The sequence below is a fragment of the Hoylesella timonensis 4401737 = DSM 22865 = JCM 15640 genome, assembly GCF_000455445.1.
In the GTDB taxonomy this organism is placed as follows: domain Bacteria; phylum Bacteroidota; class Bacteroidia; order Bacteroidales; family Bacteroidaceae; genus Prevotella; species Prevotella timonensis.
In genome coordinates this window covers 115,507-173,177 of record NZ_HG417094.1, presented here as the reverse complement: position 1 = coordinate 173,177, position 57,671 = coordinate 115,507, and the positions used below count along the sequence as shown (strand labels likewise).

The 57,671-nt window shown below is 43.5% G+C and carries 43 protein-coding genes (1 of these 43 running past the window's edge); 24 read left to right on the top strand and 19 right to left on the bottom strand.

Annotated features, from left to right (window positions below; genetic code table 11):
• The 3 genes in view from greA to BN35_RS06430 are tightly spaced (at most 59 nt apart) and all read left to right on the top strand, a layout consistent with a single transcriptional unit that may run on beyond the window.
• Positions 1-206: the end of a transcription elongation factor GreA gene (gene greA, locus BN35_RS06440; RefSeq protein ID WP_008123910.1), read on the top strand. Its footprint begins 262 nt before the window's first position; 206 of the gene's 468 nt are visible here — the last part of the coding sequence; its start codon lies off the left edge, out of view; its stop codon occupies positions 204-206.
• 12 nt (positions 207-218) lie between these two features.
• A complete protein-coding gene (locus tag BN35_RS06435; protein ID WP_025072073.1) occupies positions 219-617 on the top strand; it encodes an HIT family protein in 399 nt (132 codons plus the stop codon).
• Positions 618-676: 59 nt separating this feature from the next.
• Positions 677-1,216 carry an LOG family protein gene (locus BN35_RS06430; protein WP_025072072.1) on the top strand — a complete coding sequence of 180 codons (540 nt, stop codon included), beginning with the start codon at positions 677-679 and terminating at the stop codon, positions 1,214-1,216.
• Between the two features lie 84 nt (positions 1,217-1,300).
• On the opposite strand, the gene BN35_RS06425 is transcribed toward BN35_RS06430, so the two are convergent.
• Positions 1,301-1,768, bottom strand: coding sequence for a PH domain-containing protein (locus tag BN35_RS06425; protein ID WP_025072071.1), 468 nt, complete (start codon positions 1,766-1,768; stop codon positions 1,301-1,303).
• Positions 1,769-1,900: 132 nt separating this feature from the next.
• Entirely contained in the window at positions 1,901-4,096 is a 2,196-nt protein-coding gene (gene rnr / locus BN35_RS06420) for a ribonuclease R (RefSeq protein ID WP_025072070.1), read from the bottom strand.
• Positions 4,097-4,233: 137 nt separating this feature from the next.
• Between rnr and BN35_RS06415 the strand changes: the two genes are divergently transcribed.
• From BN35_RS06415 to miaB, 3 genes are all read left to right on the top strand, one after another.
• On the top strand, positions 4,234-5,229 hold the full coding sequence (locus tag BN35_RS06415; protein WP_025072069.1) for an NAD-dependent epimerase/dehydratase family protein: 996 nt from the start codon (positions 4,234-4,236) through the stop codon (positions 5,227-5,229).
• Positions 5,230-5,266: 37 nt separating this feature from the next.
• Complete coding sequence (locus BN35_RS06410) at positions 5,267-6,232, top strand: phosphatase PAP2 family protein (RefSeq protein ID WP_025072068.1); 966 nt, start codon at positions 5,267-5,269, stop codon at positions 6,230-6,232.
• A 475-nt stretch (positions 6,233-6,707) separates the two neighbouring features.
• Positions 6,708-8,063: a tRNA (N6-isopentenyl adenosine(37)-C2)-methylthiotransferase MiaB gene (gene miaB, locus BN35_RS06405; RefSeq protein WP_028900987.1), complete on the top strand. Its 1,356-nt coding sequence runs from the start codon at positions 6,708-6,710 to the stop codon at positions 8,061-8,063.
• Positions 8,064-8,183: 120 nt separating this feature from the next.
• Here miaB and cysS read toward each other — a convergent pair whose 3' ends face one another.
• Together cysS and BN35_RS06395 are read right to left on the bottom strand one after the other, a co-directional pair.
• Positions 8,184-9,674 (bottom strand): cysteine--tRNA ligase, encoded by a 1,491-nt coding sequence (gene cysS, locus BN35_RS06400; protein WP_028900986.1) that lies wholly within the window; start codon positions 9,672-9,674, stop codon positions 8,184-8,186.
• Positions 9,675-9,808: 134 nt separating this feature from the next.
• Complete coding sequence (locus tag BN35_RS06395; protein WP_025072067.1) at positions 9,809-10,615, bottom strand: Cof-type HAD-IIB family hydrolase; 807 nt, start codon at positions 10,613-10,615, stop codon at positions 9,809-9,811.
• 223 nt (positions 10,616-10,838) lie between these two features.
• On the opposite strand from BN35_RS06395, the gene pncB reads away from it, so the two are divergent.
• A complete protein-coding gene (gene pncB, locus BN35_RS06390) occupies positions 10,839-12,059 on the top strand; it encodes a nicotinate phosphoribosyltransferase (protein WP_025072066.1) in 1,221 nt (406 codons plus the stop codon).
• 88 nt (positions 12,060-12,147) lie between these two features.
• On the opposite strand, the gene BN35_RS06385 is transcribed toward pncB, so the two are convergent.
• Genes BN35_RS06385 through BN35_RS06375 form a run of 3 tightly spaced genes read right to left on the bottom strand, consistent with a single transcriptional unit; the run spans position 12,148 to position 16,096 of the window.
• Positions 12,148-13,050 carry a Ppx/GppA phosphatase family protein gene (locus tag BN35_RS06385; protein WP_025072065.1) on the bottom strand — a complete coding sequence of 301 codons (903 nt, stop codon included), beginning with the start codon at positions 13,048-13,050 and terminating at the stop codon, positions 12,148-12,150.
• 44 nt (positions 13,051-13,094) lie between these two features.
• Positions 13,095-15,158, bottom strand: coding sequence for an RNA degradosome polyphosphate kinase (locus BN35_RS06380; RefSeq protein ID WP_028900984.1), 2,064 nt, complete (start codon positions 15,156-15,158; stop codon positions 13,095-13,097).
• A 47-nt stretch (positions 15,159-15,205) separates the two neighbouring features.
• A complete protein-coding gene (locus BN35_RS06375; protein ID WP_025072064.1) occupies positions 15,206-16,096 on the bottom strand; it encodes a leucine-rich repeat domain-containing protein in 891 nt (296 codons plus the stop codon).
• A 265-nt stretch (positions 16,097-16,361) separates the two neighbouring features.
• On the opposite strand from BN35_RS06375, the gene BN35_RS06370 reads away from it, so the two are divergent.
• Positions 16,362-17,366: a porin gene (locus BN35_RS06370; RefSeq protein WP_044071318.1), complete on the top strand. Its 1,005-nt coding sequence runs from the start codon at positions 16,362-16,364 to the stop codon at positions 17,364-17,366.
• A gap of 95 nt (positions 17,367-17,461) precedes the next feature.
• Here BN35_RS06370 and BN35_RS06365 read toward each other — a convergent pair whose 3' ends face one another.
• The 6 genes from BN35_RS06365 to BN35_RS06340 all read right to left on the bottom strand — a co-directional run bounded on the left by BN35_RS06365 (position 17,462) and on the right by BN35_RS06340 (position 25,370).
• Complete coding sequence (locus BN35_RS06365) at positions 17,462-18,934, bottom strand: alpha-amylase (protein ID WP_025072062.1); 1,473 nt, start codon at positions 18,932-18,934, stop codon at positions 17,462-17,464.
• Between the two features lie 354 nt (positions 18,935-19,288).
• Positions 19,289-20,146: an OmpA family protein gene (locus BN35_RS06360; protein ID WP_025072061.1), complete on the bottom strand. Its 858-nt coding sequence runs from the start codon at positions 20,144-20,146 to the stop codon at positions 19,289-19,291.
• Positions 20,147-20,587: 441 nt separating this feature from the next.
• The gene (locus tag BN35_RS06355; protein WP_025072060.1) at positions 20,588-21,538 is read right to left on the bottom strand and encodes a peptidoglycan DD-metalloendopeptidase family protein; all 951 of its coding nucleotides are present in this window, start codon (positions 21,536-21,538) and stop codon (positions 20,588-20,590) included.
• A 386-nt stretch (positions 21,539-21,924) separates the two neighbouring features.
• Positions 21,925-24,027, bottom strand: coding sequence for an ATP-dependent DNA helicase RecG (recG, locus tag BN35_RS06350; RefSeq protein WP_028900982.1), 2,103 nt, complete (start codon positions 24,025-24,027; stop codon positions 21,925-21,927).
• Entirely contained in the window at positions 24,024-24,698 is a 675-nt protein-coding gene (locus BN35_RS06345) for a 2-C-methyl-D-erythritol 4-phosphate cytidylyltransferase (RefSeq protein WP_028900981.1), read from the bottom strand. The genes recG and BN35_RS06345 overlap by 4 nt, the downstream gene beginning before the upstream one ends.
• Before the next feature lie 102 nt (positions 24,699-24,800).
• Positions 24,801-25,370 (bottom strand): DJ-1 family glyoxalase III, encoded by a 570-nt coding sequence (locus BN35_RS06340; protein ID WP_008123513.1) that lies wholly within the window; start codon positions 25,368-25,370, stop codon positions 24,801-24,803.
• 740 nt (positions 25,371-26,110) lie between these two features.
• On the opposite strand from BN35_RS06340, the gene BN35_RS06335 reads away from it, so the two are divergent.
• From BN35_RS06335 to aspA, 12 genes are all read left to right on the top strand, one after another.
• Positions 26,111-26,998, top strand: a complete 888-nt coding sequence (locus BN35_RS06335) for an NAD kinase (protein WP_028900980.1) — start codon at positions 26,111-26,113, stop codon at positions 26,996-26,998.
• Between the two features lie 19 nt (positions 26,999-27,017).
• On the top strand, positions 27,018-28,688 hold the full coding sequence (locus BN35_RS06330) for an ABC transporter ATP-binding protein (protein WP_025072058.1): 1,671 nt from the start codon (positions 27,018-27,020) through the stop codon (positions 28,686-28,688).
• Between the two features lie 6 nt (positions 28,689-28,694).
• Positions 28,695-29,249: a TlpA family protein disulfide reductase gene (locus BN35_RS06325; RefSeq protein ID WP_025072057.1), complete on the top strand. Its 555-nt coding sequence runs from the start codon at positions 28,695-28,697 to the stop codon at positions 29,247-29,249.
• Positions 29,246-29,965, top strand: coding sequence for an ABC transporter ATP-binding protein (locus tag BN35_RS06320; RefSeq protein WP_025072056.1), 720 nt, complete (start codon positions 29,246-29,248; stop codon positions 29,963-29,965). Before BN35_RS06325 ends, BN35_RS06320 begins: the two co-directional genes overlap by 4 nt.
• 19 nt (positions 29,966-29,984) lie before the next feature.
• The gene (locus BN35_RS06315; RefSeq protein ID WP_025072055.1) at positions 29,985-31,247 is read left to right on the top strand and encodes an ABC transporter permease; all 1,263 of its coding nucleotides are present in this window, start codon (positions 29,985-29,987) and stop codon (positions 31,245-31,247) included.
• 3 nt (positions 31,248-31,250) lie between these two features.
• Positions 31,251-32,495 carry an ABC transporter permease gene (locus tag BN35_RS06310; protein ID WP_028900979.1) on the top strand — a complete coding sequence of 415 codons (1,245 nt, stop codon included), beginning with the start codon at positions 31,251-31,253 and terminating at the stop codon, positions 32,493-32,495.
• 93 nt (positions 32,496-32,588) lie between these two features.
• A complete protein-coding gene (locus BN35_RS06305; protein ID WP_004347880.1) occupies positions 32,589-33,692 on the top strand; it encodes an efflux RND transporter periplasmic adaptor subunit in 1,104 nt (367 codons plus the stop codon).
• Positions 33,693-34,306: 614 nt separating this feature from the next.
• Positions 34,307-38,011, top strand: a complete 3,705-nt coding sequence (purL, locus tag BN35_RS06300) for a phosphoribosylformylglycinamidine synthase (RefSeq protein ID WP_028900978.1) — start codon at positions 34,307-34,309, stop codon at positions 38,009-38,011.
• Positions 38,012-38,108: 97 nt separating this feature from the next.
• Positions 38,109-38,699: a chromate transporter gene (locus BN35_RS06295; protein ID WP_025072054.1), complete on the top strand. Its 591-nt coding sequence runs from the start codon at positions 38,109-38,111 to the stop codon at positions 38,697-38,699.
• A 1-nt stretch (position 38,700) separates the two neighbouring features.
• A complete protein-coding gene (locus BN35_RS06290; RefSeq protein ID WP_028900977.1) occupies positions 38,701-39,276 on the top strand; it encodes a chromate transporter in 576 nt (191 codons plus the stop codon).
• Positions 39,277-39,430: 154 nt separating this feature from the next.
• A complete protein-coding gene (locus BN35_RS06285; RefSeq protein WP_028900976.1) occupies positions 39,431-40,345 on the top strand; it encodes a DMT family transporter in 915 nt (304 codons plus the stop codon).
• Positions 40,346-40,637: 292 nt separating this feature from the next.
• On the top strand, positions 40,638-42,056 hold the full coding sequence (gene aspA, locus BN35_RS06275) for an aspartate ammonia-lyase (protein WP_025072052.1): 1,419 nt from the start codon (positions 40,638-40,640) through the stop codon (positions 42,054-42,056).
• Between the two features lie 111 nt (positions 42,057-42,167).
• Here the strand turns inward: aspA and BN35_RS06270 are convergent, their stop codons facing one another.
• From BN35_RS06270 to BN35_RS06255, 4 genes are all read right to left on the bottom strand, one after another.
• Complete coding sequence (locus BN35_RS06270; RefSeq protein WP_025072051.1) at positions 42,168-43,970, bottom strand: alpha-amylase family glycosyl hydrolase; 1,803 nt, start codon at positions 43,968-43,970, stop codon at positions 42,168-42,170.
• Positions 43,971-44,077: 107 nt separating this feature from the next.
• The gene (locus BN35_RS06265) at positions 44,078-45,667 is read right to left on the bottom strand and encodes a SusF/SusE family outer membrane protein (protein WP_025072050.1); all 1,590 of its coding nucleotides are present in this window, start codon (positions 45,665-45,667) and stop codon (positions 44,078-44,080) included.
• Between the two features lie 21 nt (positions 45,668-45,688).
• Positions 45,689-47,308, bottom strand: coding sequence for a RagB/SusD family nutrient uptake outer membrane protein (locus BN35_RS06260; protein ID WP_028900975.1), 1,620 nt, complete (start codon positions 47,306-47,308; stop codon positions 45,689-45,691).
• 13 nt (positions 47,309-47,321) lie between these two features.
• Positions 47,322-50,321 (bottom strand): SusC/RagA family TonB-linked outer membrane protein, encoded by a 3,000-nt coding sequence (locus tag BN35_RS06255; RefSeq protein WP_025072049.1) that lies wholly within the window; start codon positions 50,319-50,321, stop codon positions 47,322-47,324.
• Positions 50,322-50,653: 332 nt separating this feature from the next.
• On the opposite strand from BN35_RS06255, the gene BN35_RS06250 reads away from it, so the two are divergent.
• The 3 genes from BN35_RS06250 (at position 50,654) to BN35_RS06240 (ending at position 53,767) form a co-directional block, all read left to right on the top strand.
• Positions 50,654-51,679 (top strand): LacI family DNA-binding transcriptional regulator, encoded by a 1,026-nt coding sequence (locus tag BN35_RS06250; protein ID WP_025072048.1) that lies wholly within the window; start codon positions 50,654-50,656, stop codon positions 51,677-51,679.
• A 163-nt stretch (positions 51,680-51,842) separates the two neighbouring features.
• Positions 51,843-52,223: a four helix bundle protein gene (locus BN35_RS06245; RefSeq protein WP_025072047.1), complete on the top strand. Its 381-nt coding sequence runs from the start codon at positions 51,843-51,845 to the stop codon at positions 52,221-52,223.
• 224 nt (positions 52,224-52,447) lie between these two features.
• Positions 52,448-53,767 (top strand): MFS transporter, encoded by a 1,320-nt coding sequence (locus BN35_RS06240; protein ID WP_025072046.1) that lies wholly within the window; start codon positions 52,448-52,450, stop codon positions 53,765-53,767.
• A gap of 257 nt (positions 53,768-54,024) precedes the next feature.
• Here the strand turns inward: BN35_RS06240 and BN35_RS06235 are convergent, their stop codons facing one another.
• Entirely contained in the window at positions 54,025-55,794 is a 1,770-nt protein-coding gene (locus BN35_RS06235; RefSeq protein WP_028900974.1) for a hypothetical protein, read from the bottom strand.
• A gap of 30 nt (positions 55,795-55,824) precedes the next feature.
• Complete coding sequence (locus tag BN35_RS06230) at positions 55,825-56,004, bottom strand: hypothetical protein (RefSeq protein WP_248616660.1); 180 nt, start codon at positions 56,002-56,004, stop codon at positions 55,825-55,827.
• Between the two features lie 409 nt (positions 56,005-56,413).
• On the opposite strand from BN35_RS06230, the gene BN35_RS06225 reads away from it, so the two are divergent.
• Positions 56,414-57,277 (top strand): helix-turn-helix domain-containing protein, encoded by an 864-nt coding sequence (locus BN35_RS06225; protein ID WP_025072045.1) that lies wholly within the window; start codon positions 56,414-56,416, stop codon positions 57,275-57,277.
• The last annotated feature ends 394 nt before the right edge of the window (positions 57,278-57,671 follow it).

Sequence of the window (57,671 nt, the reverse complement as noted above, 5' to 3'; positions counted from 1 at the left end):
AGGTAGAGATGACCAATCTAAAAACCAAATCTAAAATGACTTACACCATTGTAAGTGAAAGCGAAGCGGATTTGAAAGCAGGGAAAATCTCTATCAAGACTCCTATTGCACAGGGATTATTAAACAAGAAGGTGGGTGATGAAGTTGAGATTAAGATTCCAGCTGGCACCATTCATCTACGTATTGACAACATTTCTATTGAATAAATTTGATGACTTATGGATATATTTTCAAAAATTGCTGCTGGTGAAATTCCAAGCTATAAATGTGCAGAAGATGCTCAATTTTATGCATTTTTAGACATCAATCCCTTGAAAGAAGGGCATACATTAGTCATTCCACGTCGTGAAGTTGATTATATTTTTGACATGGAAGATGAGGAGTTAGCTGCTTTCCAAATGTTTGCGAAAAAGGTGGCAAAAGCTATTAAGAGCGCTTATCCATGCAAGAAAGTGGCTCAAGTCGTTTTAGGATTAGAAGTGCCGCATGCGCATATCCACCTCATTCCTATGGATAATGAGGGCGATGTTGATTTCCATAAAAAGGGAATCATCTTTTCTGAAGAAGAATTCACTGCTATTGCGGAACGTATCCACAACGAATTTATGAAATTGTAAAAACATCAAGAGACCATAAGGAAATTCCTTTCAGCATCTTATCTACAACAAAAGACAATATGAAGATAGCAGTTTTCTGTTCCGCCAACGACCACATTGACCCTGTTTACTTTGAAAGAACGCAAGAGTTAGGCAACTGGATGGCTGAAGAGCACCACGACTTGGTGTTTGGCGGATGCAACTTAGGACTCATGGATTGTATTGCCAAGGCAGTACACCAAAGAGGTGGCAGAACAATTGGGGTCATTCCGTCCATCATTGAAAAGAATGGAAAGGTATCAGATGCCGTAGACATAGAAATTCCCTGCGACAACTTGAGTGACAGAAAAGAGCTGATGCTTGCGCAAAGTGACATTTCAATTGCACTTCCTGGCGGTGTTGGCACCCTTGACGAGATATTTTCTATCGTTTCAGCACATTCTATTGGCTACCACCATCACGTTGTTATCTTATACAATATCAATGGATTTTGGGATTCGCTCATTGCCCTACTGGATGATTTGACACAAAAGGGAATGATTAGAGGCGATTATCACCAACAAATAAAGATAGCACACTCCCTTGATGAAATAGCACATTTCATCAACGAGAACGCGTAAAGAAACACATATCCACAAAGATTTTCTTTCTTTTTCCTTTCATCGGCAGACAGAACCAACATCTTCTATCTGCCGATGAAAGATTTATTCAAACGACTTCAATGAGTCTATCATCTGATTGATAGCACTACTAAACGCAATCGGATTCTTGATGTATTCAAAGTAGTTGGTGGCTTCTCCCGTGGTTACTATCACCGTTCCATAGTCAAAGATGCGTCCCAAGACACTCTGCCTTATCTGTACACCTTCACATTTGCGCAACAAGAGTTCAAGTGAGTCACGCTGCACCAACCCCTTTTTGGCAATAATTCTACGGTTAGTGAGTACATATTGACGACCTCCGTACATCTTTATGCACTTCAAAACACTGATCAGAATTAGGATAAGACTTGCTGACAGCTGAATTTTGAAGAGTGTTCCATCAGTAGGAAACACCATGATAATGATTCCGAAAACAGCCCAAGACAATGCTCCCCAATAAAGAGAAGAGTGCAACTGCGGAATGTAAACAACCTGTTCACCTTCCATTAAATGTTTATCTATATACTTCATGTTATCTCACTGAAACTACTGCCGCTTCATTATCATGAGCTGACTGTCGGTGTGGTAAACATTCACCTACTCGAAAGTTATTTTCATCCCCCATTGTTGACGGCAAGTAGCCCTACTTCTATTGATGAACAACTATTTTACAATCGTGAAGTCGAGTTGCCGCTTCTCAAGGTTAGCCTGTGCAACCTTAATGCGAATGGCATCTCCCAACTGATATTTATGATGATGTCTACGTCCTACTAATAGATAATTCTTTTCATCAAAATCATAATAGTCATCATCTAAGTCGCGTATAGGCACTAATCCTTCGCAGTGATTTTCATCAATTTCACAATAGATACCATAATTCTGAATGCCACTGATGTGTGCATCAAACACTTCACCAAGATGCTCTCCCATAAATTCTACCATTTTATATTTGATAGAATCACGCTCTGCATTGGCAGCAATTTGTTCCATCTCCGAACTATGCTCACACAGTTCTTCGTAATATTCCTTGTTGGCACTCCGTCCACCTTGCGCATATCGGGTTAACAACCGATGCACCATCATGTCTGGATAGCGACGAATAGGAGATGTAAAATGGGTGTAATAAGGGAATGCCAACCCAAAGTGTCCTATGTTATGAATGGTGTATTTTGCTTTCATCATCGCCCTTAATGCCACCGTCTGTACCAATTTCTGCTCGTCTTTTCCCTCTACAGCGTCCATGAGTTTGTTGAGACTGCGTGCCATCTCGCCCTTTGTACCTTCTGTTTTCACCTTATAGCCGAATTTAACAACAAAGTCTTTTAGGTTTTCAAGCTTCTGTGGGTCTGGCACATCATGCACACGATAAGGCAACGTCTTTGATTTCTTGCCTTTCTTTACTTTTCCCACGCTCTCTGCCACCGTGCGATTTGCTAACAACATAAACTCCTCAATCAGCTTGTTGGCATCCTTCGAGCGCTTAAAATAACATCTGATAGGTTTTCCTGTCTCGTCTATATCGAAGTGAAGTTCTTCACTATCAAACTTCACTGCATCATTCTTAAATCTTACCTCACGCAACTTCTTTGCCAATTTATCGAGCATAATAAGCTCTTCGGCATTTTCTCCTACATATTTACCATTGCGTGGTTGGGGAGCAGGCTGCCCTGTTCCATCTTTAACTCCATTCTCTTCAAGAAGTTGTTGCACCTCTTCGTAGGCATAGCGACGATTGCTTTTTATGACGGTATGCACTATCCGAGTGTTTGCTACCACACCTTGCTCATCCATATTCACGATGACACTATAACAAAGTTTCTCCTCATTGGGGCGAAGCGAACAGATATAGTTACACAATCGTTCTGGGAGCATTGGAATAGTACGGTCGACTAAATAGACCGAAGTGGCACGCTTTTGTGCTTCCTTGTCGATGATAGAGCCTTCTTTCACATAGTGTGTGACGTCTGCGATATGGATGCCGACCTCCCACATGCCTCTATTCAACTTCCGAATAGACAGTGCGTCATCAAAATCCTTGGCATCTTTGGGGTCTATGGTACAGGTAAAGACGTCTCGGAAGTCCTCCCGAGTCTGCAATTCTGCTTGAGATATATCGCCTGAAATCTTATCAGCAGCCTGCTCTACAGCTTTAGGATACTTATAAGGCAAGCCATATTGGGCTAAAATAGTATTCATCTCAGCATCGTTGTCGCCTGTATCACCCAAGATATCCACGACTTGTCCCATAATGTTCTTATGCTCTGGATCGGGCCATTTGGTTACTTTGACCACCACTTTCTCATTATTTTTTCCTCCTTTGAGCCTGCTTTTTGGTATCAAAATGTCGTGTACAAACAAATTTTCTTGTGTGACAAGATAAGCAATATCTTTCTCTACACGCAATTTCCCAACGAATTGATCGCGTGCTCGCGATAATATTTCAATGACTTGTGCTTCTCTGATGTGCTTTTCCCGACGTGCTAAAAGCGAGACTTTCACACGATCACCGTTCAAAGCAGACATAGAATTACGTTCTGGAACAAAGATGGGCTTATCACTTTCGTCTGGGATAAACGAATTCTTACCATTCCCTTTACGGCAAAATACACCTTCCAAAATCTGCCCCATCTCGTTGAGACGATAAGAGTTGTCAGACACTTTGGTCAAAAAGTCATCCCACGCCATCTCTTCCATGATGTCAATAGCCAACATTTTCAAAGGATGTGTGTCTAATCTCAACGAGCGAAAGATGTCCTTCAAACCAAAGGTTTGCCCTGGTTGTGTAGAGAAGAAGCCTTCCAGTTTTTCACTTAATTGTTTCTTTGACATTCGTTTCCCACCTTTTTTTCCTTTTCCCATAACGTTTTGTGTTTTATAATGATAATTGCAAATTAACAAAAAAGAATTGATAACGCACCGTTTTGTATCGAATATTTTGCATTAAATTTGGGTTTCGAAGATATTTCTGTAACTTTGCACCTTAATTATATTTATTGATGAATATTCTTATTACGGGTGCAAGTGGTTTTGTTGGCAGTTTTATTGTCAGCGAAGCCTTACAACGAGGTATGGAGGTATGGGCGGCTGTGAGGCCTTCTTCTTCACGTGAATACCTCCAAGACAAGCGTATCCATTTTCTTACACTCGACCTTTCATCTACCGAAACATTGGTCAAACAACTCAAAGATTATGCGTTTGACTATGTGGTACATGCCGCAGGAATAACGAAGAGCGTGCATGCGGAAGACTTTTTCAAGGTAAACACCGAAGGGACAAAACACCTTGTTGATGCCCTACTCCAACTTCGCATGCCCATGAAACGCTTCATCTACATCAGTTCATTAGGCGTATTTGGTGCCATCAAGGACACAATGCCCTATCATGAAATCAACGAAGACGATGTTCCAAAGCCTAATACCCATTACGGCAAAAGCAAATTAGCAGCCGAACAGTATCTCGATCGCATTGGCAACGATTTCCCATACGTCATTCTACGTCCTACAGGCATTTATGGTCCACGCGAAAAAGATTATTATCTGGTCGCCAAAAGCATCAAAAACCAAGTAGATTTTTCAGTAGGCTTTCAACGTCAAGACCTCACTTTCGTTTACGTTCTCGATGTAGTTCAAGCCGTTTTTTTAGCTTTGGACAGAGGTATGAATGGTCGTAAATACTTCATTACAGATGGGAAAGTGTACCAATCTAATGCATTCAACGACCTTATCAGAAAGGAATTGGGCAACCCATGGTGCCTACATCTACATGCACCGATATGGTTATTGCGCCTCATTGCCAATCTGTGTGAATACTTGGGAAAATATACAGGCAAGGCAACGACGCTGAACAAAGACAAATATAACATCATACGCCAACGCAACTGGCGCTGTAACATAGAACCAACCATGGACGAATTGGGGTATCACCCACATTATACACTGTCCGATGGCGTGCCTCAAACGATTAAATGGTATCGGGAAAATCATTGGTTATAGCCCCCTTTTCCTGCTTATCTTAAAGAACTGAATCAAAATGAACTATTTCATTTCTGACTTTTTCACACGAGAAAAGAAACCCGTACGTGGACTGTTACCCATAGAGTGGGCTATGTTTCTTTACATGGGATTCACGTTTCTCATGATTTTGTTGACTTATACCAAGTTGGTGAACCCACAGTCAATGCTTATAGGGCGTGTCCAAATTGCCATTATTACCATGGCTTTATGGGGAGTCTACCGCTTGTTGCCCTGTCGATTCATCAAGGTGATACGCTCCTTCGTACAAATGGGGTTGTTAGTGTGGTGGTATCCCGACACCTACGAGCTTAACAGAGTACTTCCAAACCTTGATCATCTCTTCGCCACTTGGGAACAACAACTCTTCGGGATGCAACCTGCACTGGCTTTTGCACATCACTTCTCCTCGCCCATCATCAGCGAATTGATGGATATGGGTTATGCTTCGTACTACCCCATGGTAGCAGCTGTGCCTCTATTCTACTTGTTTTTTCACCGAAAAGAGTTCCAACGAAGTGCCTTTGTTCTCACTGCCTCGTTCTTTCTCTTTTATGCCATTTATGTATTACTGCCCGTTGTGGGTCCCACCTTTTATTTCAAAGCCATCGGACTCGAACAAGCAGCAAAAGGAGTCTTCCCTCCTATGTACGATTATTTCAACTTTCACCAAGACTGTTTGCCCAGTCCGGGATACCACGAAGGCTTCTTTTATCATCTTGTAGAGGATGCCAAAGCCGCTGGCGAGCGTCCCACAGCCGCCTTTCCCAGCTCGCACGTAGGCATTTCTACCATCTGTCTCCTGCTCATAGGTCATACCAAAAATAGGATGTTGCTCTACATCATGCTTCCTTTTTACCTCTTTTTGTGTATGGCGACCGTGTACATTCAGGCACATTATGCCATTGATGCCTTTGCTGGTCTCATCACAGGAGTGATTTTTTACTATTTTTTAATGTATATCAGTAGGAACATGAAGGGGTAGCTCTACATATACTTTTGTCCTAAAAAATGACTGAAATTTAACACTTCTAAACTCCTCATTCTACACAAAAAAATGGGTTATTTGATGTAAAATAAGGAGTCATTTTTCCTGTTTTTATGAACAAAATCTACTAAAACATGCACTTAATGGCGCTATCTCGTGTTTATAACACTACTGAAAGCACCATCTAACGGTGTTATCTCCATGAGTTAATGAGCTTAAAGCATTGCTTTAGGTGGTACGAAAAACCAACAAAACAACTAACTTACTGATTATCAAGAAAGAAGAAACTTCTCCAATACTCGCATATTCAGCGCCACTTCCCCACTTGCTGACAAATACGCGAATTATGGAGAGGCACTTGTAAAGATAATTCAGCATGAATTTGCTTAGAAATCACAGCAAAGAAGTACCAAATACTGAATACAACCATATCAAAATTATTTTGTACCTTTGTACCCTAATGACAAAGACAATGAAAAAACTTTTTATAGAGACGTATGGATGCCAAATGAATGTGGCTGACAGTGAGGTAGTAGCATCGGTCATGCAAATGGCTGGCTACGAACTTTGCGAACAAGAGGAAGAGGCTGACGCTATCTTTTTAAATACATGTAGTGTCCGCGAGAACGCTGAGAACAAAATATACAACCGCTTAGATGCCTTGCATGCAGAACGCAAGAAAGGTAGAAATCTCATTTTAGGTGTGTTAGGCTGTATGGCAGAGCGTGTGAAGGACGACTTGCTGAACAATCATCATACCAACTTGGTGTGCGGTCCTGACTCGTATCTGAACTTGCCCGACATGATGGCACAAGCCGAGACGGGCAACAAGGCTATTGATATTGAGCTTTCAAAAACAGAGACCTACAAGGATGTAGTGCCTCAACGCCTGATGATAGGCAAAGTGAGTGGCTTTGTGAGCATTATGCGTGGTTGCAATAACTTTTGCCATTATTGCATCGTTCCTTACACGCGCGGCAGAGAACGGTCGAGAGATGTCGAGAGCATCCTGCGTGAGGTGCGTGATTTGCGCGACAAGCATTACAAGGAAATCACACTCTTAGGACAAAACGTGAACTCATATTGCTTCACTGTTCCCGAACGACAGCTGGATAATGGAGAGACTATTGCTGCCCACACCATTGACTTTCCGCAACTGTTGCGCCGTGTCGCCCATGAAGTACCCGATATTCGTATCCGTTTTACCTCATCGCATCCCAAAGATATGAGCGACGATACCTTGCGCGTCATCGCCGAAGAGCCCAATGTATGCAAGCATATCCACCTACCAGTTCAAAGTGGCAGCGACAAAATTCTAAAGCTGATGAACCGCAAATACACAGTGGAATGGTATATGGATCGCATTCGTGCCATACAACGTATCATTCCCGATTGCGGTATTTCTACCGATATATTTGTAGGTTATCATGGTGAGACAGAAGAAGACCACCAACTATCGCTCCAATTGATGCGCACCGTGGGCTATGACTCTGCCTTCATGTTCAAGTATTCTGAACGACCAGGCACCTACGCCTCGAAACATTTGCCCGACAATGTACCCGAGGAGGAGAAGATTCGACGCCTCAACGAGATGATACATCTACAAACCGAACTGAGTGCTATCTCTAATAAAAAGGATGAAGGCAAAGATTTTGAGGTGTTAGTAGAAGGATTTAGCAAGCGTAGCAGAGAGCAACTCTGTGGCAGAACAGAGCAAAACAAGATGGTGGTGTTTGACAAAGGCAAGCATCACATTGGTGAGACGGTACGTGTGCGCATCATGAGAAGTACCTCGGCAACCCTGTTTGGAGAAGAAGTTACGAAGTAGTGGGCGACGCATTGAGCGGTGAGTGAGCAAGTCACCAAATGCTATCGGCACAGTAAGTAAGACCTTGAACGGTATTCTATCTTACTCGCTGTGCCGATAAACTATACAAGAAATACGAGGTTATCTATTTAATTTCCACGTTACACCATCCTTCGTATCTTTCACTTCGAAACCATTAGCAGCCAAGGCATCACGTATTTGGTCGCTGGTAGCCCAATCTTTAGCCTGCTTAGCCTTTGCCCTTAACTCAAGCACCATGTCTACCACCTTTCCGTATGCTGCTTCACGAGCATCGTTGTCGTTGCCTTGCTCATTTTTAAGTCCTAACAAGTCGAAAGCAAACAAGTGCATCACTTCTTTCAATTCGTCTAAATCTTTTTGATCAATGCTACCTGTGTGGTCGAGCAAAGTGTTGATGATGTGGCACGCCTCGAACAACTTACTAATGACAACTGGTGTTTGCAAATCATCATTCATGGCATCATAGCACTGTTGGCGCAATTCGGCAACAAACTTATGTGTAGCCTCATCCGAGGTTGCCGCTGCTTGCAAACGTTCCAAATCGTGTACACCATTCATCAAACGCTCTAAACCTTTTTGACTTGCTTGTAATGCCTCGTTGGAAAAATCTACCGTTCCACGGTAGTGAGCCGACAGGATGAAGAACCGAATTGTCATGGGTGAATAGGGCTGTTCCAAACTGTCATGTTCGCCTGTAAAGAATTGTTCGAGCGTGATGAAATTGCCCAAGCTCTTTCCCATCTTCTTCCCATTGATAGTAATCATGTTATTGTGCATCCAATAGCGCACCATCTGGTCGCCCTGACTGGCTACAGCTTGCGCTATTTCACATTCGTGATGTGGGAAGACAAGGTCCATTCCCCCGCCATGAATATCGAAATGATTGCCCAAATATTTACGCCCCATGGCGGTACACTCACAGTGCCAGCCAGGGAAACCATCGCTCCAAGGACTGGGCCAACGCATGATATGTTCGGGCATGGCACGCTTCCAAAGGGCAAAGTCTACTTGGTTGCGCTTCTCGCCTACACCGTCCAACTCACGACTGTTATTAATGACATCGTCCAAGTTTCGCCCAGAGAGTATGCCATAGTGATGATCTTTGTTATATTTCTCAATATCAAAATAAACCGAACCGTTGCTCTCGTAAGCATAACCATTGGCAAGAATTTGTTTTACCAGTTCCTCTTGCTCTATGATGTGACCTGTGGCATGCGGCTCGATGCTTGGAGGCAGCACGTTTAGGGCTTCCATAGCAGCATGGTAACGATTGGTATAATGCTGCGCTATCTCCATGGGTTCCAACTGTTCCAAGCGAGCTTTCTTCTCAATCTTGTCGTCACCTTCGTCGGCATCGTGTTCCAAATGCCCCACATCGGTAATATTACGGACGTAGCGCACCTTGTACCCAAGATGCTTGAGATAACGGAAAAGGATGTCAAAAGTAATCGACGGACGGGCATGTCCTAAGTGCGGATCGCCATAAACAGTAGGGCCACACACATACATACCAACGTTGGGGGCATGCAAAGGCTCGAAGAGTTCCTTCTTACGTGTCAGGGTATTATAAACAAAAAGTTTCTGTTCCATAAGTCTATCAACATAATTAGCTGTTGCAAAGATACAGCTTTTAGACAAAAGAACGATAGGATTTGAACATAAGAGTGAAAAGAATCCTATTTTTCTGTCAAAGAAAAACCATTAGAGAAAATGAAGAAGTACTGCTACAGCGTGTCTTTGGCAATAATACCGTAATGGATGAGTGCCTCTCGAACTCCATGCTCGTCTACAGAAGTAGTGATATAATCGGCAACCTGCTTTAATTCAGGTACGGCATTTCCCATAGCCACCCCTATTCCTGCCTGCTGAATGATAGTGATGTCGTTGCCTCCATCGCCAAAAGCCATCGTCTCATTGAGCGAAAGTCCCAAATAGTTGGCCATCGCTTGCAAGCCCTGCCCCTTATCAGCAGAAAGGGAGGTGATGTCCGTAAAAGCGGGATGCCAACGTCCAGACTGACAAGTGGGAAGCTTACTCATCAGTTCTGTTTCTTGCTGTTGCGTAATAAAAGGACTCAATTGTAAAATAGGCTCTTGTAAAACCACATTCTGTGATACCGCTTTATCTATGCCCTGAACCTTAAGAAGCTCTAAGAAAACTTGGTTGAACGTTTCATCTTGCTGAAAAACACATAAATGTTTGGTGCCCACCAAGACACAGCAAAACTGCTGTTCTATAGCTTGCGAAATGACAAAGTCAACGCTCTCTCGAGGGATGGCGTGCTGGCAAACATCGTGATTTCCAACAAAACAGTAAGCTCCATTGGTGGTGATGTAGCCGTCTATTAAATGTTGAATGGAACCGAGAACCGTGATTAACGACAACGGTCTGCCTGTTGAAATATACACTTGTACGCCGTTAGCCTTTGCCTCCTCTAATGCCTGTACCGTGGAGTCAGGTATTTGGTGGGTTTGAAAACTAACCAGTGTGCCATCAATATCAAAAAATAACGCTTTTATTTTATAATTCATACGCAGATTTCTTTTCCGTGTTCAAAGTGAATGTTGCTCTTTTACCCAGAACAGTGATGCCTATTATTGTCTTTCTACAAAGGTACGACTATTAAAAGGGGGAATAAAAAATATTTCGTTAAGATTCAATAATCAATCCCATAAGGTGATAATTGTCAAGAAAATATGTATCTTTGCGTTTGCTACAATGCCGAAAACCGATGAATAGACATTTCCTAAGAATATGAAACAAATTATCAGTCATCTTACAGACAACGACGCCTATACTTTTAGTTGCCAATATTATATTTTACAAAAATATCCTCGTGCAGAGGTAGAATACAACTTCTTTGACCGCAACGACACCATTTATCCAGAAGGATTTGCAGGGTTAGTGGAAGAACAATTAGGCTATATGCCGCAAGTCATGATAACGCAGGAGGAGATTTCGTTCATGAAACGTAGGATGTACTACCTTCCCGAATGGTATTTTACGTTTCTTCGTGGTTATCGATTCAATCCTCACGAAGTAACGGTAACGCAAGATGAAGCAGGACATTTGCAAATTACAGTGCGCGGCAAGTGGTATTCAGCCATTATGTGGGAAATGCCTATCTTGGCTACCATATCCGAGTTAATGCACTATCTTCGTGGTGATTTTGAGAGATACAACTTGGAAGTGGAACGAAAAAGAGCCATAGAAAAGACAAGAGAGATATTGAAAAATGGTATTGTCTTAGGGGATATGGGTACTCGGCGCAGGTTCTCGTTCGATCATCACGACACGGTAGTGAAGGTAATGAAAGAGACTTACGAACAAGGTGGCTATCAAGACGAGGCCGGATATCACAAATGGACAGGGAAGCTGACAGGAACAAGCAATGTGTATTTGGCAATGAAGCACGATTTGACGCCTATCGGAACCATGAGTCATCAACTGATACAATTTGAAGAAAACATCAGTGGTGTCTTTGAATGCAACTTTAATGTCATGAAAAAATTTAGTGATGTCTACGATGGCGATAATGGTATTTATCTATACGACTGCTTTGGCGATAAAGTTTTCTTCAATAATCTATCCAAACGCATGGCTATGATGTTTACAGGACTGCGTGTAGATAGTGGTGACGAGCAAGAACAGACAGAGAAGATTATTGAGAAATACAAGAGCTTGGGTATCAATCCTAAAACCAAGCAAGTGGTGTATAGCAATGGACTCGACATCAAGAAGGCAATCAAAATACACGAATATGTCAATGGACGCATACAAGACAGCTATGGAATGGGGACTTTCTTAACCTGTGATGTGGAGAATGCGGAACCAATGAATATTGTTGTGAAACTAACAAAGAGCCGAATTACAGAAAAACGCGAATGGCACGACTGCGTGAAACTGTCGTGCGATAAAGGTAAAACGGTAGGGAATCCCGAGAAGTGTGCCTATCTCCTCAAGCAATTAGCGTAGCCAAGAGGTCAAAATAAATGGAAATCATGCGGACGGTGCTGTATCAGAAGTTCTGAGCAGCACCGTCTTATCAATGAAACGATGTGTATTATCCCTGCTTCTTGAGTTGGCTGCGATACATACCATCTACAATGCTGTCTGCCAAACTGATATTAGGAACATATATGGCATCGCATTTTAAGCCGCTGGCTACCATTAGAAAGATTTCTGCTGCTGGTATGATAACATCGACACGGTCGTCTTTCAAACCATATTTTTCTTTCCTTTCTTCCTCGTTGAGTTGAGCAAGTTCTTCGTATATCTCCTTTAGTTCACTCACTTTTATGACCTTCTCGTCATTTTTATTGTGCGTCAACTTAAAGAGTTTATTGATGTTTCCACCCGAACCAATGATTTGCGCACCAGGAAACTCTTCTGCATACATGTCCAGCATACCGCGCATTTGATACTTGGTAGCATTGGTTACCTTTCCACTGAGCATGCGCAAGGTACCGATATTGAACGAATGACTCTCCGCTAACACCCCATCATGCAGCAATGAAATTTCGGTACTACCTCCTCCGACATCTACATACGCATAGCTACCACTGTTGCTATTGGTTTGCTCAATCACGTTATTGCACAGCAAACGCGCCTCTTCTTCTCCCCGAATAATTTCCAGTTTGATGCCCGTTTCCTGCATTATTGATTTCATTATCTTTTTGCCATTCTCTGCATCACGCATTGCTGCCGTTGCACAAGCACGATAATCATCCACCTGATTCAATAACATAAAGTGCTTGAAACCCTTCATCATGTGCATCATCATGACTTCGCGCTCTTTTGAAATCTTACCTAATGTAAAGACATCTTTACCCAAACGTAGCGGTACACGGATGAATAGGACGCGTTTAATGCGGTCGAACTCGGGCGCATTGTCATCAAATCGCTTGATTAGTAAGCGAGCACCATTCGACCCTATATCTATGGCAGCGTATGTTTTTGCTTTCATTACTTTTAAGTTTTTAATTATTCTACCTCATTATTTTCCAGCTATTAAGCCTGTTCTTGCTCATTTTGATAAGCTCGAAACAAAGCTTCTTGCGAACGGAAAGGCTGTTGCTGGTCAGGAATAGATTGAATTTCATTGGTTCCAAACCCATCTACGATTCGCCCATTAGCAGTGTCTTGCATTCCGTATTCAATGGTACGTAATAAATCTTGCTGCAAATCATCGTCATAAACGGGAGACATGACCTCTATACGATTAATCAGATTTCGGGGCATCCAATCTGCCGAGCCTAAGAAATAACGTGGCTTACCACCATTGCAAAATATCAAAATGCGGGAATGTTCTAAGTATCTATCAATAATTCCTATAATCTTTATATTTTCACTAACCCCTTTGATTCCAGGTACTAATGAGCAATTACCACGAAGAAGAATATCAATTTGAACACCAGCAGAAGAAGCTTCATACAGTTTTTCAACGATATCAGCGTCTGTGATGTGGTTGATTTTGATTTTAACCCAAGCCTCAAGTCCTGCCTGCGCATTCTTCATCTCGGTATCTAACATCCGAATAATACGCGTCTTCATCGAGTTGGGTGACACCATCAGCTCTCTGAACCGTACTTGTGAAAAAGGTTTGTCTATAAAGCTAAACACCTTTTCAACCTCATTGACTATACGTGGACGGGCGGTCATCATGAGATAATCGGTATAAGTCTTGGCATTACCCTCGTGGAAGTTGCCTGTACCCACACAAGCGAAGTTCCCTGATTTGGTCGTGATATGCAACAATTTGGAGTGAATCTTTAGTCCTTCCACTCCAAAGATAACATTCACGCCCTCCTCTTGCATTCGTTTACTCCACTTGATATTACTCTCTTCATCAAAACGAGCCAACAGTTCGACGACTGCTGTGACCTTTTTACCGTTTTGCGCTGCACAGATTAAGGCCTTGACCACTTTAGAATCTTTTGCCAAACGGTAGAGTGTCGTCTTAATTTCCTGAACCTCTGGGCGCAGAGCCGCCTCTCTAAGTAGTCGAATATATCCATTAAAAGAATGGTAAGGAACATGGATAAATCGATCTTTCGCCTTGATAAGGTCAAAGATACTGTCATCTGACAAGAATTCTGGCTTCAGTATTCCTGACCATTTGGGATAACTAAGTTGATTGTGACTAAATGAAGGAAAATCCATTAAGTCCTTATGATTTTGATATCTGCCCGCAGCTAATTGTGTGTCCAACTCTTTTATATTCAAGCGATGCATCATTTTTTTCTTTAAATCTGAAGGCATGTTCTTATCATAAACCAATCGAATAGCCTCTCCTCGTTTCCTGCTGCTCACTCCTATAGCGATGCGTTCCATGACTCCATAATCAGATTCGTTATCAACCTCCATCTCTGCATCCTTTGTGAACTTGAAGGAATAAGCTTCATACGTACAGCCTTTAATCCCAATAAAGACAAGTGGTAAACAATAACGAATGACATCGTCGAGGTACATAAAGTTGTCATAACCGTCGGAAGATGGTATTTTGATAAAACGCCCATAAATGCGATCGGGCACTTTAATGATGGCATACTTTGGCTTATGATTCCCTTCTGTGGTTCGCTTTACCATTAAATAGATTCGATTGTCTTCCAACACGCTGATGTCGTCTATCTGTGAGAGCCATATAGGATTGGTAGAGCCATTCAACTTATCGTAATAAAACTCGGTCAGGAAAGTTTTTTGCTCCTCGTTGAGTTGTGTATCGTCAAGCAATCGGATATGATGTGTTTTCAAATCGTCAAATACCTGATTGATGACCTGGGTATATTCTCTGTTGTATTCTTCGTTCAAACGGTTAATCGTCTTGATGGTTTTCTTGATTTTCTTTTCGGTTTGAGTCTCAATTCTGCCATTATCTAAAATCTTATTGAGAGAAGCTACACGCACTCGAAAGAACTCATCCAAGTTATTTGAATAGATACCAAGGAATGAAAGACGTTCTAACAGAGGCACATGTTCTTTTTGTGCTTCTTGTAAAATACGATGATTAAAGTACATCCAACTTACATCACGCTCAACATAGCTGTGGTTCTTATTATTTTTCCGTGTTGTCATAAAGCAGTCTTGATTATTATTGACGATGAAAATTGCAAGAGAGAAGCTTATTCTTCCGATACTTCAACATGTTTGTCTCCCTTTTTCACATTCTCGATTACAATGTCTTCCAACTCTAAAGGTACATGGAGCTGTTTAATATAATGCTTGGAAGCTCCCTCTGGAACAATGATTTTCTTGAGCGACTCACAATTAGAAATGGTCGTACGAGCAACATGCTCTACTACTCCAAAGAAGGTAATTTTCTTCAATTTATCGCATTCCGCAAAGGCATGTCCTTCAATGGTACTTACTGATGCAGGTATCACGATTTCTTCGAGACTATCACAGTCAGAAAAAGCATCACTCCCTATAGCCTTTACTGTGTCAGGGATAACAACTTTTTTAAGGTTTCGACGACGGGTGAAAGCAAAATCCGAGATTTGTTCAACAGTCTTCGGAATGATGACCATGGCTGCATCCGTTAAGCATGCAATGAGCGTTTTCTGATCAGCTGAGTACAACAATTTGTTCTCAATCACGAAATGAGGAGATTGACAATCTACTACATGACTATTGAGATCGATGAAAGGATTGTATCCAAGAGTTTTTACAGATGCAGGAATCACCAATTTTTTCAATGACATACATCTGGCAAAAGCCTCATTACCAATTCGAGTAACGGTCTCGGGTATCTTTATCTCCTCCACATAAGCACATCCCCAGAACGCATTATCATCAATTGTTTCAGTTCCTTCAGGGATTTCGTAGACACCTTCTAAGGTCTTCGATGCCATAATGACACGCTTTTGTTTCTTGGAATAGAACACGCCAGCCGCATCCTCCTTGGCTCCTGTCATTTTTTTCAAGGCAAGATTTAATACCAAATTCTCGAATTTATCCTCTCTATTTAAGGTTTTCTTGAGGACATCCTTGATGAGTTTTTTATTCTCTTTCATACAACGATACAATTAGTTTGTTGCAAATTTAAGATATAATATCGAAATATTGTTGTATTGCTTTTTACAATTATATTACATTTTTATGTGACTGTCGTTATAAATAGGATTCTTTCCATCATTTGTTATGCGCAATCGCTTATCTTTTGTCATAAAAATGTAACAAGTTTATCACCTCAATAAAAAAGTAAACATGTAATTTTGTGTCAAAATAAGCATCACTCAACTCAAATAAATCATGAGAGCCCTGAAACTAACAATATGGATGATACCCCTCTGCTTGTCTTGTTTTTCGCAAAACACGAATAACATAGATTACACGCCCCATATTCACGGTACTTTTAGAGGCAAGTATGAGTACCAACCCCAAGACCAAAAAGGCAGATTTCAAGTGCGTACAGCACGGTTTAGTTTATCTGGTAACGTAGCAAACAATGTATCTTACAAAACCGAAATAGACCTCTCTGACAAGGGACAAATTAGGATGTTAGATGCCTATACCAAGATAACACCCTTGGAACGTTTGCAAATAACGATCGGACAGATGCGAGTTCCGTTTACGATAGATGCACACCGATCACCCCATCAACAGTATTTTGCCAACCGATCGTTCATTGCTAAACAGGTAGGCGATGTGCGCGATGTGGGCTTAACAGCGGGATATAATTTTAAGATCCTCGTTCCTATGCGACTTGAGATTGGTATCTTCAATGGTTCGGGACTGACACATCAAGTAGATTTTTGGACGAATGAAATTAATTTCTCCACCAAATTACAAGCGTTTGTCGCAGGAAAATGGAACTTCACACTTAGTGCTCAAAAGATTAGTCCAGCACATTCAACTGTCATGATGTACGATGCAGGCATGTATTATCATGCTCATGGGTGGCATGCTGAACTGGAATATCTCCACAAGACGTATGCACACCAAGCTTTTCATGATGTTAATTCTGTCAATACCTTTATTAATTATGACATTCCACTAAGAAGATGTTTCTTTACAAAGGTGTCTCCTCTTATTCGTTATGATTATATGTCCGATCATAGTGACGGGTTCCGTTATAAGAATGGTGTGAAAGATGAAAACGGAACGCTTATCATCAACGACTATAAACGGTCGCGTCTCACTGGTGGTGTAACATTAAGCATCGACAAACCCTTTATCTCAGATATTCGCCTGAATTATGAAAAGTACTTTTATGAGCAAAATCAGTTCGCAAAAATGTCAGAAAAAGATAAGTTCGTCATTGAAGTGATGACTCGATTCTGATGCTATGATGAACATCACCCTATTATTTCAACGATGGGGAATATGAACAAATTGCATCATATTCCCCATTACTATTATAGGACAGAGCAAAGGAATCACGCTGGAACCCAAACGGAAACATTTCCTGCTGGACATGTAAAGTTACCCCAGCCATTTTCGTCAATTTGAATTTTGTGATCAAATCGACCCAATAAATCATAGAAATACTGTCCTGCGTAAGCCTTTCCAACTTCCATAGGCTTTTCGTATTGATCTTTATTACTCATCACAACGGCACAACCTCGGTTAAATCCGTCACCCTCACGAGTCCACCCTAAGCAATTTGCATCTTCAAAATAATCGCGTTGTAATCCATAAGCATTCTCTTTGCGAGCTTTCATCAATCCTTCAATACCATCCACCTTATCCAAGAATATCTCATATTCTTGACCATCATTTCCTGTGTCTTTGTAATGTGCACCAAACAAATCAGGGTAGAAAACACAAGGATAGCCATCTTGTCGCAACAAGATAAGAGCGTAAGCCAACGGCTTAAACCATGGCTCAACGGGTGCCTCTAAGGCTTGTAAAGGCTGAGTATCATGATTAGCCACCACTGTAACAGCCTTATCTGGACGTGCAGAAACCAAGGTTTCATCAAAGATTCGACGTAAATCATACGAATCTCCGCTCTTTGAAGCAACATGGAAGTTTTGTTGCAGAGATGCATCAAAAAGACTCATACATTCTTCGGTAGCTTTTAGATACTCTAACATTAACGGCAATAAGCCTGGCGTCCAATACTCACCAACAGCAAAAATATTTTTTCCCGTATTCGAACGGAGTAAAGTCAACCATTCTTTATAGAACTTGGGGGATTGATGTTTCACAGCATCCAAGCGCACACCATCAAAGAATACTTGATCATGATACCATTTTCCCCAATCATTAAGTTCCTTTCTTACATAGGGATTACGGTGCTCTATGTCATTATACATCAAGTAATCGTAGTTACCTTTCTCATTCCCTACTACAGATTCCCAGCCGTCTCCATGGTCATTGATGATTTGAAAGATACCTTTATCTTCTCCCACTGCATAATCAACACCAGAGAAACAGGTGAAATCCCATTTGAAATTAGAATATTTATCCCCTCGACCTGGGAAGGTAAACTTCGTATAACTTTCAATTTCATAAGGTGCAGAAATGTTCTTCTGACGATTGTTAGGATCAACTTTTACCACATGAAAATGCTCTGTCTCATCTCCGCCAGCCTTATGATTCAAGACGACATCAACCATTACCGCAATCTTTTTACTCTGCAAGGTTTTGCAGGCATCAATATATTCGTCTTTCGTACCATACTTGGTGGGAATACTTCCTTTTTGGTCAAACTCTCCTAAGTCAAACAAGTCATAAGGGTCATACCCCACAGAGTTAGCACCTCCTGCAGCTTTATAAGCTGGTGGAAACCACACCATGGTAATACCTAATTTCTGAAGCTGATCAGAAATTTTCTTCATGTGCTTATAAAACACTCCGTTTCCTTCTGTATACCAGTGGAAACCTTGCAAAATTGTTTGATTCATATTTTTATTTCTTTGTGTAAAACCAGTACTTCACAAGTATCAAGTCATGAATTATACTGTTTACGATTGAACTATATCCTTGCTATTTTAATGCTACTATCGCTTTCTAATAAGCGTGGCTTTTCATTCAAACTTTATTTGTGATAGGAACATATAAAAAGTGTATCTTTCGTCAGACTGTGGAGTTGTGGTAGCAACGCCATACGTCATTAACGAAAGATACACTTCGTTTCTTCATATTGCTCTAATGTTATCTGCTTTTTAGACAGCAATCGTCTTTTATTTCAACCACATTTAAAAGCAGAAATATCGACAAGTGATAGGGCAAACTATCACCCTGTGTGCCTTGATGATTTACTCTTTCGTATTTTCAGGTGCTTCATCAATCAAGTCCATGAACTGATCAAGCTTCGGTGTGATAATAATTTGAGTACGACGATTACGCTGTCTACCCAACTCTGTATTATTGGATGTCAATGGATTGTACTCCCCACGTCCTCCAGCGGTCATACGTTTAGGATCCACACCATAGTTCTTTTGCAAGTATTGCACCACACTTGATGCACGGAGCGTAGACAAGTCCCAGTTGTTACGAATATTCTTCATCAACGGACTGTTTGGATTCACAGGAACATTATCGGTATTTCCCTCCACCAAAACGTCATACTCTTTATAATCCATGATGATTTTAGCAATCTTACTCAGAGTTTCTGCAGCTCGGTCGTTAATCTCATAAGAAGCGGTTTTATAAAGCATGTTATCAGCCAAGCTGATATAAACCACGCCCTTCAACACCTGAACATCTACCTCTTTCAGCTCTTCACGACTCAAGGAGCGGGTCAAATTGTTGGTTAAAACCATGTTCAGTGAATCAGATTTAGATTTCACCTCTACCAAGTGTCGAATATATTGGTTCGACTCATTAATTTGATCCACCAATTTAGAGATGTTAATATTATTGGATTTTGTGTTTAACAAACTCTTATCCAATGAATTCTGCAAAGCAGCGTAGTCACGTTTTTGTTGCAATAATTGCTCTTCCAAAGAGGTAACACGCGCCTGTGATGCTGCCAACTGCTCTTTCGCTGTCTGATAATTAGAAGTCAACTCACGATTTTCAGACTGACAGTTTTCCAAATCTTTCTTACTTGCACAGCTCGAAACCAATAAAGCAGCAGCAAGCAAAGGGAATATTAATCCATGTTTCTTCATCATAATCAATTCGTTTTTAGTTAAATATTTTTCTTTCATGCGTCAATGCCCTCATTCATCACTTATTCAGTGGGTAGGCCTCTCTACACGATACGATTTGTGTACAAATATATAAATAAGATATCAAAATATGTGAGATATCAAAACAAATTATAAAAATTTAACCGCTTCAATCGCAATTTATTGTGCATTAACACGATAGATGTAAGTTCACTTGCCGTTAGCTAACGCTCTTGTTAGACTTTATATAGAGTGCCATGACACGTTTCTCACCAACCCTTTCTATTCAATCGAACTCATTTTAGCCCTTCCCTTATGCCTCTGATATAAAGGAAAACAGCCTATCCTTATTAGATAGACTGTTAGATTGGTAATAATTCTAATATTTTACTCATCCAAACGTAGAGGATAAGATATCGTTGAGTGAAGGTTCTAAGCCATTTACGAATATCTTAAGATTCGTCCAGGCTTAATTTTATCAGACTTACTTATATGGCTCAATCGACATATCTGTTCTACTGTAACGCCACGTTTACGCGCAATCGAGTTCAAGGTCTCGCCAGCTTGTACCTTGTGATACTGTACCTGTACGGTATTGAAAGCTTCCACATCCTCACGTCTGCTCGCTACACCGCCCCTAACTTGGTCTGGCGTATAACCTCCATTGCCAATTTTACCCCGTAAACGAGTCGCTTCTGCCGATTCACTTTGATAAGAATTGTTCCTAAAGGTGTAATAGTCTCCTGTCACATCCTGTGCACGGAAGTCAAATAACAAGGCGGGATTCAATGCTACACCGCACAATCTTGTCTCAAAATGCAGGTGAGAGCCTGTACTTCTACCGGTATTTCCGCCCAGTCCAATGACATCTCCTGCACGCACTTCTTGATTCTCACTTACCAATTGCTTAGACAAGTGTCCATAAATCGTCTCTAATCCATTGCCATGACGAATGACAATATAATTTCCATAGCCTCGGGCTTCATAGCGTACTATACGCACCTTGCCACTAAACGCAGCACGAATGGTGTCGCCAATATATACCTTTATATCCAAGCCTTTATGCTGGCGTCCCCAACGAGTACCAAAATTACTGGTAATTACACGACTCGGGGTGGGCATGCAGAAATGCCTAAGGTCAATCCTAAAGCTATCGGGAAGTGCTGTCTGTCGATGGGCATAACGATTGTCCCATTCTTCATACAACTGAGCTGCTGGAGATTCCAGATTTTCTTTTTCGATAATATTGTGAAGTAAGAGTGTATCCACTGCTTTCATCTTCCTATCTACGGGTGCTTGTCTTGCCAATAAGTCTTGCGCAATGGTTGGTTGTGCGAATGCTGCAAGCAAAGTAATAAAAGCAAATGTCTTAATCTTATTCAGTAGTCTCATATACAAATTTGGGTTTAGGTCTCCTATGGAGGTTATTAAAAACCTTTTACAGATCTTCAAGGCAAATCAATCAAATCCTCATGATTCTTAAAAATCTGTTGCAAAAATAGTCAATTTATTGCAATCTTGTTACAGTCTTAACAGATTTTATAGACGCTTTAACCAAAGTGTATCAATTACAAATGCCATAAAAATACGTATATACACCTTTGTCTATGCCTCTTTTTGGGATATTCTCCCCTATTACATGGGTTTTATAGTTATAATTAAGCAATATTTATGCAGACGCTCTGCTATTCTTTTCTTTCAGTGTTTTGTGAGTGTTTTTGTTAAAAAGTGTATCTTTATTGTTGCTTTTTTCCACAAATTCACTGCAAATAATGACGCTAAGAAATAGCAGCCCAGTTCACATTGCTTTTTCGTAGCTCGTTTAATCGATTCCACAGCATGCTGTATTGGCTCTTCTCACAGTCAGGATCATCATTGATAATCTTCTGTGCCTCATCACGAGCCAACTGTATCAGCTGTCCATCACGGGCAATGTCAGCAATCTTTAAGTCAAAGGCAATTCCGCTTTGCTGCGTCCCCTCCAAATCTCCGGGTCCCCTAAGTTTTAGGTCTGCTTCGGCTATCTGAAAGCCATCGTTGGTCTGACACATGATGTCAATGCGCTTTCTTGTTTCCTGTGTGAGCTTGTGATTCGTCACCAAGATGCAATAACTCTGATCTGCACCGCGTCCCACACGTCCACGCAACTGATGCAGTTGCGACAAACCAAACCGCTGTGCATCCAGAATAACCATTACAGAAGCATTGGGAACGTCCACTCCCACTTCAATCACAGTGGTGGCGACCAATATTTGGGTCTCTCCCTTACTAAATTTCTGCATCTCAAGGTCTTTCTCTTTCGGCTTCATCTTACCGTGTACCTTGCTCAATTTCATATCAGGAAAGATACTACACAGTGACTCATATCCTGCTTCGAGATTCTTCAGGTCTATTTTTTCGCTTTCTGTAATGAGAGGAAACACGATATAGACCTGCCTACCCTGCCGTATTTGTTGCCTTATACCTTGGTACAGACTGGTAAGTTGGTTGTCATACTTATGAATGGTCTGTATTGGTTTCCGTCCAGGCGGCAATTCGTCGATGACACTCACATCCAAATCGCCATAAATCGTCATCGCCAATGTGCGAGGAATGGGTGTTGCCGTCATCACAAGTATATGGGGAGGCTGTTGACTCTTTCCCCACAATTTGGCACGTTGCGCCACACCGAAGCGATGTTGCTCATCCACCACTGCCAACCCTAAACGTGAAAACTGTACATTGTCCTCAATGACAGCATGCGTACCCACCAATATTTGCACCTCGCCAGTGAGCAAACCGTTTAATATTTCCTCTCGCTTTTTGCCTTTCACTATCCCCGTGAGCAGCTCTATGCGCACGGGCATCTGTCTTAAAAACTTACGAATGGTGGCAAAATGTTGCTCGGCTAAAATCTCCGTGGGAGCCATCATACACGCCTGAAAACCATTCCCAATAGCGATGAGCATAGACATGAGTGCCACCAATGTTTTGCCCGATCCCACGTCTCCTTGCACCAAGCGATTCATTTGCTGTCCCGTAGCCATGTCGTTGCGTATCTCGTGCATCACTCGCTTTTGTGCATTGGTGAGCTCGAAAGGTAAGTTGTTGTGATAGAAAAAATGGAATAACGAACCTACTTGTGTAAAAACATAGCCTCGATATTTGCGGCGTTGGTCGTGGGCATATCGCAATATATTCAGCTGTACATAGAACAACTCTTCAAACTTTAACCTAACTTGGGCTCGTTGCACGTCCTCGAGACTTTTCGGATAATGAATCTTATGCAATGCCTCCGTGCGAGAAATCAAGTGTAAGGGTCCTATTATATAAGGTGGCAATGTTTCTGAAATGGTTTGCTCGGAGAGTTTCTCCACCAAAGTCTTGGTAAGTTTTTCAAGGGAGCGAGAGGTCAGCCCCATCTTTTTCATGCGTTCGGTGGTCATATAATAAGGTTGCATGCCCATTTCTGAAAGCTGTACATCTGCCACCTTATCTATATCGGGATGTGCAAACTGGTAACGACCGCCATAAATGCTTGGTCGTCCGAAGACGATATATTCTTCGTTGACCTTATACGTCTTATAGACATATTGCGCACCACGAAACCAAACCAAGTCTACCACACCAGTCCCGTCGCTGAAATGTGCCACCACTCGCTTACGATGAGCGCCCATAGCAAACTCTTCAAAGCTCAGTATCTTGCCTTTCAATTGCACAAATGGCAAGTCGCCTCGCAATTCACCAATACGATAAATCCTACTTCGGTCTACATACTTGTAAGGATAATACTCTAACAGGTCACCCCACGTAGATATTTGGAGTTCTTTCTCCAAAATTTCCTTACGCTTTGGTCCCACGCCTGTAAGGTATTTGATGTCCTGACTGAGTATGCTGGTCATGTTTGCGGTATCAATAGTTCTGCCAATTTGATATCAAACGGTGTGGTAATCTTGATGTTTTCTCGGTTGCCTTCTACCATTTCAACCGTTTGTCCCATGGCTTCCACCACCGAAGCATCATCGGTAAACGCCTCCTGCTCGGGCTGTGCAAACGCTTTTTTTAGCAATGCAATGTCGAACACCTGTGGCGTTTGCACGATGCGGTAAGCACTGCGAAGCACGTTCTTGCTGTTGCCGTCTGCGCTGATATGGCGTAACGTATCGGTCACAGGAAGTACAGGGATGGCTGCGCCACATTTTTGAGCAGTAAGATAGCATCGGTTAATCACTTCTATTGACACAAAAGGACGAACTCCATCATGGATACCCACCGTGCCACAGACCTCTTCTGGAATGATTGACAAGCCATTTTTCGCCGACTCAAAGCGCGATGCGCCACCATTCACTACGGTATGTCCCACATGAAAGTTATATTCATAGCATAATTGTCTCCAATACGCTTGCTGCGAATGAGGTAGCACCACAATAATTCCCATTTCGGAGTCATACTGATGAAACCGCTCAATGGTATGCATGAGGATAGGTTTCCCTCCCACAATTCTAAACTGCTTGGGGATGTCGCCTCCCATCCGAAGTCCTTTGCCACCTGCTACAATGATGATAAATCGCATCTTGTTGGTGGACGAGGTGACGAGGTGACAAGTGGACGAGGTGTCGCATGGATGTGTATTCGAGTACATGAGTGGACGAGTGAATGATAAGAAAAAGGCAAGTTACTTTGTTTCCATCAAGTGAGTAAACCGCATTTGCTTTTGTAAGTCTTTGGTTTCTGCCTCGCCTACAAATCCTTTCAAAATTTCGAAAGCATATGGGAAAGTAGCAGCAGGACCTTCTCCCGTGATGATGTTGCCATCGACGGTGAACAATTCTGCCGTATAATCAGCACCTTCCATATACTTTTCAAAGCCTGGGTAACAGGTTGCCTTACGTCCCTTCAATAGTCCTAAACTTCCTAAGACCATAGGACCAGCGCAGATAGCACCAATCCGCTTGCCTTTGGCATGATGTGCAAGCAAGGCTTCCCGTACACCTGCATGCTCATTTAGGTTGGTTGCGCCAGGCATTCCACCCGGAAGTAAGAGCATATCTACATCATCAAAGTGACGAATGTCTTCAAATTTCAAATCGGCTTGAATGGTAACACCATGCGAAGACGTCACCCATGTGTCGCCTGTAACGCTCACGGTCTTGATTTCTACACCTGCTCTACGCAAAATATCTACTGGGAGTAAGGCTTCTACTTCTTCGAAGCCTGTTGCTAAAAATTCATATACCTTTGCCATAGTTTTTTTGTTTTGTGGGTCTAACGACCCGTTGGTTGATCAAAATATAAATAGGTTCTTTCTGCAAATATACTATTTTTTTACGATAAAATACATCTCTCGGTTATCAATTCAGAATGATTGACGCTGATTAACGTTGTTTACCAGATTCATTCCTCCATGCGAAAAAAGTTGACAAAACTCAGGTTTAAGAGGACTTATTTTTCGTTATTTCTCATGAAAGTCCTGAATTTGCCGAAAATTTAAGCAAAATATAAACTGCTTATTATCAACGATTTACATTTTTATAGAAAACTGCAACAAAACTAACCCAATGGGTTAAGCGGCTTATCTCCATGCTTTAACCCTGTTAAAGACACGTTACAAGGCATCTATGAGTATGGAATAGAACGCATAACTCATTGAGATAAGTTCAACAAAGACAAAAAACAGGGCAAAAATTTGTTAGCAACACGATTTTTGGAGCTAAGAGATAGAAAACTCATCCCTTTTTAAGAGCCTTAAAATTGTCAAATAAAAATGCTGTTTTTCGCTGTTTCCTCGCTCAAAAACAAAACCAGTTCTTTTTATTGCTTTCATGATATTTTCTCCATTTTCATACGCTTTTCATGGGTGGTTTTATTCAATTATCAATAATAATATGTACATTTGCAAGTAATTGACCGATACGTTTCCGCCATTGTTTATCATGGCTTTGGGAACGTCACAAAGAAGACAACTTAACGATAGATGATCCATATATGCCTGAACCAAAACTAAGATTTGCCCTTTTTGGCAACGAATACCAGCCTGAGAAAACAGCTTTCTTCCTGCGAATTATCGAGGAGTTGCAGGCACACGGTGCTCACGTGAGCATCGATAGCACGTTTTACGACTTTTTAAGTCAAGATGTTCATTTCAAATCGGAGACCGTACAGCGGTTTGAAGGACAAAACTTCGATGCCGATTTTGTGATTTCCGTAGGTGGAGACGGTACCTTTCTCAAAGCTGCCCGACGTGTGGGCATCAAACAAATTCCGCTGATAGGGGTGAATACCGGCAGACTCGGTTTTCTTGCCAACATCCTTCCGAGCGAGTTAAAGGAAGCCGTTGCTGATATTTACGCCCACCATTACGAGTTAGAGAGGCATTCGGTCATTCAATTAGAGACCAACGGAGAACCCTTAGACATCAACCCTTACGCCCTCAACGACATTGCAATCCTGAAGCGTGACAATGCGGCGATGATTACGATTCGTGCTTGCGTGAACGATGACTACTTGGTAACCTACCAAGCCGACGGTTTGGTAATTGCGACACCTACGGGTAGTACGGCATACAACTTGTCAAATGGCGGTCCTATCATGGTGCCATCAACCAGCAATTTGTGTCTCACACCTGTGGCTCCACACAGTCTGAACATCCGTCCTATCGTGATTAACGACAACAATGTCATTACCCTTACGGTAGAATCACGCTCGCACAACTTCCTCGCTGCCATTGACGGTCGCTCTACAAAGTTAGGTGAGCATACGCAACTGACTATTCGCAAAGCTCCTTTTGCAACCCTATTTGTCAAACGATTTGGTCAACGTTACTTCTCAACCCTGCGTGAAAAGATGATGTGGGGGGCAGACACAAGGGGATAACACATAGACACAGCAGCTTATGAACATCCGACAATGGTTTAAGATTCCTACCCCCAAATATTCCGCCAGGGTCATTTTCAAATGGCTTTGGCGTGCTTGGCGTGGCAATCAGTTGCAAGCTATCCTCAATGCCACCATTGGTTTGCTCTCTGTAGTGGTGAGTTTAGCGCAAGTGTGGGCAGTACAACATGCCATTGATGTGGCGTCTGGACACGCTGAAGGGTCTATCTACTGGTCTGTAGGGGTAATGGCAATGCTCATTCTTTGCGGCTTCGCCCTGCGCATCTGTTCCATTTGGGTGCGCAACATCTTGGGCATCAAGGCGCAAAACCGTATGCAGCAACGCATGCTCGACCGTATTTTGCGGTCGGAATGGACGGGAAAAGAGTCGCATCACTCAGGCGATGTACTCAATAGGTTGGAGCAGGATGTAGGCACGGTGGTAAGTTTTCTAACCGAAACTATTCCTAATACCATTTCGGTAGTGGCAATGTTTGTGGGCGCATTCTTGTATCTTTTCTCTATGGACAAAGTACTTGCCTTTGTCATCGTAGGCATTATTCCAGTGTTTGTGCTGTTAAGTAAGCTGTATATTGGACAGATGCGAAGGCTCACCCGACAGGTACGCGACTCGGATAGCAAGGTGCAAAGTGTGCTGCAAGAGACCATTCAGCACCGTATGCTCATCAAGACTTTGGAGAGCGACAGCATCATGGTGGATCGATTGGAAAGCACACAGAGCGAACTTCGACATAGGGTGGTAAAGCGAACGGCATTTAGTGTGGTATCAAACTTTATCCTGAACGCAGGATTCTCTGTGGGTTATCTCATCGCTTTCCTATGGGCAGCGTTGCGAATGGCTGACCAAACGCTGACTTTCGGAGGCATGACGGCGTTCTTGCAATTAGTAAATCGTATTCAAGGACCAGCGCGCGACCTCACTCGCTTAGCACCTGTGTTTGTCGGAGTCTTTACGGCAGCCGAGCGATTGATGGAACTCGAGGAGAATCCTTTGGAGGAACAAGGCGATCCTATCCCCCTGACAGCACCGTGTGGAGTGCGCTTGGAGCACATTACCTACGCATACGACGATGGCGACAGTAATGTAATTGAACAGTTAGATTTTGATTTTTACCCTGGTTCGTGCACGGCTGTCTTGGGTGAAACGGGCGCAGGAAAGACCACATTGATACGACTCATCTTGGCTTTGTTACATCCCAATGAGGGGAAAGTCATCCTATACAATCAACAAGAGCAAAAGGAATTGTCGCCCTTGATGCGCTGCAATTTTGTGTATGTGCCACAGGGAAACACGCTGATGAGTGGTACCATTCGCGACAACTTGCGATTGGGTAAGCTCAACGCTACGGAAGAGGAAATAAAAGCGGCGTTGGAAATGAGTTGCGCCTCGTTTGTCATGGAGCTTTCTGACGGCTTAGACACCGTTTGTACGGAAGCAGGAGGCGGACTGAGCGAGGGACAGGCACAGCGTATCAGCATTGCCCGAGCCTTGTTGCGCAACCGCCCAATCATGCTATTCGATGAGGCTACCAGTGCTTTAGACCCCGAGACGGAGCGACAGCTCTTGCATAACATTCTCTCTAATCACGACAAAACCGTGATATTCATTACTCACAGACCTGCCGTAGTTGACTACTGCGACCAAACGTTACATCTACAAAAACAATAATTAATCATGAAAAGAATTGTATTTCTCACATTTTGCTTGTTTTGCACAGTTGCAACATTGTTGGCACAAGATGATGATGCCAAGTATGCGACACATCTTTTAGAGGTTGGAACGACAGCACCAGCCCTTACACTGCCCACCATCAACGGTGAGACCTTATCACTAAACGACTTCCGAGGGAAGTATGTGGTGTTGGAGTTTTGGGCATCTTGGTGTCCCGATTGCCGCAAAATCACACCGAAGGTGGATGAGTTGGGGGCAAAATATGCCGACCATGGCGTGGCTTTCATACATGTTTCGTTTGATACCAACAAAGAGGCATGGACCCAGTACGTACAGCAAAACTGCAAAAACAAGCAAGCATACCATGTTTGCAACTTTGAGAAGATGAAAGAATCGAAAGTGGCAAAGGATTTTCAAATCAAGTGGATTCCCTCCTTCTATCTTATCAATCCAGAAGGAAAGATTGTCATGAGGACGGTGATGGTGGAAAAAATCGAGAAAAAATTAGCCGAGCTGATGCAACTTTCAAAGTCCTGCTGTCGTCTAAAAGCCAAATGATACATCTCAAAGACATCAACAAGACCTATTTTGGCGCACAGCCCCTGCACGTTCTCAAGGGCATCACGCTTGACATAGAGGAAGGCGAATTTGTCTCTATCATGGGCGCATCGGGTTCGGGGAAGTCTACCTTATTAAATATATTAGGCATCCTCGACAATTATGACAGTGGTGAATATGTGCTTTCGGGTACGCTCATCAAGGACCTGAGCGAAAGGCGTGCTGCCGAATACCGCAACAAGATGATTGGTTTCATCTTCCAGTCGTTCAATCTCATCGGCTTCAAGACAGCGGTAGAAAACGTGGAATTGCCCTTGTTCTACCAAGGAGTAAGTCGCAAAACACGCCGTCAACAAGCCCTTGAATATCTCGACAGATTGGGATTGGCGCAGTGGGCAGACCACTATCCTAACGAGATGTCGGGCGGACAGAAGCAACGTGTCGCCATTGCTCGTGCGCTGATTACCAAACCACAGATTATCTTAGCCGACGAACCGACGGGAGCTTTGGACTCGAAAACCAGCGTGGAGGTGATGCAACTGCTCAAGTCGCTCAACCAAGACGAACACATGACCATTGTCGTGGTAACGCACGAGAGCGGTGTCGCCAACGAGACCAACAAGATTATCCATATCAAGGACGGACTAATAGGTCGCATTGAGGAGAATCTCGACCATAACTCAAGCCCGTTCGGGACAGGAGGTATCATGAAATAATGCTTAAAATAAGTCGGACATGAGAGACATCTTAACAGAAATATGGGCCACCGCACGACGCAATAAACTGCGCACTACCCTCACTGGGTTTGCCGTTGCGTGGGGCATCTTCATGCTCATATTCCTGTTGGGAGCAGGCAACGGACTGATCAATGCCACACAACAGAACTCGCATAGATACCTCAATACCTCCATGGTGATATTTGGCGGACAAACGTCAAAGGCACATAAAGGACTAAAAGAAGGGCGCAAGATAGAGTTGAACGACCGTGACATGGAAATCACCCAAGAGCGATTCAGCGACAATGTGGAAGAGGTGGGTGCCGAACTCGACCATGGCAACACTACTATGAGCCATGGAAAAGAGTACACTGCCGCCAACATCAGTGGTGTATATCCCAACGATTACATCATCAACAAGCGTGATATGATCTACGGGAGGTTCATCAATAAGATAGATATCAGAGATCGCAGGAAGTCGATTGTTATCAGTGATGACATGGCGAAGGAACTTTCACCCACGGGAAATGTGGAAGATATGCTGGGGCAAATCGTGAGAATGGAAGACTTGGCGTTTCATATTGTGGGTATTTATCAAGTAGACAAGAGCATGATGGGTACCGATGCGTTCATCCCTTTTACCACCTATCGCACCATATATAATGTGGGCGACAAGACTGGCAACATCGTTTTCTCGTTCAAAGGCTTGGAGACAGAACAGCAAAACGAAGCTTTCGAGCAGCGATACCGTGCTAATCTCAACGGTAATCACGGTGCTGCGCCCGATGATGAGGAGGCGGTTTGGATATGGAACCGATTTACTCAAGCCATGCAGATGAACACTGGAATGGGCATGTTGCGCACGGCGTTGTGGATAGTGGGCATCTTTACCCTGCTCAGTGGCATCGTCGGAGTTTCCAACATCATGCTCATCACGGTGAAAGAACGCACCCACGAGTTCGGTATCCGCAAGGCTATCGGCGCCACACCATGGTCTATCCTGCGACTCATCATCATTGAGAGCATCATTATCACCACCTTTTTCGGATACATCGGCATGGTGTTAGGCATTGCAGCCAATGAATACATGAATGCCACCATTGGCAACATGAAGGTTGATTCAGGCATGTTTACCACCACCATATTTGTTAATCCCACCGTTGGACTTGACGTTTGTATCAACGCCACGCTACTGATGGTGGTGGCAGGCACTATCGCTGGACTCATACCTGCACGCAAAGCGGCACACGTAAGACCCATTGAAGCACTAAGAGCAGAATAAGCCATGAAGTTTGATATCGACACATACAAAGAGATTATCGAGACACTCTCTCGCAACAAGAGCCGCTCTTTCCTCACTGGCTTTGGTGTTTTCTGGGGCATCTTCATGCTCATGGGACTCATCGGAGGTGGACAAGGGTTCAGAGAGTTGCTCAATCGAGTGTTCGAAGGCTTTGCTACCAACTCCTCAGTCATCTTCGCTCAACCCACTACCAAGCCATACGACGGCTATCGGAAGGGACGACAATGGACGTTGGAATATAAAGACGTGGAGCGTATCAAGGCGAACGTTCGCGACTTAGACATCGTTACACCGGGACTGTCGCAATGGGGTGGAAACGCTGTGTTTGGCGACAAGAAGAGCAACTGCAACATCAAAGGACTGATGGCGGATTACGCCAAGGTGGAAACACCACACATGTACTACGGTAGATACCTCAACGAAATGGACATGCAGCAACGCAGGAAGGTGTGTATATTAGGCAAGAAAGTGTACAAGAACTTGTTTCCAGGCGGTGGAGACCCCTGCGGTCAGCTCATTAGGATAGACTCTATCTACTACAGTGTCGTAGGAGTAGACTATAGTGCAGGTAACATGCAAATCAATGGGTCGGCAGAAGAGAGCGTCGTCATACCGCTTCCACTGATGCAACAAGCCTACAATTTGGGGCAAACCGTACACGTTATTTGTGTTACTGGGCGTCCTGGGGTCAAGATGAGCAAGGTGGCACAACCCATGAGAGATGTCATCGCCCGTGCGCACCACATTGATCCGACCGATGAGAAGGGCATCACGGTGTTCAACACCGAAGTGATGTATGGCATGGTTGACAGTCTCTTTGCCGGTGTCAACTTCTTGGTATGGCTCGTAGGCATCGGTACTTTGCTGGCTGGAGCTATCGGTGTGTCCAACATCATGATGGTAACGGTGCGTGAACGAACTACAGAAATAGGCATCAGGCGTGCCATTGGCGCCACGCCACGCACCATCTTGGGGCAGATTATCGCAGAGAGCATCATCTTGATAGCGGTAGCTGGCATGAGTGGAATACTCTTTGCCGTCATCATTCTACAGTTGGCAGAGATGAGTACCACCACCGATGGCTTTACTGCTGCACACTTCCAAGTAAACTTTTGGACTGCCGTGGGCGCTGTCATCATGCTGTCTTTACTCGGTGTCTTGGCAGGGTTGGCTCCTGCACTGAGAGCCATGTCTATCAAACCTGTGGATGCCATGCGAGACGAATAATCCAAATAAGAAAACTAATCATAGAACCTATTCATGATACACACTGCCGACCGCAGAACGAGTTGCGCATTGTGAACCATACATTACACCATTATGAAAAAGAATATCAAATTTATCGTTGCAGGCGTTATCGCCCTCATCTTCATCGGAACATTTGTTTTCCTATGGTTCAAGTCACGCCCTCAACCCGAGGTTTACGACGAGTTTACCCCCAAGATGTCGAACCTGAAGAAGGTAACTGTCATCACTGGCAAGATAGAACCTCGCAACGAGGTGAACGTGAAACCGCAGATTTCGGGTATCATCACCGAGATTATGAAAGAAGCGGGCGAGATGGTGCAGGCTGGAGAGATTATCGCAAAGGTAAAAGTGGTGCCGGATATGAACCAATTGTCGAACGCCCAGTCACGCGTTCGCTTGGCGCAAATCAACGTGAAGCAAGCGAAAGTGAACTACGACCGTGAGAAGAAGCTCTACGACAAAGGATTAGTAGCAGGCGATGAGTACGACAAGATACGGCAAGCCTACCAACAATCGCAAGAGGAAGTGAAGGCTGCACAGGACAACTTAGAGGTGGTTCGAGACGGTGTGTCAAAGAATAATGCCAACACCAGCAGCACACTTATTCGCTCCACCATTAGCGGTTTGATTCTTGATGTACCTGTAAAAGTGGGCAACACGGTCATCTTGAGCAACACCTTCAACGACGGAACCACCATTGCCACGGTAGCCAACATGGGCGACCTCATCTTCCGAGGCAACATCGACGAAACGGAAGTGGGACAACTGTCTGTGGGCATGCCGATGAAGATTACTATCGGAGCCTTGCAGGACAACACCTTGCAGGCGTCTCTCGAATATGTTTCGCCCAAAGCTGTTGAGCAAAACGGCGCCAACCAATTTGAGATTAAAGCCGCCATTCGTAACATCCAGGGCAAGAAGATACGCAGTGGATACAGTGCCAATGCCGAGATTGTACTGGCAAGTGCGCAAAACGTGTTGACTGTTCCCGAGAGTGCCATCGAGTTTAGTGGAAAACAAACCTATGTATATGTCGTCAAGGGCGATAAAGACAACAAGACTTACGAGCGTCGAAAGGTAGAAACAGGCATGAGCGATGGTCTGAACATCGAGATAAAAAGCGGCTTGAACAAGAACGAAAAGGTGCGCGGACCTAAGAAAGTGAAGGAAGACTAATCCGCTATGTATTGCTAACGGCTGGTTCTATAAATTACCACCGTATATAATAATTAAATTTTAAGAAATACGTTTTGTCATCTTTTGCGCTTCTTTTTGGTTCAAAATGCAAGTTCGTTCAGTCGTGTAGCTCGCTACACTCCTTCACTCTCTTACATTTTTGACCTCAAAAATAAGCACAAAAACTAACAAAGCTAATTTATAGAACCAGCCTAACGCCCACATCCTTCACGTCTCTATACCCTCCTTTTTGCTTTCACGAAAGGCGTGAACGCTTTTTATTCACATCCCTATAAAAAGCAGATAGATACAGTAGCGCAATAATAATCAGAGCTTCTATGATGATACTTCTTTTATAAAATAAACTGTTTTATCTTGCAAAATAGGCTGTTTTACCCACCAAAACAGCCTATTTTGCTTCCTTATAAAAATCCTATAAGGCAAATATCAATCATTTTATTTTGTGCTGTCCACAGTTTGCAGTATCTTTGCAGAGAAGATAGGCTTCGCTTCAACAAAGAGATAAATCATGCCCATCTACAAACTATTCTTGGGTGTAGATATTATCTTTTTCTTAAAAGACAAACATTCACCTTTATACTAATTTTACAGATATGATTCTTTTCTTTGAAACACCCCAAAAGAATATCATTGCAACGGAGATAAACCACCAACCTTGTCAAGAAGACATCGACAAACTGTGTTGGCTCTTTGGGCAAGCTACTTGCTTGGATGCAGAGCAGCTTGAGGGCTTCTTCGTAGGACCACGGCGCGAAATGATTACTCCATGGAGTACCAATGCCGTTGAGATTACTGAAAATATGAATCTAAGCGGCATTTTGCGTATTGAGGAGTTCTTCCCTGTTCGCTCAAAAGAGGCGGAACATGACACGATGTTGCAAAGAATGTACGACGGATTGGGACAAGACATTTTTGAGGTGAATCACCAACCAGAGCTTATCAAGCTGGTTGAAAATCTGGAACAGTATAACGAGCAAGAGGGATTGGCACTCTCGCCAGAAGAGATGGCGTACCTGCACACCATAGAAAAGCAGAACGGAAGGCCCCTCACCGACAGCGAAATATTCGGGTTTGCACAAATCAATTCTGAACACTGTCGGCATAAGATATTCGGTGGCACATTTATCATTGACGGTGAAGAAAAAGAATCCTCGCTCTTTGCCATGATTAAGCGTACCACCAAAGAGAATCCGGGCAAGATACTGTCTGCCTATAAGGACAATGTGGCTTTCGCACAAGGTCCCATGATAGAACAGTTTGCACCCGAAAATCAGGCAACCAGTGATTATTTCAAAGTAAAAGACATCGAGAGTGTCATCTCTTTGAAAGCCGAAACACACAACTTCCCCACCACCGTAGAACCCTTTAACGGTGCTGCAACAGGAACAGGTGGAGAGATTCGCGACCGCATGGGTGGTGGCGTAGGCTCTTGGCCATTAGCAGGCACAGCCGTTTACATGACAGCCTATCCTCGATTGCAAGGCGAAGCACGGTCATGGGAGAACATCCTGCCCGTGCGTAAATGGCTCTATCAATCGCCCGAACAAATACTCATCAAGGCTTCGAATGGTGCCAGTGACTTCGGAAACAAGTTCGGACAACCTTTAATCTGCGGTTCGGTACTCACTTTTGAACACCAAGAAGACGACCAAAAATTGGGTTACGACAAGGTAATTATGTTGGCTGGCGGTGTTGGCTACGGTAAGAAACGCGACTGCTTGAAGAAAGAACCACAAAAAGGCAATAAAGTGGTAGTAGTTGGTGGCGACAACTACCGCATTGGTTTGGGTGGCGGAAGCGTGTCATCTGTTGATACAGGACGCTATACCAGTGGTGTAGAACTGAACGCTATACAGCGTGCTAACCCCGAAATGCAAAAGCGTGCCTACAACTTGGTAAGGGCTTTGGTAGAAGAAGACAGCAACCCAGTGGTGTCTATCCATGACCATGGTAGTGCTGGACACCTGAACTGCTTGTCTGAATTGGTAGAAGACTGCGGTGGAGAGATTGACATGACCAAGTTGCCGATTGGTGATAAGACGCTCAGTGCCAAGGAAATCATTGCCAACGAGAGTCAGGAGCGCATGGGACTGCTCATTGACGAGCAACATCTTGACCACGTGAAGGCGATTGCCGAACGTGAGCGTGCACCGCTCTACGTGGTAGGTGAGACCACTGGCGACGCTCACTTCTCATTCGTACAAGGGGATGGAAAGAAACCGTTTGACTTAGATGTGGCACAAATGTTTGGACATTCGCCCAAGACCATCATGAAAGATGAGACGGTAGAACGCCATTACGAAAACGTCACCTATAGCCAAGACCAAATAGACAGCTATCTTGACAACGTGCTACAATTGGAAGCTGTAGCCTGTAAAGACTGGCTCACCAACAAGGTGGACCGCTCTGTAACAGGAAGGATAGCACGCCAACAATGTCAAGGCAAGATACAGTTGCCCCTCTCCGACTGTGGTGTCGTGGCATTAGACTATCGTGGCAAGAAAGGGATTGCAACAGCGATAGGACATGCGCCACAAGCAGGATTGGCTTCGCCACAAGCAGGAAGTGTGCTCAGTGTGGCAGAGGCACTCACCAATATTGTGTGGGCTCCGCTCACAGATGGGCTGGAAGGCATCTCGCTATCAGCCAACTGGATGTGGCCTTGCCGCTCACAAAAGGGCGAAGATGCACGCCTGTATGCTGCTGTTGAGGCATTGAGCGACTTCTGTTGCTCGCTCCACATCAACGTACCCACAGGAAAAGACTCGCTTTCACTTACCCAGAAATATCCTAATGGCGAGAAAATCATCTCTCCGGGAACCGTCATTGTCAGCGCAGGAGGCGAAGTGGAAGATGTGAAAAAAGTGGTTTCATCTGTTTTAGTGAATGATAAGAACTCATCACTCTACTACATTGATTTCTCTTTCGACGACCAGCGGTTGGGCGGAAGTGCCTTTGCGCAAACCTTAGGAAAAGTAGGGAGTGACGTTCCGACGGTGAAAAACCCAGAGTATTTCGCCGATTGTTTTGAAGCAGTTCAAGCCTTAATCAAGAAAGGTTGGGTGATGGCAGGCCATGACATTAGTGCTGGTGGCTTGATTACTACCCTTTTGGAAATGACATTTGCCAATCCTGATGGGGGCATCCACGTAAATCTTTACGATTTTGCAGAAGAGGATGTGGTGAAAGCCCTATTTGCCGAAAATCCGGGTGTCATCATTCAGGTATCCGACACGCACAAACAAACATTGCGCGAATACTTAGAAGCCGAAGGTATTGGATATGCCAAGATTGGCTACCCTACCCCCAAAGTACGCCAGCTCGTGATAAAGAAAGGTGAATGGGAACACGAATTTGAGATTGATGCATTGCGTGACACATGGTATCAGACATCTTATCTGCTGGATCAACGACAGAGCATGAATGGAAAAGCAGACGAACGCCGACAGAACTATTGGCAACAACCCGTTGAGTGGCACTTCAAAGATGGATTTACGGGCAAGCTCTCTCAATACCAGTTGGATGCCAATCGTCGCTCCGCATCAGGAATTAAAGCCGCCATTATCCGAGAGAAAGGAACCAATGGCGAACGCGAAATGGCTTATGCCTTATACTTAGCAGGCTTTGACGTGAAAGATGTGATGATGACCGACTTGATTTCTGGTCGAGAAACACTGGAAGATATCCATATGATTGTATTCTGTGGCGGTTTTTCAAACAGTGATGTGTTGGGTTCTGCAAAAGGTTGGGCAGGCGCATTCTTATACAATCCCAAAGCGAAAGAAGCGCTCGATAAGTTCTATGCTCGTAAGGATACGCTCTCATTAGGAATCTGTAACGGTTGCCAATTGATGGTAGAGCTGAACTTGATTAACCCTGAACTTCAACGACACACACGCATGTTGCACAACGACTCACAGAAGTTTGAGAGTGCATTCTTAAGTCTTTCTATTCCTGAGAATAACAGTGTGATGCTTGGCAGCCTCGCTCATAGCAAATTGGGCATTTGGGTAGCGCATGGAGAAGGGAAGTTTAGCTTGCCAGAGACAGAAGACAAGTATCATATTGTTGCAAAATACAACTACAGTGAATATCCAGGAAATCCAAATGGCAGCGACTATAGTGTGGCTGGCATCTGTTCTGCGGATGGACGTCATTTGGCAATGATGCCCCACTTAGAACGCGCTATCTTCCCTTGGCAAACTGCTTATTATCCCCACAAGCATCGCTGCGATGAAGTGACTCCATGGATAGAGGCATTTGTAAATGCGAGAAAGTGGATAGAAGGAAAAGTATAGTTGACGAGTTCACAAGTTGACGAGTTCACAAGTTGACGAGTTGATAAGTTGGCAAAAAGGTATTCATTAGTAAGGAGACTATCACCATTTATAACGCATGGGCAATCATATCAAAATACCCAACACGGCAGAGACATCGCAGGACAACTACCGCTGGACGACGCTCTTTAAGACATTCTTCAAGATAGGAGCGTTTACCCTCGGTGGTGGCTATGCCATGATTCCCATTATCGAAACAGAGGTAGTGGAGAAGCATCATTGGATAGAGAAAGATGAGTTCCTCGACCTCATTGCCGTTGCACAGAGCTGTCCCGGTGTGTTTGCTATCAACATCAGCACCTTTGTTGGCTATAAGTTACGAGGCACACCCGGAGCCATTTGTACGGCTACAGGGACGGCATTGCCGTCTTTTCTCATCATTTTGCTGATTGCGATGTTCTTTCATCGTTTTATGGACGTGCCTTGGATAGCAGCCATGTTCAATGGCATTCGACCAGCGGTTGTCGCCTTGATAGCCGTACCCACCTTCAACTTAGCAAAGAGTGCGAAGATATCGTTAGTCAACTGTTGGATACCCGTTATTTCTGCGCTGCTGATATGGGCGGTTGGAGTCAACCCTATTTTTATTATCATAGCTGCAGCGGCAGGTGGCTATATTTACGGACAGTTTATCAAGCCTACTGAGTAATATGATTTACCTCTATCTCTTCTTTACCTTTTTCCAAATAGGTTTGTTTGGTTTTGGTGGTGGTTACGGCATGCTGTCGCTCATACAAACAGAGACAGTGATACAACACCACTGGTTGACAAGTGCGGAGTTTACCAACATTGTGGCTATCAGTCAGATGACACCTGGTCCCATAGGCATCAACTCTGCCACCTATTGTGGCTATGCTGCCATTCACAATGCAGGATATGGCATGTGGATGTCGGTTTTAGGCTCGGTTGTTGCCACTACAGCCTTGGTGCTACCTTCCCTTGTCCTCATGATACTCATTAGCAAGATGTTTATGAAATATATGAATACAGAACCAGTGCAAAATATCTTTAGCGGCCTAAGACCTGCTGTTGTTGGTCTTTTGGCTGCTGCCACCCTACTGCTGATGAATGAGGAAAACTTTGGCTCAATGGTGAGAAATCCATGGCAGTTTTGGATTAGTATTGCGTTATTCATCGCAACATTTATAGGAACGAAATATATCAAAATTAATCCTATCCGAATGATTTGCTATGCGGCATTCGCAGGGTTGATGTTACTGTATTGAGAGTATATAAGTTTGTAAGTTTGTAAGTTTCTGAGTTGATGAGTTTGCAAGTTTGCTGTAATGGAGATCAACTCATCAACTTATGAACTCATCAACCTATGAACTCGTGAACTAAAACAACTTATCAACTCATTAACTCATTAACTAAAAACCAATGAACAAAATACATGGTTTTGTAGGAGCCATTACATCTGCAACAGCCTTTGGGCTTATACCACTCTTTAGTCTTCCAGTATTAGCAACGGGCATGCCCTCCACCGCAGTATTAGTGTATCGCTTTGCTTTTGCTTGTCTCATTATGCTTGTTGTGCTGATGTACCAACGGCAAAGTCTACATCTTCGCTTTGGCGAATCGCTCCGCCTCATGCTGCTATCCACTATGTATACCGGGTCGGCAGTTTTCCTTATTGAGGGCTATCGTTACCTGTCCAGCGGCATCGCAACCGTTATTATGTTTTCATATCCTGTGTGGACTGCTCTGTTAATGATGATTTTTAGGGGTGAAAAGGCATCGGGTACTACCTTTTTGGCCATTGGACTGGCTGTGGCAGGGGTATGTTTCTTATCAGGAATTGAGAATGGTGTTGGCAACATCTCTGTTTTGGGCATCTGCTTAGAGCTTCTGTCAGGACTGTCGTACGCTATTTATATGGTTGCCTACCCAACAATGAACATACGCACCATACCCACCATAAAAGTAAACTTTTATATTTTCTTCTTCACGATGCTGCTGCTCATGTTATACGCCATATTCACCTCAGGTAGGTTGCCAGCCATTCATACGGGTACGGTCCTGCTCAACCTCTTCTTATTGGGCTTGCTTCCAACAGTAGTAAGCAACATCACCCTCATCTTGTCGCTGAAGAGTATTGGCAGCACCTTGGTGGCAATACTCGGTGCCTTTGAACCACTAACGGCGATGTGTATCGGCATTATGGTCTTTGGCGAACCGTTTACGGTACACATAGCCATCGGATTTGTGTTGATATTGATTGCCGTAGCAGTGTTAATTCTTAAAAATGCACACCATAAGACAAAAGCAGAAAAAGATATTGTCTCTTCAATTTGAAAAAACACCATAAAATAAGACGTAAACAAGAGCGCATGTCAAATATTATATCTATATTTGCGAAAGGAAATAAAGATGTGCAAACCATCTTGCAAAACCGTCATATTAACAACTATTTATATCATCTGAAAAAGAAGATTATAAAAAAGGAAAGGCGATATTTCAAAAATATCAATTGATGAAAAACATCCTGATTATCATTCTGTCATCACGACAAATTTAGAATCTATCTCAATATCGTATAAAGAGAAAAAATATCACCATATAAAATGTTAACGAAAAAAAATACACAATGGAAAAAGACCAAGATTACAGAGTAGAAAGTGATTTGTTAGGAGAATTACAAGTTCCTACAAATGCGTATTATGGCGTGCAAACTCAGCGCGCTATCAACAATTACAAGATATCGACAGGAAAGATGAGCGACTATCCCGACTTTGTTATCTCGATAGCCTATGTCAAGAAGGCTGCTGCTAAAGCCAATGCAGAGGCAGACTTCTTAGATACACACATTGCAGAAGCCATTTGCAAAGCCTGCGATGACATTATTGAAGGAAAGTTGCAAGATCAATTCCCTGTAGATATGGTTCAGGGTGGTGCTGGTACTTCGGTGAACATGAATGCCAATGAAGTAATTGCCAACCGTGCATTGGAAATCATGGGGTATAAAAAAGGGGATTATGCGCATTGCTACCCTAACGACCATGTGAACTGCGGACAGTCTACCAATGATGCTTATCCCACTGCACTACGTTACGCTGTGTATCGAATGAACAAGACGTTGGTGGAGAGTCTTCGCCATCTTGTAGACACATTCAACAGCAAAGCTGATGAATACAAAGATGCTGTGAAAATGGGACGCACACAGTTACAAGACGCAGTGCCTATGACTTCAGGGCAAGAGTTTAAGGCTTTTGCACACAGCTTAGAGCAAGAAATAGACTTCCTAAACGAAAACGCCAAGCGCCTCTTGACCATCAACATGGGAGCAACTGCCATTGGTACAGGTATTAACGCAGCACCAGGGTACGACAAGTTAGTGACCAAGTATTTGGCAGAATACACAAAAGAGGATTTTAAGGAAGCAGACGATATGATTGCTGCTACACCCGACACAGCCGATTATGTGAGCTATTCAGGTGCTATGAAGCGATTGGCTGTCAAATTATCAAAGATTTGTAACGACTTACGATTGATGGCATCTGGTCCTCGTTGTGGTCTACACGAAATCAACTTGCCTCCTATGGCTCCAGGCTCTTCCATTATGCCAGGCAAGGTAAATCCTGTCATTCCAGAAGTAACCAATCAAGTTTGCTTCAAGGTTATTGGTAACGATACAACCATCACCATAGCAGCAGAGGCTGGACAGTTACAACTCAATGTAATGGAGCCTATTATTGTGCAATGTCTGTTTGAAAGCTCACAATGGCTGAACAATGCCATGAATACATTGGCTGATAAATGTGTGAAAGGTATTACCATTAACACCCAACACAATCTTGATGTGGTGAATCATTCCATTGGAATTGTTACCGCATTGAATCCTTACATTGGTTACAAGAACAGTACCAAAGTGGCTAAGGAAGCGTTAAAAACAGGCAAGAGCTTGCACGAAATTGTAGTGGAAAAAGGATTCTTGTCCAAAGAAGAGGTAGACAAAATTCTCGATCCCAAAGGTATGCTCAACGTACACAAGAAGATAGAAGTATAACAGGGTAATCCGATACTTTTTTAGACTCAATGAAAAGGACGTGGGCAATGTTGTCCACGTCCTTTTTATTGATTGTTATTTGCTACAACAAGACCGCACAATGCTTCATGTTTATGGCACAACAATCTTTTGATGATTGATGAGATATACTCCCTTAGGCAACTGCTGCAATGCACGCTGAACATTATTCGTTGTCCCTACCTCACAGCCTTGGAGGGTATATATCTTGACAGAAGTCGTTTTCGATGTTTGAGCAACACATTTCTTAATATCCGTTACCACACCCAAGTTTACACCTGTGGGATTATAGTATGCGCCATTTTGAAACTTCAAATCGTTGGTTTGTTTGGGACCTGGAGCATTGAAAATAATATATGTTGGCACTTGTCCTTCTGCTGAGCCTTTCGTGAAACTGCCGTTCCATGTCCACTTCCACACCTCGTTACCACTGTCAGTCACACCAACCTTGGTGCATGCCACGCCGGGCCACGTGCCACCAGTAAAGTTTCCGGTATCGTTCCATGCCCAACACTTAATGTCGGAACTCCAGTCTTTTGGCTTTTCAAAGAAAGCACAGGTCTCACCATCGTTCACCACACAAAACGAAGGTGCGTGGAAAGTAGACTTCTCTTCCTTGATGCTTTTTACCTTATCAATGTTGACGGCATTGCTGACATACATTTTATAGTTGTCACCCGAGGTAGCCAGCTTCATGCCTTGCGTGTTGGCATCTGTCGTTGTCCCCAGTATCAGCAACAAATCACCTTGGCTACCTTTTACTTTCAGCACGAAGCCATCGTGTTTGGCATCGGCTTGCAAAATGTCGCTGGTATTGCTGATGCCCACGGCACGGCGTGTGGCAATCATTCGCTTGATGGCGGTTTTGTATTGAAGCCAATGTGGCAGGAACACGCAAGGCGTGCCTGGCATGGCGAGGATGTAAGCATTGGCTGCCTCGATGTTGGCAAACAGCGGATTGCTGCCTTGCCCATCGGTGCGACCTGTATCATGATTGTCGACAAACGTTACAGCATATTGCTTGTAATATGAATCCTTAACCAGACAGTCGCCATTAAGTTTTGACCAATCGCCATTAGAACTAAAAGCCTCAAAAATACGATACTTCAAGTCGAAATCGAAAGCGGCAGAGGTAGGAACCCCCTCTACCTTGGTGCCGTCAATCCAATTCTTGATGTTGCCTGTTTTATCCCAATACTCGCCAACCGAATACATAGGCTTGGCAGAGGTGTTGTACATGCCAATGTAGTTGGGTGCGAATCCTTTGACCATATCGTAACGGAAGCCAGTGTAACCCAAATCATTCAACAAGAAATCAAGATATGCCTTGATGTTCTTTTGGGCATTTGGGGAGGTGTTATCAATGTCGCGTGCACCATCGAAGTCGTCGCCCGTGTCGCTGTTGCCTTTTAAGGTATATCCGTTTCGCTTGGTGTTTCCGCCATCATCGTTTTGGCAGATGTCGGCCAGCGACCAGTGCATGGTTTGCCCTTTCCATGTCTCCTCGGGAAAGTCGCACCAATTGGTGTTGCCGTTGCGGTGGTTGATGACCACGTCTTCGATGATGCCTGTGCCTTTGTCTTTGAAGGTCTTAATCATCTTGCGCAGTTCAGTTTCGCTGCCAAATGCGCTATCGTGCCTAAACCACCAGATAGGTGCATAGCCCATTTGGTTTTGCAGCGTGTTGCAATACCCCGACTGTGGCACCCAAATGAGTGAGAAATATTTGGACAGCTCGTCTGCCTGGTTTTCCAAATGGCTCCATTGCGTGTCTTGGTAACTGTCCCAATAAAAGCCTTGCAGCATCACGCCCTTGTAATCCTTGGGCCACCCTTGCGCATGAATGTTGCCAGCGAGTGCCAACATCATTAATAATAAGGTGTATATATGTTTCATTGCCATTACTTGTTAGTAGTGATAAATATGTAATTTGGTAAAAAAAGGCACACTATCCACATGTGAGAGTGCGCCTTTTATATTCAATATTCTACTCTCGTAACGAATTATTGCTCTGTTACGGTAGCAGTTTTGGCTTCGGGGTCAAGCTCGATGAGGTAGGTACCTGCACCAATCTTGATGTTGTCGCCACCTTCGGTAAGACCTGTCAAGACACCACCGAAGTTCTTTTCCCATGAGGCATCCCAACGGAACTTGTACTCACCATCTTTCATCTTTATGGTGATAGACCACTTCTTGGTCTCGGGGTTGTAGGTCATCAGCTGTCCCTTGTCCCATCCATCCGGGGTAGCAGATCCGATAATCTCCCATCCTGTCTTGGCAACGGAGGCAACCATCTTCTTGGTGTTAGCGGTAATGCGATACCAGCCACCTTCGGTGAACTTGATGTTGGCGCCATCGCCAAGAGCAAACTCAGCTTTAGTCTTGTCCTCGTTCCACTTTACTTCGCCTACGCTACCCAGCCATTTGCCGTCGTCATAGAGTTTGAATTCGGTGTTGGCAGGATAATAATAGATGCCCATGTATTGGAAGTCGCGACTCTCCGACTTGAGTCGGTAAGCGTTTTCAGCTTCAGGTTTCCAACCTTGATAAGAGCCAGGCACAGAAAGCTCGGCACTCGAGAGTTCGATGTCGGTCTCCTCCATGGTGTAGGTGTACTTGCCAGCAGTGGTCAAGTTGAGCTTCACAATGTATGCGTGTGTTTTCGCCACCTTGAGGTTTTCGCCACCTTGCGCCAAAACACTTGGATTGTTTTTGTCACTACCATAGTTGATATCCCATCCTTCATTGGCACGGAACTTGAATTCCTTATCGGTCAACGGTGTTACCGCGGTCCACATACGGGTGTCCTTGTCGTACTCCATCTTGGTGTCTTTGGACCATCCACCAGACGTAGCATCTCCAATCATGCCCCACTCGCAGGGTTGTCCTATGGTCACATTGCCGTCAGGTGTGAGTGTCACCTCGACAAATCCCTTCTGAGCAGCATCAACCTTCTGGTCTTTAGCGAGAACCTTGGTGATGTCTTTGCCATCCACGACAGCAAATGTACATTCTTCGTCAAACTGTATCCAACCTTGGTAAGTGCCATCACCATCAGGGTCGCCAAGGAGATAAGCCTTTGAATAATCCCACTCGGGATAACCCACTGCCACATAAGCATAGTTCCAGTCAATGCCCACAGTGTTGGGGTCGTAAGGTGTAGCCTTGAAGTTGACTGTGTTCTGCGCATCATCGGTCAACGTTTCGAATGCAGAAGACTTGAGCGACACGGTGAAATCATAGGTGTGACCAGGATAGGCACCTATCTTTGCCAACAGCGAGTTCATCGCCTCATTGGTGAAAGAGAGTTTGGCATCCTCTGTATCACCTGCTACAATACTCTTTTTGTTCTCATTGTTGGTAATAGTTACGGTGTACTTTACCACCGCACCCTTGCCATAGTTGGCTTTTTCCCAGCTAATGTCGGGAAACGCTTTGTCACTATTTTCCTGCGTAAAGGTTATCTCAGCTGGATTGACAGCATTGAGTTTCGCAGCCTGCTGCAACTTGAGTACTGGCGTGGTGATATCGTCAGAGCACGATGTCATTGCCAAGAAACCAGCAGCGAGGAATAATATATTTTTTAGTTTCATGATCTATCTTGTTTTAATCCATTAATAACCATCATTTTGTTTCAAGTTTTGGTTCGATCCAATGTCGTCAGAAGGCAATGGGAATATCTTGTATTTGTCATTCACCCCTTTACCTTCAGCCACGCCACCTTTCCATGGCCATACGTAATCGGCGGAAGTGTACTTGCCAAAGCGCACGAGGTCGGTGCGGCGTTGTGCCTCGAAGAAGAGTTCGCGTCCACGCTCGTCGAGCAAGAATTTCAGTGTGAAATTGTTGTCATCAATTGGCGCCACGGTCTTATCCTTATAGGCGCGTTTGCGCAATTCGTTCAGATAGTTCATGGCTTCGTTCTTGGTAGCCCCTGTTCCACCACGGAGAACAGCCTCTGCCAAGTTCAAGTAAATTTCGCCCAAACGGAACAATGGGAAATCTACATAAGCCTCAGAAGATGCAGGCTTACTGCCATCCTTATTAAGATTACAGAATTTGGTTACAGGAATACCATTGTCCTTAAAGTCTGCCTCATTGACAATTTCCACGTTCTTGGTTCCATCCAAACGTAGCATAGCAAAGCGTGTGTCTTCTTCATGCTTTTTTTCGTTGGTAAACAACTTGAGCAATGACGACTTGGCACGTACGCCCTGCCAAGCTCCCTTGGCATTCGTCTCTTCTTGGAATTGTGCAGATCCCCAACACAACAGAGCGGTCATACCTCCCCAAGTCATGGTTTCAGCACCTTCGTAGCGAAGTGGGAAAATCATTTCCTTCGAATGATCATTGTCCGCCTTGAACATGTCAGCATAGTTGGATTCCAATTCGTAGCCAGCATTGATAATCTTCTTACAATAAGTAATACACTCGGTGTACTTCTTTTGCCCCACGTAGGTCTCTGCATTGAGGTACAAACGCGACAGAGCAGCCCATGCGGCAGCCTTGTTGGCGTTGCCATAATTCTTGTTCCAGCCTACAACAGGAGCAGCAAGGTCCTTCTCGCATTCCAGTAATTCTTTCTCCACATATTTATAAAGGTCGTCCTTCATAATTTGTTGTGGACGCTCGCTACCTATTGTACTATTCTCATCAAAGAAAGGATAGTTGCGATACAGGTCAAGGGCGTACATGTAGGTGAGCGCTCGCAGGAATCGAGCCTCAGCTCTATACTCCTTGATAATATTTTTCACCTCATTGCTACAACCACGGCTACTCAGTTTGTCATCGGTGGTCTCACGTAGAAAAGCGTTGGCCAAGTTGATTTGGTAAGCCAATCGATAATACGAACCCTTGATCCATGGGCTTGACGAATCCCAAGAAAGGTGGTTGAACCCAGGAATTCCAGGGTCGTTCCATGCACAGTGAGCCATGTCGGATGCCAGTTCCTGCATGTTCCACAACACACGTATGAAAGAAGCCTGCGAGCCTCCATCGATTCCTTTGACGTCTTGCTCGGCGTCTCCACCTTTGTTTCCACCTATCACCATGCCCGCATAAATCTTGGCGAGGCTCTGGGTGTAGGCGTTGATGTCGTTTTTGAATACTACATTAGACACTAATTCATCCTTGTCCAACGGTTCGGTATCCAAGTCTCCTACACAGGAGGTCATTCCTAACAATGTTCCTGACAAGAGCAAAAACAATGACTTTTTAATATGATATTTTTTCATTTTGAGTTGCTATTTAGAATTTGAAATTGAAACCAAACATAAACGAAATAGGTCTCGGATAAATCTTGTTGTCTATACCCTCGCCGCTGATTTCAGGGTCAATGCCGCTGTAGTTGGTAATGACAAACGGATTTTGCACGGTGAGATACAGGCGCGCGGACTGTTTGTCATTGAACAGCTTGTTGAAAGTGTAGCCAAGTGTGAAGTTGTCCATGCGAACAAAATCAGCTTTCTGCACATAGTAGCTGCTGCGGTACTGTCCAGTGTGGAAGTTCTTGTTGGCAGCAGAGTTGAGACGATTCTTCAAGAAGCCTGTCTGGTCGTACATCTGCGAACCGTCCCATGCCTCACGGTTAGACTGTGTGTTGTTGTACACATAGTTGCCAATGCTTGAGCGAAGAGCAAACGATAAATCCCAGTTCTTGTAATTCATCTGCGATGTCAAGCCCATGTACACATCAGGAGCCGATTTCTTGTAAGGAATAAGGTCACTTTCGTCTATCTTATTGTCGTTGTTCTGGTCCACATAAGCTCCCTCAATAGGAGTTCCGTTCTCATCATACATCTGCTCAAACACATAGAACGAGTTGTATGGCTTGTTAACAGCATTAATTTGAATGTTGTAGCCTGTGGCACCGTCAATACCACCATGTATCACGCCCTTGTATGTGGGGTCGTCGTTAAATGTTAGCTTGGTGATGGTGTTCTTATTGTACGACACGTTGTAACCCAATGTCCATTGGAAATCCTTGGTTGTAATGGGGTGTGCAGTCAACGAGAGCTCTACACCTTTATTTTCTAATGTGCCGACATTGGTAAGCAACTCATTGCTGAAGTTGGTACCAGCTGGTGCCGTAACAGTGTTCAACAAGTTGTTAGTCTGACGATAATAGAAATCCAACGTTCCCGAAAGCATGCCTTTGAAGAAACCAAAGTCGAGGCCAGCGTTATAGGTTGTAGTTTCCTCCCACTTCAAGTTTTCATCGTAAGCCAATGGTGCAATGAGTTGTATGCGTCTGTCACCAAAGTAGTAATTGGCACCTGGTTGTGAATAAGCGTAGCGTGCCATATAGGGATAATCACCGTTACCAAGATTCTGCTGACCCGTCACACCGTAACCCAAACGCAGTTTCAAGTCATCAAGCCAGCGTGTATCTTTCAAGAAAGCCTCCTCGTTGATACGCCAAGCCAATGCTGCCGATGGGAATACGCCCCAGCGATTGTCCTTGTTGAAGCGTGAAGAACCATCATTACGCAATGTGAAAGTCAAGAGATAACGATCTAATAAGGTGTAGTTCACACGCCCGAAGAACGACACAAGGTAGTTCTCGGTAATGAAATCGTCTTCGCCTTTGTAGAACTCTGTGCCATATTCCTTTGCCTTAGCCTCTGAATAGGGATACTTCGTCCATTCCGAACGATAGAAATGTTGCCACGAATAACCTGCCATGGCATCAATGAAGTGTGCGCCAAAGGTCTTGGTGTAGTTCATATAAAATTCCAACAGCGTATTCCGTTTGAGCTGCCAGAAGCTGCTGTTCTCACCAAATCCTTTCTTGAAATTGCCCCACGTCCACGACATAGGAGAGTTATCTACGGTTATTACGTCGCCCGTTCCCTTGGAAACATCATATCCCAAGTTGAGGTTCGCACGCAAGTCGGGTAAGAAATGGAACTTATAGTCAAACTGTGCGTTGCCGATGCTGCGGTACACCTTTGTCTTGTCGCTCTTATCCGTGAGGATGGATACAGGGTTGGCCAAGCCAATGTCAACAGGTTTTCCCTTATCATTGAGATACATGAAATAACCGTTACCATATTCAGACCCCTTCATATAGATGGGCTGTGTGGGGTCGTACTGTGTTGCCATGCCCAAAGAGGCAAGGTCTGCAAAGCGGTTGGTGTTATAGATACCTTTGAGATTCAACTGTATGCTTAGGTGTTTGTCAAAGAGTTGCGGACTCACGTTGATAGCACCTGTGAAGCGTTCCATGTTAGATGTCTTCACAATACCATTCTCATTGGTGTAACCCAACGATACACGGTAAGGCAAATTAGCCACTGCACCCGACACGTTGATGTTGTGGTCGGTACTAACCGATGTGCGTAGCACTTCCTTCTGCCAGTTGGTATCGCTCGTACCAAGAGCCTTGGCTTGCATGCTTTGCTCGCCAAACTTGGAGATAACAAAACGTTTGAAGTCGTCTGCCGACATTACGTCCACCTCTTTGGCGTGGGTGCTTACCTTCACAGAACCGCTATATCCAACTTGGATACCACCAGCCTTGCCTTTCTTGGTCGTGATAAGAATCACACCATTCGATGCACGCGAACCATAGATAGCTGTTGCCGACGCATCTTTCAAGATAGTCATGGTGGCAATATCGTCAGGGTGAACGGTACTCAAGGGATTTGCCATACCGTTGATGTCTCCATCATCTACGGGCACACCGTCAATCACTACCAACGGATTGTTTGACGCTGACATAGACGAACCGCCACGAATACGTATCGTTGCACCAGCACCTGGTGCACCACCGTCAGTGATAACACTCACACCAGCAGCCTTACCTACCAACATATCGGTGGCAGAGGTAACAGCTCCTTTTACCATTTTTTCTGCATTCAAGGCAGTAACGCTACCCGTTAGGTCGTTTTTCTTCACCCGTCCATAGCCAATCACCACCACTTCGTTGATAGATTCACCTTTGGCTTCTTTCAGAGTAACAACCATCTTGGCAGCTGCTGGCGCCTCAAAGACATCGTAACCAATGTAACTAACAGAGATCATGTCGCCCGTGTTGGCATTGATGGTGAAGTTTCCGTCAAAGTCTGTCACCGTACCTCCCGTTTGTCCCGCTACTCTAATAGTGGCACCAATAATGGGTTCGCCGGTTTCATCCTTCACATGTCCTTTCACGGCAATCTGCTGCGCAAAGGCACTTGCTGAAATGAACAACACACAGATGAGTGTGAGCATTCTCAGCGGTAATGAAAATTTTACCTGCTTCATTTTTTTAGTTTTAAGTTAATATAATAATAAATTTAGAGTTTCTTAGGTCAATATCCCCAACAGCTATTAGCTATCAAAAGGCTTGATGGGTGTCTTCATTCAGCATGTCAGGAATTCCTTTTGAGGATGGTTAGTAGGTCGTTATGACTCATGGTTAGTTTCTCCTCATGCTGCAAAGTTAGTTTTCTTTAACTGTCATTGTTCTTTTTAAGTGCAAAATTCACTATATTTGCAATGCAAACGTTTGCATGGTCGTCATCTTTATAAAATGATAAAGACGCTTTGAGCATTCTTTTGTTTTACATACATTTGCAAAACTAATAACAACCTAAATGGAAACATCGTTGCCCATCACAATGAAAGACATTGCGCAAGCATTGGGAGTCTCTGTGGCTACGGTTTCACGTGCACTCAAAGATAATCCTCGTATCAGTAAAGAACAACGCGAGAATATACAAGCCTACGCGCGCGAACATCATTTCTATCCCAACGTGATTGCCGAGTCGCTACGAAACAGTCGTGTCAAGCCCCTAAAAGTGATTGGAGTTATTGTGCCTCAACTCTCTCATTTCTACTTTTCGAGTATTCTCTCGGGTATTGAGGAAGAGGCGACCACACACGGCTATCGCATCATGGTAGCACAAAGCAATGAGCGCTATGAACGAGAAGTAAGAATTTGTCAAGACTTCTATAAGAATCGGGTGTGCGGGGTGATCGTATCTCAAGCCAAAGATACAGTCAAGTATGAGCATTTCAAAAAACTTATCGATCATCACATGCCACTGGTTTTCTATGACCGCATCTGTACGGGCATTAACTGTTCCCGCGTCGTAGTGGATGACTATATGGGCGCTTACAATGCAGTGACCCACCTTATCAATACGGGATGTCGACGAATTGCTTGTTATAGTTCGCCCATGACTTTGGAGATTTCCAAAAACAGATACAACGGCTACCGTGATGCCCTCCTCAAGAATGGGCTCAAAGTAAACGAGAACTTTCTTCGAATCTGTGACAATAGAGAGGATGCCGAAGTGCTGACCCCCGAACTGTTGCAACAGGAAGAAATCCCTGATGCTTTCTTTGCAGTAAATGATGATACGGCTGTCGGCATACTCTATGCGGCTAAGCGCATGGGTTACCACATTCCTGAAGATATTTCCATTTGTGGTTTTACCAATGGCGACCGTTCCAAAGCTTGTGACCCCATGCTCACTACCGTAGAGCAACGTGGTGTCCGAGTAGGTGAAGAAGCTGCTAATATTCTCATCTCGAAAGTAGAAGGTTTGCTGCCTCCCGACAAAGTTGAAAAGAGAATTGTAAGGACAAAACTCATTATTAGAGGAACTACGAGATAATTCATAATTCATAATTAAAAATTCATAATTGAGAATTCACAATTCAATTTGCTGACAGTATATTTGTTATGCAATATGAAGAAATCAAGTTGAAATGAATATCTTTGTAATAGGTATCTGAACAAAACATAAATTCTCACTTGAACCTAAACTCTATCTATCAATGAAAGATATAGACAACAATGTAATCGTCCAAAAGAGTTTTGCTTTTGCCATTCGCTGTGTAAATCTCTGTAAATATCTGAGAGAAGAGAAAAAAGAATACGAAATGAGCAAACAGCTTATACGGAGCGGAACGAGTATTGGTGCAAACGTAAAAGAAGCGCTTAGAGCTCAATCAAAAGCAGACTTTAAATCAAAACTCAACATATCACTAAAAGAAGCGAGTGAAACAGAATACTGGATAGAACTTTTATGGCGCACTCAATACATTAATGAAACGGCAGCAAAAAGCATCTTAGCAGACTGCGTTGAATTGATTAAGCTGTTAACATCTATCATCATACACATTACAAAGGAGCAACAAAAAAGTAAGTCTACATAAAAGAACTACAATTGACCACTTTTGAATGAGACATCATGAATCAAAAAACTCATCGCACATCCTAACACAAGTATGAATTATGAGCTATGAATTATAATTGACCGTTTTTGCATGAAACATCATGAATCACAAAAAACCTCATTGCATATTCTAAAGTATGTATTATGAATTATGAATTAAAAAAAACTCATCGTATATTCTAACAAAAGTATGAATTAAAAATTATGAATTATGAATTAAAGAGAAAGCCCGACATGAGCTTTTGGAATCTTTGGAATTTAAGTTTCGGATTTTTCGGTGTACAGATTGCGTATGCGCTGCAGAGTGCAAACATCTCACGCATCTTTGCCACATTAGGTGCCGACCCACACAATCTTAGTTATTTTTGGATATTACCTCCCCTCATGGGAATTGTAGTGCAACCCATCATCGGCACGCTTTCAGATAGAACATGGACACGCTATGGGCGCCGCATCCCCTACTTATTCATCGGAGCTGCGGCTGCGGTACTGGTGATGTGCCTGCTCCCACAGTCTGGCTCATTCGGCATGACGGCATCGGTAGCAATGATTTTCGGACTTGTCATGCTCATGTTCCTCGACACCTCTATTAATATGGCGATGCAACCTTTTAAGATGCTCGTGGGTGATATGGTGAACGAACGACAGAAAGCCAAGGCGTATTCCATCCAAAGTCTGCTGTGCAATGCAGGTTCTCTTGTGGGTTACCTGTTTCCATTCTTTTTCGCACTGTTGGGCATCGCTAATACAGCCCCCAAGGGTGTGGTCCCCGACTCGGTCATCTACAGTTTTATTGTTGGTGCAGGCATCCTGATTCTCTGTGTTGGCTACACTGTTTCCAAGGTAAGGGAGTGGTCTCCAAAGGAATATGAACAATACAATGGTAGCTTGAAAGTTGATGTAGAACAGAAAGAAAACTGGATCACCCTACTCAAACACGCTCCTTCTACCTTTTGGAAGGTTGGTGTCGTGCAGTTCTTCAGCTGGATAGCCTTTATGTACATGTGGACCTATACGCATGGTACCGTAGCAGCCAACGTGTGGGGCACCACCGACATGGCGAGTGAGGGAGCTCAAGAAGCTGGCAACTGGGTAGGCGTATTGTTTGCCGTACAAGCCATTGGCTCTGTGTTATGGGCACCGCTATTGCCCAAACTCGGTAGTCGAAAGACTGCCTACGCCCTCAGTTTAGTATTGGGAGCCATAGGTTTTGCCGCTTGTACCGTGATACACGACCAGTATTTATTGTTCATTCCCTTCCTCCTCATTGGCTGTGCGTGGGCAGCTATGTTAGCCATGCCCTTTACCTTTGTCACCAATGCCTTACAAGGTTATGGACACATGGGCGCATATCTCGGCTTGTTCAATGGCACCATCTGTATCCCGCAAATCATTGCTGCAGTCATAGGAGGCACACTCCTCAGTATGGTGGGGTCGGTGCAAAGCCACATGATGGTTGTTGCGGGCATCTCGCTATTGTTCGGTGCAGCTGCTGTATCGCTAATCAAAGATGTCAAAGATTGATGAATTTGCAAAGCTAATAACGCTTTCTAATTTCTCTCGCCTCTCCCTTCAGTCTGTGTTAGAAACAAAGACTTGATTGATAGGTGATGATAAAAAAATTAAAGGCTGGACTCCTCGCATGGAATCCAGCCTTGTGCATATCTTGCCTCAAACCAACAAACCGTTGTAGTCTTGAGCCAAATGCACCTTATATAATAAGTAGTTGTTTTATATTCATCGATGTCTGACACCTCTTCGCGATTGCGAACGCTGTATCATTAATACATGTTATTTCTGAGCATGGGTCTGTCACCCAATTTTCCCCAAAAGCCTAAAGATGTAACCTTGGTCTCATATTCAAGTCTCCAGGCACATGTGCTAAAGATCTCCATCGGTCCCCAGTACGAGTACGTGTACGGGTCATAATTATATCTTATTCGTCTCTCTGGCTTATAGAGATGAGTAGCTTCGCCACCAAGACCTTGCTCGCCCATATAGATATAACAATAAGGTATACGATAATAGGTACGGTTGCAGAACTGGAAGTTGTAAATTCTGCCACAAGCGTCACGTCCAAAGTTGTCTACAATGTCGTTTGGCTTTGACAACGAGATATCAGTACCGTTAAAAGTCAAGAAATAAGCGTTGCAGAAATAGCAGTTAGACTCTCGTCCCCGGCGGTCACGATTCCCTCGTGGTACAAACTGTTGCAGCAGGTTTTCATCTTCTCCGAGGAGTGCTATTTGATAAATTTCGTCTTCGCAGTAATCGAAAGCACCTTCAGCAACTCTTCTATTAAAGCCAGTAATCAGGAGCGAGGCGCCACTTGGCAGTACTTTCTTTTGGCGATGATTATACAAGAACTGTGCATTGTTTTCTTCCAATTTACCCAAGTCTATCACGCCAGAAGGCGTTTCAGCGCTACCAAATACAGAGCGAACGAGGTAATAACCCTCCAAACTGATTTCATGATCGCTGATATTGGTAATCTGAAGAACGTTGCGATTGCAATATCTGTTCTTTTGTGTTGACCAGAATTGTGTAATCACTAAGCCTTTGTCACAAACTTTTTCGGTAATGTCAACATTGTAAACCTTGTTATTCTTAAATTGTTCGTTTTTGCCAATGACCTCTTTTGAATAGTGGCGCGCATTGCTTGAGTAAGTGGTCTTTTTCTGGAGACTCACCGTTGTGGGTTGTTGTGATTCCTTGTTTAGAATAGGCATGAACCAAACCGTTAATGGCTTGCTCTCTTCTTTTGCCTTCACATTAAAGTTTTTCACATCAAACCTAATGTTCTGCTGCGTCGTAATTTCTGGTTGCCATGCAGGCATTCCACTCTCAGAAGAGAACAGGTCGAGTGTGCCATTGGTAGACACCACATCAGAGCTTACATTCATGAAATCGGGGTCGATATCTTTCTGCACGTTCAACCTCACGACAATCCAACTACCGAGAGCTTTGAAATGAAGATTGATGTCTCCATGGGTGTTGACTTTAGTCAATGGGGCATAAAAAGGTAGGTTAAACTGGTCTGATGCTGCATCTGCCGTGTGTGAAGCCTCTATCTTGAACTTGCCGTCAGCCGTCATGCCGCTTGCCCAGGCACCGTTGTTCACGCCTGGAACCTTACCCATGACAGCTCCCATGTAGAGATCACCCCTTCTCCGGTCGAAGCCAGCAGGTATATTTATAGCGAATTTTATGTTGTTTCCATTCACTACGAACACTTCGTCTTCTACCACTTTCTGCTCATTGCCTTGCTTGTAGCACATAAACACAGGTATCCTTTCATGTTCTTTCCATCTAAAGCTCAGCTTCTTTTGGCTATTGTAATGGAATGTTGTTCTTGTCTCTGGAGTCGCGTTGAACATAGCATCCACCTCATCGGTGTCAAAGGATCCCGTTCCAGAAATGACACTCGAAGTTTGGTCGGCTGCTGCTCCTTGCACGTCGTTCAGCACATCATTCTCAGAGCAACCAGTCAGGAAGCCCAGCAAACTGATGGCTATCAAAGTAAAAATACCTTTTATTGTTTTAGTCTTCATAATCGTTTGTTTTTAATCGTTTGTTATAAGTTATTTCCATCTATTTTCATCATTCCAAAAAGGTTCATCAGAAAAATCACTCTGATCAAAATCATAGGCTTTAGCGCCAGGTCCTTCTATATCTCCTCCACCATTAGTTCCTTTCAGCAGCGCATCTTCTACATTCGTGTAAATAATATCCACCCTTGGACTTACATATTCTTTCTTCATACATAAATACTCCTCGTTTTAGTTGATTAGTTGATTCTTATTATTTTATGATTCGTTATATTATCTCTTGTTTTTTTCGGTATAATTCCTCTATATTACTTGTGCTTGTAAAGTTAGGCATCTTTATAATAAGGTCGCATAACAAATTATTTCAAAAAATTATCGTTTTGTTTCAATCTTCATTTTGCTCAATATTGATAGTACTAAAATGAAATTGATAAAAAAGAGCGAAAATAGAGGCACGCAATATAATAGGTGGAGCGAACCGCATAAATGAACATTTATATGGAAAAAGTTCTTAATTTGTTTTAAAACAATTCTTTAATTTATAACTTTTCTTAATATTTGCAACATATGTCGCACATTTTTTATAAATTCACAACAAAATTATAAAATATACAAATTGCCTATGCACGTTTACTACTTGAATAAGCACCTGATGTGCGAACATTATAGGAATAACAGCCCTACAGGATTTAGGGTTTTGAAGGAGCAGAAAGGAGTCACCACGCATACAGATCCTTCGCGTACAGCCATGATTTTTTTGTTAGAAGGTTGCATGCACGTAGAGGGCAAACAGTTTCCAAGTTTCACTGTACAAACCAATCAAATGTTTCCGATGCCTGCGGGCATCAACAACTCTATAAGCTTTCTCGAAGACAGTACTCTTTTAGTTCTTTACTTCATTGACAGCAAATTTAGATTTTGCCGAAGCATTCTTAGCGACGAAAAGATTAGCAACGCACCGAAACGCGACGACTGGTTATTTGCGCTTGACATGATAAAACCTGTCCAAGTGCTGGCTCGCCAAACAGCCGACTATGTCGTAGACAAACTGCTGTGCTGCGATATTCAACTCATTAAGCAACGCGAATTTACAGCGGTAATGCAAGCCTATTATCCTACCGACACCCTGGCATCGTTTTTGGCTCCACTGTTTCGTGTGAATTTATCGTTCCAAGAAACCATCATGGGTATGTCAGGCACCTATCCCTCCGTTGACGAAATGGCAGAAAAGGTGTGTATGAGTAGACCTACCTTCATTCGCCACTTCAAGACGTGTTTTGGCGAACCACCCAAAACTTGGGTGAACAAAGTTAAAGGCGAGGCACTATTCAAAGCCCTACGCAACACCAATGACACGTTAGAGGAAATAGCCAACCAGTTTAAATTCTCGTCGGTGCAACGTATGTCCACATTCTGCAAGGAGACACTCGAAGGCACTCCAAACGAAATAAGAAGCGGGAAAGTAACCCCAAAGCACGCCTTATAATTACCGTGGTGTACCGTTGGATGAGGTGAGATATGACTATTTCTGACAATGGCACTATCCGCTGCAAGGAAAGGACAACCATGGAACAGCCCAACATTCCCGTCTGTCGGTTACTTTTCCCTGCTTAGAAGAGTATTGTATCATCCCTGTATGGTGGAGAAGGGATGAGGTGTGCAATAAGAAAAAATTTTACATCGGGCATCAATACTCGGATATTTGCCAACAACTGTCCCTTTGGTCACAAATAAGCAATTTTTGTATTTATCCGTATATCAGCGTCTTAACCCAAAATTTGCATAGTGAAGTGGAGCTAACTCAATGCTTCAATGAGACTAAAGCATTGACTTAACATGGCTATCTGCACCACTTTGTGCCCTTATTCACACAAGATAGT

What these genes read in the sequence shown, in the direction of transcription:
- BN35_RS06435 (WP_025072073.1), top strand. Translation starts at nt 219, where the DNA reads ATGGATATATTTTCAAAAATTGCTGCTGGTGAAATTCCAAGCTATAAA.
- BN35_RS06430 (WP_025072072.1), top strand. Translation starts at nt 677, where the DNA reads ATGAAGATAGCAGTTTTCTGTTCCGCCAACGACCACATTGACCCTGTT.
- BN35_RS06425 (WP_025072071.1), bottom strand. Translation starts at nt 1,768, where the DNA reads ATGAAGTATATAGATAAACATTTAATGGAAGGTGAACAGGTTGTTTAC.
- rnr (WP_025072070.1), bottom strand. Translation starts at nt 4,096, where the DNA reads ATGGGAAAAGGAAAAAAAGGTGGGAAACGAATGTCAAAGAAACAATTA.
- BN35_RS06415 (WP_025072069.1), top strand. Translation starts at nt 4,234, where the DNA reads ATGAATATTCTTATTACGGGTGCAAGTGGTTTTGTTGGCAGTTTTATT.
- BN35_RS06410 (WP_025072068.1), top strand. Translation starts at nt 5,267, where the DNA reads ATGAACTATTTCATTTCTGACTTTTTCACACGAGAAAAGAAACCCGTA.
- miaB (WP_028900987.1), top strand. Translation starts at nt 6,708, where the DNA reads ATGAAAAAACTTTTTATAGAGACGTATGGATGCCAAATGAATGTGGCT.
- cysS (WP_028900986.1), bottom strand. Translation starts at nt 9,674, where the DNA reads ATGGAACAGAAACTTTTTGTTTATAATACCCTGACACGTAAGAAGGAA.
- BN35_RS06395 (WP_025072067.1), bottom strand. Translation starts at nt 10,615, where the DNA reads ATGAATTATAAAATAAAAGCGTTATTTTTTGATATTGATGGCACACTG.
- pncB (WP_025072066.1), top strand. Translation starts at nt 10,839, where the DNA reads ATGAAACAAATTATCAGTCATCTTACAGACAACGACGCCTATACTTTT.
- BN35_RS06385 (WP_025072065.1), bottom strand. Translation starts at nt 13,050, where the DNA reads ATGAAAGCAAAAACATACGCTGCCATAGATATAGGGTCGAATGGTGCT.
- BN35_RS06380 (WP_028900984.1), bottom strand. Translation starts at nt 15,158, where the DNA reads ATGACAACACGGAAAAATAATAAGAACCACAGCTATGTTGAGCGTGAT.
- BN35_RS06375 (WP_025072064.1), bottom strand. Translation starts at nt 16,096, where the DNA reads ATGAAAGAGAATAAAAAACTCATCAAGGATGTCCTCAAGAAAACCTTA.
- BN35_RS06370 (WP_044071318.1), top strand. Translation starts at nt 16,362, where the DNA reads ATGATACCCCTCTGCTTGTCTTGTTTTTCGCAAAACACGAATAACATA.
- BN35_RS06365 (WP_025072062.1), bottom strand. Translation starts at nt 18,934, where the DNA reads ATGAATCAAACAATTTTGCAAGGTTTCCACTGGTATACAGAAGGAAAC.
- BN35_RS06360 (WP_025072061.1), bottom strand. Translation starts at nt 20,146, where the DNA reads ATGAAGAAACATGGATTAATATTCCCTTTGCTTGCTGCTGCTTTATTG.
- BN35_RS06355 (WP_025072060.1), bottom strand. Translation starts at nt 21,538, where the DNA reads ATGAGACTACTGAATAAGATTAAGACATTTGCTTTTATTACTTTGCTT.
- recG (WP_028900982.1), bottom strand. Translation starts at nt 24,027, where the DNA reads ATGACCAGCATACTCAGTCAGGACATCAAATACCTTACAGGCGTGGGA.
- BN35_RS06345 (WP_028900981.1), bottom strand. Translation starts at nt 24,698, where the DNA reads ATGCGATTTATCATCATTGTAGCAGGTGGCAAAGGACTTCGGATGGGA.
- BN35_RS06340 (WP_008123513.1), bottom strand. Translation starts at nt 25,370, where the DNA reads ATGGCAAAGGTATATGAATTTTTAGCAACAGGCTTCGAAGAAGTAGAA.
- BN35_RS06335 (WP_028900980.1), top strand. Translation starts at nt 26,111, where the DNA reads ATGCCTGAACCAAAACTAAGATTTGCCCTTTTTGGCAACGAATACCAG.
- BN35_RS06330 (WP_025072058.1), top strand. Translation starts at nt 27,018, where the DNA reads ATGAACATCCGACAATGGTTTAAGATTCCTACCCCCAAATATTCCGCC.
- BN35_RS06325 (WP_025072057.1), top strand. Translation starts at nt 28,695, where the DNA reads ATGAAAAGAATTGTATTTCTCACATTTTGCTTGTTTTGCACAGTTGCA.
- BN35_RS06320 (WP_025072056.1), top strand. Translation starts at nt 29,246, where the DNA reads ATGATACATCTCAAAGACATCAACAAGACCTATTTTGGCGCACAGCCC.
- BN35_RS06315 (WP_025072055.1), top strand. Translation starts at nt 29,985, where the DNA reads ATGAGAGACATCTTAACAGAAATATGGGCCACCGCACGACGCAATAAA.
- BN35_RS06310 (WP_028900979.1), top strand. Translation starts at nt 31,251, where the DNA reads ATGAAGTTTGATATCGACACATACAAAGAGATTATCGAGACACTCTCT.
- BN35_RS06305 (WP_004347880.1), top strand. Translation starts at nt 32,589, where the DNA reads ATGAAAAAGAATATCAAATTTATCGTTGCAGGCGTTATCGCCCTCATC.
- purL (WP_028900978.1), top strand. Translation starts at nt 34,307, where the DNA reads ATGATTCTTTTCTTTGAAACACCCCAAAAGAATATCATTGCAACGGAG.
- BN35_RS06295 (WP_025072054.1), top strand. Translation starts at nt 38,109, where the DNA reads ATGGGCAATCATATCAAAATACCCAACACGGCAGAGACATCGCAGGAC.
- BN35_RS06290 (WP_028900977.1), top strand. Translation starts at nt 38,701, where the DNA reads ATGATTTACCTCTATCTCTTCTTTACCTTTTTCCAAATAGGTTTGTTT.
- BN35_RS06285 (WP_028900976.1), top strand. Translation starts at nt 39,431, where the DNA reads ATGAACAAAATACATGGTTTTGTAGGAGCCATTACATCTGCAACAGCC.
- aspA (WP_025072052.1), top strand. Translation starts at nt 40,638, where the DNA reads ATGGAAAAAGACCAAGATTACAGAGTAGAAAGTGATTTGTTAGGAGAA.
- BN35_RS06270 (WP_025072051.1), bottom strand. Translation starts at nt 43,970, where the DNA reads ATGAAACATATATACACCTTATTATTAATGATGTTGGCACTCGCTGGC.
- BN35_RS06265 (WP_025072050.1), bottom strand. Translation starts at nt 45,667, where the DNA reads ATGAAACTAAAAAATATATTATTCCTCGCTGCTGGTTTCTTGGCAATG.
- BN35_RS06260 (WP_028900975.1), bottom strand. Translation starts at nt 47,308, where the DNA reads ATGAAAAAATATCATATTAAAAAGTCATTGTTTTTGCTCTTGTCAGGA.
- BN35_RS06255 (WP_025072049.1), bottom strand. Translation starts at nt 50,321, where the DNA reads ATGAAGCAGGTAAAATTTTCATTACCGCTGAGAATGCTCACACTCATC.
- BN35_RS06250 (WP_025072048.1), top strand. Translation starts at nt 50,654, where the DNA reads ATGGAAACATCGTTGCCCATCACAATGAAAGACATTGCGCAAGCATTG.
- BN35_RS06245 (WP_025072047.1), top strand. Translation starts at nt 51,843, where the DNA reads ATGAAAGATATAGACAACAATGTAATCGTCCAAAAGAGTTTTGCTTTT.
- BN35_RS06240 (WP_025072046.1), top strand. Translation starts at nt 52,448, where the DNA reads ATGAATTATGAATTAAAGAGAAAGCCCGACATGAGCTTTTGGAATCTT.
- BN35_RS06235 (WP_028900974.1), bottom strand. Translation starts at nt 55,794, where the DNA reads ATGAAGACTAAAACAATAAAAGGTATTTTTACTTTGATAGCCATCAGT.
- BN35_RS06230 (WP_248616660.1), bottom strand. Translation starts at nt 56,004, where the DNA reads ATGAAGAAAGAATATGTAAGTCCAAGGGTGGATATTATTTACACGAAT.
- BN35_RS06225 (WP_025072045.1), top strand. Translation starts at nt 56,414, where the DNA reads ATGCACGTTTACTACTTGAATAAGCACCTGATGTGCGAACATTATAGG.